The organism is Candidatus Dedyshia acidiphila (genome assembly GCF_051025295.1).
GTDB lineage: Bacteria > Acidobacteriota > Terriglobia > Terriglobales > Acidobacteriaceae > KBS-83.
On the sequence record NZ_JBMGJV010000024.1, the window covers coordinates 1 to 56625 of the forward strand.

A 56625-nucleotide genomic window follows, 5' to 3' on the forward strand; every position below is an offset into this window, starting at 1 on the left:
AAAAAAGCCGACCCATGGACCCAGCCAGAGCAAGACCTGGGGATTTCGGACCGTGGCGTAGACCGGCACCAGGACAGCCGCGATGAGCAGGTAGCCGATATAGGCGCTCTTGCGGCTGAAGCGGTCGGCCACGTAGCCAAAGCTGATGTAACCGAAGAAGTTGCCAACCTGCATCACCATCGTCCAGGTGGAGGTGGCAAGCACGCTGAGCCCTCGGCCACCCTGGGCCACCGGCATGGAGAGAAAGCGCGGCACCCAGGTGAACAGCCCCCACCAGGCGAAGAGCGTGGCCGCGTTCATCGCGGAACAGATCAGCAGGCTGCGGCCCATCTCCCCACGAAAGAGTGTGCGGAGCGGAATGCGCTCAGCCGTGCTGGCCTGCGCGCGCTGCCACTCCTCGGGCTCGGGCAGCCGGCGTCGCAACCAAAATGTGATCAGCGCCGGTGCGACGCCAACGAAGAAGACTGCACGCCAGCCGAAGTGCGGAAGCACCAGCGCGACCACTAGCGCCGCGAGCGCGTAGCCGATCGCCCAGCAACTCTGCACCAGGGCAAGCGCCTTCGCGCGATGGTGGTCGGGCCAGCTCTCCGCGACTAAAGCGGCGCCGGCGCCCCACTCACCGCCCATACCCAGCCCGACCAGGATGCGGCACAGCATGAGCACGATAGCGGTCTGCGCAAAGCCGCAGAGCGCGGTTGCAACCGAGTAGAGCAGCATGCTCCACGTGAGCGCGCGCACACGGCCTGCGCGGTCGGCCCACCAGCCAAAAATGCTGCCGCCGAGCGCCGCTGCAAGCAGAGTCACGGACACCATGGCGCCGCTCAGCCCGGCGGAGAGATGCAGCTCTCGTTGGACCTGTCCCAGCACCAGGGCGTAGAGCATCACGTCCATGCTGTCGAGCATCCAGCCGAGGCCGGCGGCGAAGAGCGCACGCCTCTGTTGCGGCGATCCCTCCATCAACCAGCCCACGCTCGCCCCGGCAATCCCGTCCACGCTCACTCCTGATGAACTAGAGTTTCAGCATACGGCTCTGCTCCAAAACTCCACTCAAGGTCTCCCGTTTGCGCATCGCCATCGATACAGGCGGCACCTTTACAGATTGCGTGTATCTCTCCGACGGTGAGCTACACGTTCTGAAGATATTTTCCACGCCGGACGATCCGTCACGAGCGGTGCTCGATGCGGTCGCCCGGTTGTCGAGCGCAACCGGAGCAATGAGTGTGGAGGTGCGACATGGCACTACGGTCGGCACGAATGCGATGCTCGAGCGTAAGGGTGCCCGGGTCGCGTTTGTGACCACCTCCGGCTTCGAGGACACGATCGCAATCGGCCGCCAGACGCGAGCTCATTTGTACGACTGGTTCGCACCCATCCCGGTGCCGCTGGTTCCGCGTGAGCTGCGCTTCGGCGTGCCGGAGCGAGTTGGGCCGACGGGCGAGATGCTGCGCGAGCCGACCGACCAAGAATTGACGAAACTGCGCGAGCAGGTGACGGCCAGTGGCGCCGAGGCGATTGCGATCTCGCTGCTCTTCTCGTTCGCCAACCCAGCGACCGAGCAGCGAGTCCGTGCAGCCCTGGAGTCGCTCCGTTTGCCGATTTCGGTGTCGCACCGCATCCTGCCGGAGTTTCGCGAGTATGAGCGCGGTGCAACGACTGTGGTGAATGCGTACCTCGCACCAAAGATGCAGAGCTACCTGCTGCGGCTTGGCGGTGAGCAGCCTGCCGCGTCTGCGCGCCAGGTCCGCGTCATGCAGTCGTCGGGCGGCATCGTGTCTGCGCGGCTTGCGGCACAGGAGCCGGTACGCACGGTGCTCTCCGGTCCTGCAGGAGGCGTGGTTGGCGCGTGGCGCATGGCCCAGCTTGCCGGATTTGACCGCATCCTCGGCTTCGATATGGGAGGCACATCCACGGATGTGTTCCTCGCCGATGCAGCCAGCGGAGGCCCGCAGCACACGCGCGAGTCGCTGGTGGCCGGCGTGCCGCTGAGCGTCCCGATGCTGGACATTCACACAGCCGGCGCAGGCGGGGGATCGCTGGCGCGCTTCGACCAGGGCGGCATGCTGCGGGTGGGTCCGGAGTCCGCCGGCGCCGCTCCGGGACCGATCTGCTTCGGGCGCGGCACACAAGCAACTGTCACAGATGCAAATCTGCTACTCGGGCGTCTTGATGCGGAGAGCTTTCTTGGCGGCAACGTCACACTCGATCGCGACCGCACGGCGGCAGTGCTTGAAGCCCAGCGCGGGCCGCTGCCTGATGCGGAGAGCTTTGCGGCCGGCATCCTGCGCGTGATCGAGACGGAGATGGAGCGCGCCATCCGGGTGATCTCGGTTGAACGCGGCCACGACCCGCGGCAGTTCACGCTCGTGGCCTTTGGCGGCGGTGGTCCGCTACACGCCTGTGCGCTGGCGCGCGCTCTGGGCATCGCGCGCGTATTGGTTCCGGCGCTGCCGGGCGCGTTGTCAGCTGTCGGCATCCTGCTCGCAGATGTCGTGCGTGACTTCTCGCGCACGGTGATGCTGCGCGCGGACGACTTCATCTCACTTGAGCCGGTGGTCAGCGTCGTGGCCAATGAACTGGAGCAGCAGGCGCGGGAGGAAGCAGTCTCCGAGGCGCTTGCTCCGGAGACGGATCTGCAGATAGAGCGGTCGCTCGATCTGCGATACCGCGGCCAGGGGTACGAACTGAACGTGCCGCTCCTCGATGGATTGGCAGAGAGCGCGGCGGAGTTTCATCGCCTGCACGAGCAGCGCTATGGCTTCAGCGACTACGCACGCCCCATCGAAATCGTGAACGCGCGACTGCGCATGCGCGGCGCGGGTGAGTCTTACCAACCGCAGCCGCGGCCGTTGTGCCCAGGCGATGGAAGCGCCGCGCCGGAGGGCGAGCGGCCGGTCTGGTTCGAGGGTGGCTGGCGCAGCACACATCTGTACCGCCGTGCGGCGCTGGCGCCGGGAGACCGGCTGCGCGGGCCCGCGATGGTGACCGAGTACACGTCGGCCACGCTGATCCCGCCCGGAGCCTCGGCCCAAATTGATGTGTACGGAAATATTGTTGTCACCGTTATGGATACTGAGAGGCAGGCATGAGTCAGCCGATTCTGGAAGTGGCCATCGATCCGGTCGACCTCGCCGTCTTCCGCAGTGCCGTGCATTCGATTGCGGAGGAGATGGGCGCCACTCTGCGCCGCACCTCTGTCTCGCCGAACATCAAGGAACGCCGTGATTATTCCTGCGCTGTCTTCGATCGGCATGCACAGGTGATTGCGATGGGCGATCACATGCCGGTGCATCTCGGCTCCATGCCCATGTCGGTTGAGGCCGCGATCCACGCGATTCACTTCGCACCCGGCGATCTCGCGATCCTCAACGATCCGTATGCCGGCGGCACCCACCTGCCCGATATCACGATGGTGCTGCCGGTGTTCGCCGCGAGCACTGATGAAACGCCATCCTTCTATATTGCGAACCGCGCACATCACGCGGATGTAGGCGGCACATTTCCGGGGTCGATGGGGCCCGGACGCGAGATCTACCAGGAAGGCGTGCGCATCCCGCCGCTGCGGCTGCTGCGCCGGGGTGAGAGGAATGAGGAGCTGCTCGCGCTGTTGCTGGCGAATGTGCGTACGCCAGCCGAGCGCCTCGGCGATCTCGAAGCGCAGATCGGAGCCTGCCGCGTGGGCGAGCAGCGCCTTCAGGAACTGCTTGCAAAGCATGGTCTGCAGCGGCTGGAGGGTCTGGGTGAAGCGCTGCTCGATTACTCGGAGCGGCTGGTTCGGGCCGAACTCCGCACGTTGCCACGCGGCCGGTTCGCTGCAGAAGATTTCCTCGACGACGACGGTGTGACCTCGGCTCCTGTCCGTGTCGCAGTGCAGCTTGATATCGATCCATCGGCGGGCAGTCTCGAAATCGACTTCGCGGGCTCAGCACCGCAGGTCGCAGGCAGTGTGAACGCGGTGCGTGCGATTACAGTTTCGGCATGCTTCTACGTCGTTCGTTGCCTGCTGCGGGAGAATGCGCCCGCAACGGCAGGCATTTTGCGCCCGCTACGCATCAAGGTGCCGGAGGGCAGCGTGCTCGATGCGCGCCTGCCGGCAGCGGTGGCCGGTGGCAATGTGGAGACATCGCAGCGAATTGTCGACGTGCTGATGCGGGCCCTGGCCCAGGCCGCTCCCGAGCGGGTTCCAGCAGCCAGCGCGGGCACTATGAGCAATCTTAGCGTCGGCGGTTACGATTCGCGGACCGGAACGCCCTTTACCTACTACGAGACTGCAGCCGGCGGAATGGGCGCGCGGCCTGGCATGGACGGCATCTCCGGTGTGCAGACGCACATGACGAATTCGCTCAACACGCCCGTGGAGGCGCTGGAGTACGCGTACCCATTTCGCGTGCGTCGTTATTCGTATCGCGACGCTTCGGGCGGCACCGGGACATTCCGCGGCGGCGATGGACTCGTGCGCGAGCTCGAATTTCTCACCGAGGCACAGGTCACGCTATTAGCGGATCGCCGCGTCTTCCGGCCCTGGGGACTGGCCGGCGGTGCAGAAGGTTTGCCTGGAAGCGCCGTCCTTCTGCTCCCGGATGAAGCACAAACTGAGGTATCGTTGCGCGGCAAGTGCAGCCAGCAGGTTGCAGCAGGAACAGTGCTGCGCCTTGAGACGCCGGGCGGCGGGGGCTCGGGACATAGCTAGGGCGATCGCCAGGAGTTAACGAAATTAGGCAACCCGCGTCCGCTGTTCGCAAGACTTGTAAACCCGCCGTGCACAACACTGGTCGGTGCGCACCTGCATCTCACTGGGGGTGACAAGGCCATGTTTTCTCATGATCGACCGAGAGTTTCCGGCCAGCATCTCCACGCGAAAGCTGGTCGTCGAGACCGCCAAGTACAACGTGCTGACGGCCTACTCGCCCGACGAGGCGATTGACACCCTGCGCCGCTTCCCGGCGGTAGACGGGGTCGTAATGGATGCAGACACAGAAGACCTTCCCTGCGACCAAGTCATAGCCCAGTTGCGAGCAGTGCGGCCTGACGTCGTGATCGTGACCGTCGCGCCCGGCGGCAACGAACCCTGCCGCGAGCAGAGCGAACATGTGGACAGCCACAATCCGCAGGGGCTGGTCGAGGTGCTGGCCCGGCTCTGCCCGGCGGAAGCATCGGAGCAGCGTCGCCATGACGCGCGCCTGCTGCGCATGCCGACGCCTAAGCTTCCGCTGGAGGAGTAGGCGATCAGCGCATGCTGAGCGAATGTGTGTGCAGGTAGAGAAGAACCAGGCACATCAGCAGGATCACTCCGAGCAGGCCAGCCGCCACGAACACCCCCACTTTGCGCGGAGACTTCTCCGCACCGAGAGCCTGACCGGCCTCCTGCTTCGTCTTTCCGTAATGATCCTGTTCCAGTGCCATTGGGCCTCCACGAATGTCTTCTGCAAGTAGGAGGGGAGCCGGCGGTCAGTCGTTGTCTTTCTCCGTGGCTTACTTGCTACGCGGCACACATGGAGAGAGCACGTGGATCAGACATTCAGGCCCGAGCGACGCACCCATTGCCCGTTCTGCTTCTCGAGATACACCCACTGGCTGTTCGCGCACAGGTTGGCGCAGAAGCTGCCCATGTAGACCAGCGCTGCTGTCTGCGCGGTGTTGAAGTAGACCTCACTGAAAAACGTGATCCCTGCATAGCCAGCCCACTTGTCATGAAGCTGCGAGCCTGGGTCCGCCCCGGCCAGCACCTGCCGCAGTTCGTTCTCATCGGCCTTGTTGACCAGCTGGTAGTCGCGATCGATCTGCAGCTTGCGCGTCAACTGGACGCGGTCCAGACGCCGCGCGCGGAAATCGGCAACAGCCTCGTGGAAGGCTCGCTCGTTGCCGGGCGGTGGGCTCAACTCGGAGTCGGGCGCGATCCGCGGGTTCATGTCGTTCAGGTTCACGGTTGTACCCGCAATCGCGAGATGTTGCACCTGAGCAGTGGGCATGCTGTCGAAGGGCGGCCCGGGCAGCAGCATGGAGTAGATCGCGTAGGTCTTGTTCGAGCGTTCCACGTCCGCGGCATGCGCTTTCGCTGCAGCCGACGGCTGCGCGTCCGGTGCTTGGGCAAGAGCACCAGCGCAATACGCGAACGCAAGGCCCGCCAGCAGTGCAACGGTGAGCATGCCCACGGACTTGGTTCTTGCAGGGAAGGCTCGCGGAGTGGTGCTGGGTGAATCCCTCATGTGGCCTCGCTGTGGTGCCGCTGATGGCGTGATCGATGCTCTGCCGGGTCCATGCTCACCAACACAGACGCGCATAGCAGCCCGCCCGTTGCCGATTCGCACCGAATTAAGGCTACGCCGTTGCGCTCGGTCCAACCCTGGATGGATGCGGTAACGCCGGGGCATCGCGTATTCTCGGACGCAAGGATTTGAGACACGTCGTGCCAATCTGCCCTTTGCCTCGCCCCTTCTCCCTCTTACCGCAATCGTTCGCTGGCCGGCTGCCGGCGCTTTTGCTCGGCGTGTTCACCGCACTAACCCTCGTGGCCCAGGCGCCCCCGCCCAATGGGCAGCAGGGTGCCGGAAATGGCGGCGTCAACACCGGCGGCACCTTCGCCCCCGTGCTCGACGCGCAGAAGCGTCCGATCACGGCGGGCGGCTTTGTCGATAGCGGCCAGCCCATCTTCAGCGATATCACCGCGAAATCCGGCCTGGCGACGTGGTCGCACAGAGACGGCACACCGGAGAAGCAGTACATCCTCGAAACGCCGGGCTCCGGTGTCGGCCTGGTCGACTACGACAACGACGGCTGGCTCGATATCTATCTTGTGAACGCCTCGACTTACGAGTCGCTCGCGGGCAAAGGGCCTGCGCCAAAGGCAGCGCTGTTTCACAACAACCACGACGGCACCTTCACCGATGTGACCGCGAAGGCCGGCGTGGCCAACGAACGCTGGGGCTTCGGGGTCGCCATCGCCGACTACGACAATGATGGCTGGCCGGATATCTACGTTGCGAACTTCGGAGGCAATCGGCTTTTTCACAACAACCACGACGGCACCTTCACCGATATGGCGGAGAAGGCCGGTGTCACGGTGGGTGGCTGGAGCACCGGGCCGACCTGGGGAGACTACGACGGCGACGGCCGGGTCGACCTGTTCGTGCCGGGTTACGTGAAGTTCGAGAAGAATCAGCCGCCCACGCCGGGCTCGGCCACGACGCTGGCGCGGAGCTTCTGCCAGTTCCGCGGTGCTCCCGTCATGTGTGGTCCGCGTGGATTGGACGGCGAGCGCGATCACCTCTTCCACAATAACGGGGATGGCACATTCACAGACGTGAGTGAGAAGGCCGGTGTCGCCGACAAGGCGGGCTATTACGGGCTTTCCAGTGTGTTCGTCGACCTGAACAATGACGGCAAGCTCGACCTGGTGGTGGCGGACGACTCGACGCCGAACTATGTCTACATCAACAAGGGCAATGGCACCTTCGAAGACGCGAGCTACGCCTCGGGGTATGCGCTGAACGAGAACGGGCGCGAGACGGCATCGATGGGTATCGCGCTCGGCGACTACCAGAACAACGGCCGCATCGACCTGTTCAATACCACGTTCTCTGACGACTACGACGTGCTTTATCGTAACGATGGCGATGCCAATTTCACGGACGTCAGCTATGAAGCCGGAGTGGCGGAGATTACCGTCCCGTTTCTTGGCTGGGGCGATGCCTTTATCGATTACGACAACGACGGCTGGAAGGACCTGTTCATCGCGAACGGCCACGTCTATCCTTCCGTCGATAAGAACCAGTGGGGCACGACCTTCGCAGAGCGCGCGCTGCTGTTTCGCAACCTGCAGGGAAAGCGGTTTGAACTCCAGCCTGCTGTAGCGGGCACCGGGCTTGCGGTGGTGAAGCCCGGGCGCGGAGCGGCCTTTGGCGATCTGTTCAATGACGGCAAGATGGACGTCGTGATCAACAACATGGACACCACGCCCACGCTGCTGCGCAACGTCAGTGCAGATCACCATCATTGGGTGGAGCTAAACCTGGTGGGCACGGGTACGACCACGCCGCGCGATGCAACGGGCGCTACGGTCTTCGTCACGGTGGGTGGCGTGCGGCAGCGCGGCGATGTGGTGCGGGGTGGCAGCTACGCCTCCTCCAGCGATCCGCGTATCCACTTCGGGCTGGGAGATGCGACACGCGTGCAGGAGGTAGAGGTCCACTGGCCCGGTGGCGCTCTCGAAAATGTGACGTTGCCCGGCGTGGATGCTATCTACACCATCACTCAGGGCAAAGGCGTGACTGCTCACACTGCCGGTGGCAAGACGAAGTAGCTTCAGCTCGCTCCGGGCGAAAGCGGCGCACTGACCTCCGCCGTGTGGTGCTGCAGATTGCGCTGGTGGACGTGCACGACGCTTGCGAAAAGGGCCGCAAACACTGTCAGAAACAAGAGAGCGAACAGGAGAATGTGGCCGCGGGAGAGATCACGCATAAGTGCCGGCCATGCTCGCTCGCGTGCAGCATCGTCGTCAAGTGCCGGAAGGGAGCGCTGCGTTCACTTCCGTGGCGTGGCGGTGGACTCACGGACGATCAGCTCCGGCCGGATGCGATATTCGAGCGCTGGCACCGGTCCCTGGGCCCCTCGTCCGGCACGATAGAGCGCCTGGAAGGCCCGATCGGCAATCACGGCACGGGCTAATCGCACTGTTGTCAGGGGTGGATGCAGGAATTCGCTGAGCTCGATGTCATCGAAGCCCACCACGGAGACATCGTCTGGCACACGCAGCTGCCGGCTGTGCAGCGCGCCGATCGCGCCGATCGCGGTCAGATCGTTCGAAGCGAGCACGGCGGTTGGCAGCTGGTTCGTGCCTTCACACCGGACCAGGATGCGTTCCATGGCGGCGCGCCCCCCGTCGATCCGGTGATTGCCTTCCTCGATCAGCGAACTGTGCGGCGAGATTCCTTTGCGCTGGAGGGAGGCGAGCAGCGCCTCCCGACGGGTGCGTGCCGAGGCCAGGTCCAGGGGGCCGCTGATGAACGCGATCTGCCGGTGCCCCAGGCCGAAGAGGTGCTCAACACCATCGTCGACTCCCGCTGTGTAGTCAATCAGGATGTTGCTGATGCCGGTGGCGGGGTCGCCGGTATCGAGGAAGACCATCGGGATCTGCCGGCTGTGTAGACGCTCGATCAGGTGGGCGCCCATCTCGGAGGTCATCACCGCCACCCCGTCCACCTTGCGCTCCAGCATGCGTTGAACGCAGACCTCGGTGCGCTCCGGGCTATAGCCGGTATTCGCCACGATGACCTCGTAGCCATTGCGCACAGCCTGATCCTCGAAGCACTTCACCAGCTCAGGGAAGAACGGGTTCGTAATGTCCGAGATGATGAGGCCGTAGATGCGGCTGCGCCCGGAGCCCAGGGCGCGGGCGTTGGTATTGGGATAGTAGTTCAGCGCCTCGATGGCGCGACGAACGCGTTCCGCGGTCTTGGGTGCGACCTTGCTGGACCCATTGATGGTGCGCGAAACGGTGGCAGTCGAAACGCGCGCGCGGTCGGCAACCGCCTGTATGTTCATCTGCCCCCGGGGCCGAAACCGCGCGACGTGCGCCTTCCGGCGAACCTTGCTGCCTCAGAGCATATCCTGAGAAGAACCAACGTGGAGACAGGCGTTTTTCTTCCGATTGGAGCCGGTCCTTGTAATCGGTTACAATCCTCCCCGTTTCCGGAAACTCACATCGGAACGTCGTATCCGCTATGACTGCCGCCGTGCGCAACGCCTTTCCGCATCGCCGCTACAATCCTCTCCGCGGGGACTGGGTGCTGGTTTCGCCCCATCGCACACAGCGTCCGTGGCAGGGCGAGACCGGCAGCGCCACGAGTGCACCCCCGGTGCATTACGACCCGGCCTGCTACCTGTGTCCGGGAAACGAGCGCGCTGGCGGTCATCGTAATCCGCCGTACGCCTCTGTTTTCGCGTTCGACAACGATTACGCCGCACTGCTTCCGGATTCGCCCGCGCCGCCGGATACCGGTTCGCCGTTGCTGCGCGCCGAACAGGAGCAGGGCCTGTGCCGTGTCCTGTGCTTCCATCCGGACCACTCGCTCACCCTGGCGCGCATGACGGTGCCAGAGATCGTGCCCGTGGTGGAAGCGTGGACGGAGCAGTACCGGGAGCTCTCCTCCTTGCCGTTCGTGCAGCATGTGCAGATCTTCGAGAACCGTGGCGCCATGATGGGCGCCAGCAACCCGCATCCGCACTGTCAGATCTGGGCGACGAGCCATGTGCCGGACGAGCCTGCCCGGGAACGAGTGCAACTGGAACGCTGGCACGCCGAACACGGCACCGGCCTGCTCACAGGGACGGTCGCGCTTGAGACGGAGCGAAATGAGCGTCTTGTCTGCCAGAACGACAGCTTTCTGGTCATCGTGCCCTACTGGGCGGTGTGGCCCTTTGAAACCCTTGTGATTGCGCGGGAGCCCCTGCACTCACTTCTTGATTTCAACGAACAGCAGCGGCGTGACCTGGCCGCTATCCTGAGCGAGCTCACCATCCGCTACGACAATCTGTTTCAGACCAGCTTCCCTTACACGATGGGCCTCCACCAGGGTGCCGGACCAGAGCAGCATTTCCATGCGCACTTCTATCCGCCTCTGCTGCGCTCCGCTACGGTGAAGAAGTTCATGGTGGGCTTCGAGATGCTTGGCATGCCGCAGCGCGACATCCTGCCGGAGGATGCGGCGGCACGCCTGCGCGAGGTGCCGGCCACCCACTACCTCGGGGTGCGCTGATGGCTACTGTGCGAACTGCAAGCCCATCCGCACCTGTGGTGAGCACGACAGAGGAGCGCGTGCTCGAGAACGACCACCTGCGCGCGGTGATCCAGCCGTCGCGTGGCGGCAAGTTGATCTCGTTGCTCAGCAAACGCACGGGTATCGAGTGGTTGCTCCCCCCGCTGCGGTCCTACGCCGACGCGCAATCGAACGGCGGTTTTGAGCAGTGGGATGGTGGCGGCTTCGACGAGTGCCTGCCCACCGTTTCAGCAACACAGAACGCCCCCGATCACGGCGAACTGTGGCGCCAGAGCTGGCACGAGCACCCGGAGGTGACGCGCGGCGTCTTGCTGAGTGCCAGGGCCGACGGAGGAGCACTTCTGCTGGAGCGCATGGCGTCGCTTGAGGGAACCAACCTGCTGCTGGAGTATCGGCTGACGAACAAGAGCAGCCGTCCACAGCCGGCGCTCTACTGTGCGCATCCGCTGCTACGGGTCGAGCTCGGCGATCGAATGGTTCTGCCGGCAGAGGTTACAAGCGTGCGGGTGGAGAGCTCTGCGGGTGATCGTCTTGGACGGAGTGGCGAGGACATTGCGTGGCCAAGGCCTCGGTCCTCAGCAAGTGAGGACGTCAGTGTCGTCGGACCGCCCGACGGTATGCAGGCCGATAAGCTGTTCGCCGGCCCGCTGACGGAAGGGCGTTGCACGCTGCTCCGGCCGTCTGCCGGGGAGGGGCTGGAGCTGACCTTTCCTGTGCAGGTGCTGCCGTGGGTGGGCCTGTGGATCTGTCGCGATGCATGGCCCGCGGACGCGCCACGGCGGCAGTACACGGTCGCCTTTGAGCCATCGAGCGCTCCGCATGACAGCCTCGATGCGGCCGTCGCCGACGGCACTGCCTGGCAGCTTGCGCCCGGTGAGCAGCGCACCTGGACTCTGCGATTCCGTGTCGTTGCGTCTGGGTCCACGGCAGGCGCATCGGAGAAGCAATGATCTCGCTTGAGCCTCTGTTGCGGCAGCATGCCGCCCGCTTCGCGCCCGCCACACGCGTCTTTCAGGCGCCGGGCCGCGTGAACCTCATCGGCGAGCACACGGACTACACCGGCGGCCTGGTGATGCCGGCGGCCATCGACTTCAACACCGTTGCGGCGGTCAGCCCTTCGGGCAGCAGCAAGAGCGCGCTCTACTCGGTAAACTTCACGCGCGTCTTCGAGTTCGACGCGACCGCCCAGCCGGGTAGTGCGCGCCATGACTGGACCGACTACCCCGTTGGCGTGCTTTGGAGCTTGCGCGAGCGGGGCATTGTGCCGCCGCAATTCAACATGACGCTCGACGGCGATGTGCCCCTGGGCGCCGGACTGAGTTCGTCGGCTTCGATCGAGGTTGCTGTCGCGTTTGCTGCACTGGCCCTGGCCAGCCGCACGCTGCCGTTAACAGACATCGCACTGGCCTGCAAACGTGCAGAGAACGGTTACGTTGGCGCCCAGAGCGGCATCATGGACCAATACATCGCCTGCTGTGGGGTGAAGGATCACGCGCTGCGCATCGACACTCGGGACCTCAGTTCGCACGCCGTACCGCTGCCGGCCGATGTTCGGCTGGTCATTTGCAACTCGATGGTGAAGCATTCCCATGCAGGCGGCGCATACAACCAGCGCCGTGCCGAGGTAGATGAGGGCACGCACGCCCTGCGGGCGTTCGATCCGGCGCACCGCGGTGACACGTGGGAACTGCGCGACGCCACAGTCGCGGATCTCGAAGCAGCCCGATCGCGCATGTCGCCCAACGCCTTCCTGCGTTGCCGCCACATCATCACGGAGAATGAACGCGTCGAAGAGGCCTCCACGGCTCTCGAAGCGGGCAACCTGGCGCGCATGGGCAAGCTGATGGGGGAAGCCCACGCCAGCTACCGTGACGACTTCGCCGCAAGTTGCCCTGAGGTGGACCTGCTTGTGGAGTTGGCCAACCAGCAGCCGGGCCTAATCGGGGCACGCCTGACCGGCGGTGGATTCGGTGGCTGCACGGTCAATCTCGTCGAGGCGGAGCACGCTGGGCAGTTCCGCGAGCGTATTCACGATGCGTATCTCGACCGTTCCGGCATCGACGCGGACATCTACCTCTGCCAGGCCGCTGCTGGTGCATCCGAGTTGCCGCTGCCCGCGTGATTGCACCGGGCTCTCTGGTGTAGCGTCAGGAGCATGCGGAGTTTCAGCCGGCGTCCAGCGTGGCATGCACTCCTGATCGCGTGCGCGTTGCTGTACGTTCCGGGAGCCCGCGATGCGCTCTCTGCAACGAGGCCGGCGCCCGCGGTTATCGAGACGCCCAACCCCGACAACACACCGGAGCAACGAGCACGGCCGTATGTGGTGCTGGTCTCGATCGACGGCTTCCGCTATGACTACACGCGACTGTATGGCGCAACGCATCTCGACGAGATGGCGAAGCGCGGCGCATCTGCGCCGGATGGCATGTTGCCAGCCTATCCTTCCGTAACCTTTCCGAATCACTACACCATCGTGACCGGCCTTTATCCTGAGCACCACGGCATCGTGGCGATGGACTTCTACGATCCGGTCCGGCATCAGCGCTATGCCTATAACGATCCTGCAACGGTCACCGATGGCACCTGGTATCGCGGCACGCCGCTGTGGTCGCTGGCAGAGCAGCAGGGCATGCGGTCTGCCTGCTTCTTCTGGCCCGGTTCGGAGGCAGAGATTGCCGGCAAGCGGCCCAGCTACTACCTGCACTACGAGGACGCAGTGCCGGATGAGCAGCGTGTTGATCAGGTGGTCGCGTGGCTTAGCCTGCCAGAGGCGAAGCGGCCGCACTTCGTTACGCTGTATTTCGGTCAGGTGGATCACGCCGGCCACCGCTACGGCCCTGATGCGCCGGAGACACGCGCCGCTGTCCGTCACTTGGACACTGTGATTGGCGTGCTCCAGGATCGGCTTACTCACCTGCACCTGCCCATCGATCTGATCGTCGTCTCCGATCACGGTATGGCCGCAGAGCAGGGAAGCTGGATTGATCTTGATCAATACGCAGACTTCTCTGGCGTCGAGAGCGCAGGCACGCTGCTGTATCCCGCGACCGAAGCCCAGGCAGCCGAGATCTATCGCAAACTGCGCATCGTCAGTGACAAATTCAAAGTCTACCGTCGTAACCGGATGCCTGCTGACTTGCACTATGCAGGCGATGCTCGCATTGGCGATCCGGTCGTCGTGGCCACCGGATCGTATGCGCTGCGCGTGCATGCGCCAGCCGATGCGGCGCACGATCGCCCTCCTAACCATGGGGTGCACGGCGATGATCCTCGCTTGGTACCGCAGATGCTCGCGATCTTCTACGCAGAAGGTCCTGACATTCGCCCCGGTGTGCGACTGAAGCCGTTCGAGAACGTGAATCTGTATCCGTGGATTGCCGAGATCCTCGGGCTGACGGCGTCCGCATCGGATGGCTCTGCAGCCGTCCTCGAGCCAGCGCTGGTGCACCCGAGTCCGTAGATTCCTGAGCAGCGCCCCCTCTCGACGGTGGTCCGTGAGCCGCTATGATGATCACGAAACGCCATGACTTACCTCTTGGGGATCGACGCTGGCGGCACCAGCACCCGTGCGGCTCTCGCCGACGAGACGCGCATTCTTGGGCGCGCCCGTTCCGGCAGTATCAAACTGATGCGCGTCACCGCGGCCGAGGCCGAAGCCAACCTGCGCTCGCTGCTGGATGAGCTCATGCGCACCAGCGGCATCCCGATCACTGAAGTGGCCTCCACCTGCGTCGGCATCGCGGGTAGCACGGTATCAACTGTGGCCGGCTGGGTGTGGCAGACACTAGGCCCGCTCTTGCGCGGCGATCTGGTGGTCTGTGGCGATGTCGACATCGCGCTCGACGCAGCATTCCCGGGACAGGCGGGCGTGCTGGTGATCGCGGGCACGGGTTCGAACACTCTGGGTCGCACCACGAGCGGCGAACTGGTGAGTGTGGGGGGGTGGGGTCCGCTGCTTGCCGACGATGGCTCGGGCTATTGGATTGGGCAGCGCGCGTTGCGGGCGGCGCTGCGCGAACACGATGAGCACGGAGCGAGCAAGCTGCTGACCGCCCTCGCGGCCGCTTGGCGCGCGGATACGCTGGAGCAACTCGTGGAGATTGCGCACACAACCCCGCCTCCCGATTTCGCAGGATTGACCGAGATCATCGCGCAGGTGGCGAACCAGGGCGAGGCGCTGGCTCAAGCCGTGTTGCGCGCAGCCGGACGCGCCCTTGGGGAAGACGCCTCGCTCGCGCTGCGGAAGCTGATCACGCTTGAGCCGCGCGTGCCGAGGCGCGTCGCATTCATCGGCAGTGTACTCGCGAACATTCCGATGGTCCGCGAGGCGTGGCTGGCTGAGATTGAGCGGGAGCACCCCGGCACAGTGGTGCTGCCGGAGCCTGTCGATGCCGTGCAGGGTGCGCTCTGGCGCGCTCGCCAGAACCTGCAGGAAGCGCCGTGAGCCCGCGCACCAAAGCAAGCGGCGGGGCATCTGCTTCGCCTGCAATGCCACGCATCGGTGTCCACCTGTCCACGGCAGGCGGCGTGTTCCGAGCGGCAGAGCGAGCGCGCGACGCCGGTGCCGACACATTCCAGATCTTCTCGTCGAGCCCGCGCATGTGGCGCCCGGGCACGCTCTCGCGCGAGCACTGCGACCAGATGCGCGAGTTGCGCGAGCGCTTCGGCATCGCGCCCCTGGTGATCCATGCCAGCTACCTGATCAACGTGGCCGCGCAGTCGGATGAGATCTGGGAGAAGAGCATCACCGGGCTGCATGGGGAGATTGAGCGGGCGTTGGCGCTGGGGGCGGAGTATCTGGTGCTGCACCCGGGGTCATGGCGCGGGCTGACGCGCGAGCAGGGCCTCGTACGCGCGGCGGAGGCGATTGCGCGGGCGTTCGAGGCGCGCAGTCCGGACGGGCTCGCGGCGCAGCAGTGCAACTTCCGCCTGTTGGTGGAGAACACGGCGGGGGCGGAGTATTCGCTTGGCTCCGGGTTTGCGCAGGTGGGCGAGCTGGTGGCGCGGCTGCGGGCAGTGGCACCGGTTGGTGCGTGTCTCGACACGTGCCATTGCCACGTGGCCGGTTACGACCTGCTGACGCCTGAGGGCTACGAGGAGACGGTCGAGGGGATCGCGGAGACGATCGGGCTCGACACGGTGCGGGTGTGGCACATGAACGATGCCAAGGCGCCGCGTGGGTCGCGACTGGACCGGCATCAGCACATCGGCCAGGGCACCATGGGCGCGGCGCCGTTTCGGCGGCTCCTGCAGGATCCACGGTTCGCGCACTGCGCGTTCATCGCGGAGACGCCGGTGGACGACGATGGCGACGAGGCGCGCAATGTCGCGATGCTGCGGTCGTTAGCCGTTCGCACGGCGCGGCGTAAGACTTCATCGTCTGTCGCGACATCCTAGCCAGGCATGAGAGGTTCCATCGTTCGGCGGTCGCACCATTGGATCGTCAATCGCGGGTGGCGGGGCTTTCTGGCGGAGTTGTGGCGGCGGGTGCGCATCCGGCTGTCGCGGCAGAGGCGGGTGGGGGATGCAAAGCCGCCGGTGCGGGGGCGGCACCCGTTCGATGAGCAGTACGGCGTTGAGACGGGCGGCCTGATCTTCGCGGAGAAGCTGCGGGCGGATCGGCGCAAGGCGTACTGGGCAACGGCGTACTACGGCATCTCGCCGGCGGTGCTGTGGGCTGCACTTGAGCGGCTGGCGCTCGACTGGCAGCGGTACACGTTTGTGGACATCGGGTGCGGCAAGGGGCGCGCTTTGTTGGCGGCGACGCGGTTTCCCTTTCGTGGGGCGGTGGGGGTGGAGCTCTCGCCGGAGCTGGCGGAGGTGGCGCGGGAGAACGTCGCGCGCTTCGAGGCACCGTGGCGTCAGCCGATGCCGATCGAGGTGATCGCCGGGGATGCGACCGAGACGTCGCTGCCGGAGGGGCCGCTCGTGCTGTCGCTCTATCACCCGTTCGCTGCGCCGGTGATGCGGCGGTTCCTAGCCCAGCTTGAGCGGAAGCGTGCGCGGGACGGTGACGAGATGTGGATCCTCTACACCAACCCGGAGCTCGATCCGATGCTCAGTGGGGTGCCGTGGCTCGAGCGGCAGTGGGACGCCTGCCTTCCGCTGCCGATCGAGGAGCAGGAGGCGAACCACTTCGGCGTGGAGTGGGAGCGGGTCGTCGCGTATCGTACGCGTTCGTGATCGAGGAGTGCGACCGAGGGTGGGGACCCCTCCCCCCTCCTGGTGCCCGGCTTCCGCTCGGAAGTGACGGCAGGGCAGCGGGTTAGCCCGCGCGAGGCGGCTAAGTGTGGTGTTCCATTGGGCTTACAGGTAAACACTTCCTGCGACTGGAGTTAGCGGCTGGACGTAAGGTTGAAGTGCGGCGCTGGCCTGTGGCCAGCGCTCTTCCTGCTCGCTTCTGGCTGGATGAGGGCCTATTTCCAGACTAGCAAATTGTCACAGTAGGTCTGCCACGGTATGGGTTACGAAGGTGGAACGCCCGACGACCATGTTCGACCTTGCGGGCGCCCGGCGCACGTGTTACCTTATGGGTAATTCTAACGGGCGCCGTTCTTTTACCTGAGAGGTTTGATTATGGAGATAGAGGTAGGCGACAAAAAACTTCGCCGAGCCCTCGCGGACGGCGCCGATGCGAAAAGGCTGTACGGCGCGGACATGGCAAAAAAGCTACAGCTTCGCGTAAGCGCACTGAAAGCGGCGATTAGCTTAGCGGACTTTTGGCCTCCTAAATCGGGACCGGAGCGCTGTCATGAACTCATTGGAAGCGAGAGGGGAATATTCACCGTGGATCTCGTCCAGCCCTACCGTCTTCTGTTTAGGCCCGCAGACGACACAACTGTAAGTGACCGGTCAAATGAACAAGAGCGTTGGAAGAGAATCAAAGCCATACTTCTTATAGCAATCGAGGACACTCATGAGTAGCGCAGCCCGGGACATTGTAGAGCTAAGCGCTGTGCCGCATCCTGGCGAGAACGTTTTGGAATATCTGGCATTTTTCGGATGGTCTCAAAGCGATCTAGCAAGGCGCAGCGGACTCACACCGAAGACGATCAGTGGTATTTGCAATGGGAAGAATCCGATCACGCCCCAAACTGCACTTGCATTCGAGCGAGTGCTTCAAAGGCCCGCACATTTTTGGCTCGCACTGCAAAGGCAGTACGATGAAGCCGAAGCTCGGCGGAAAGAGAATGTTAGAGAAGCAGGGTGGAATGACTGGCATAAAGCATTCCCCGTGGCTGAAATGAAAAAGCTCCAGTTTTCTCTTCCGCCCGGAGCATCGGAGACTGAATCTCTTCTCAAGTTTTTTGGGGTGTCCTCGCCTCAAAGTTGGACCTCGGTCTGGAAAGCCTCTGCGGTAGCCTATCGACAGACTAGATCGATTGCCCTCAGGGAGGGAGCTATCGCAGCATGGGTAAGAGAGACTGAGATTGAGGCTCGGCAGTTCGATCTGTCTCCATTCGACGATAAGAAGCTTGCAGCATTGATTCCTAGCATTAGGAGTTTAAGCCGAATCCGGATAGATAAGGCTATTGACTCTATACAAACAATCTGCGCCTCAGCGGGAGTAGCAGTAGTCATAGTGCCTGCGCTAAAAAACACTGGAATCAGTGGTTGCGCAAGGTGGACATCAGAAAACAAGGCACTCATTGGCTTGACTCTTCGTTATAAAACAGACGACCAGTTCTGGTTCACACTATTCCACGAGCTAGGTCACGTGCTCTTGCATAGGCATCAACGCTTTGTACTGGATAACGTCGCGGAAGACCTAGAGGACGACATCGTCGATCCCGAAATGCAAAAGGTGGAAGATGAAGCCAATAGGTTTTCGGCAGATCAGTTGATCCCCCCTGCATCGCTGGGAACTTTCACTCGAAAAGGCGACTTCTCCAGTAAAGCTATACATGACTTTTCTGAAGCACAGGGCGTAGGGCCTGGCATAGTAGTCGGTCGACTTCAGCATGACGGTTTCCTTAAGGCCCATGAAGGTAATACCCTTAAGCAAAAACTGGATTGGCAGTTCAAGGAGTAACCATCAATGATAGGCAAAATCTTTATAACAAGCTCAGGTTATGACCCGGAACTGGGTAAGCAGGTCGCCGATCCCTTTTTGGGCCCTAAGCCCTCGTTGGGAGCGTGTCGTCCAGACTTGCGACGCCAGCTAAATAGTAGAGATCACCTTTTTGTGGTTTCTGGAAAGGTCCCCGGCGCCAACCAGTTCATCATGTGTGGCTTCGAGGTCGAGAGCAAAATTAGCGCGCAAGAGGCTTACGAACTGTTCCCGGAGCAGCGTCTAATGCAGCACGACGACGGTCATGTAACCGGCAACATAATCGTGGATGGGAAGGGTCAACATCACGCCCTTGATACTCACTCTACTTTCGAGAGCCGTGTTGACAATTACATCGTGGGCACCAACCCACTCATACTCGCGAGCGCTGGGGAGATAGCCCGGGGTCGGCTTGAAACCATCGAAGTACTCCGCGACGTCCTGGGCAAGCGTGGTAGAACGCCGTTCGAAGTTGTAGGGCGGTTCGGCTCCACGTTGAACGAGGAGCAGATAGCCGAACTCAGAAAGTGGATTGCGTCAGTGAAGGGACTTGGTGATAGACGAGTTTCGTAGTGCAGGCTGGAGATATCTATATGTTGGGGACTAATTGGCCAACAAGGCCGTGTGAAATCGTACCGGTGGGCAAACGCCGGGACGGGCGGATACGTTTCTGGTGCCTGTCTCACAAGGCGAACGCTACAGCGAAGTATGGGGTCGCGGATCAGTCATGCGCCGCTGCATCACTACAACCTGTTTCTGAAGCGGAAATACTCTGGTTGGACATCGATAAGTATCCAGGTGGGGTCGCGCTTTGGGGCGCCGCGAATCCGATCTATGACACGACCGCCGTGCCCATGGAAAGAGGTATTCACGTCCATACCCGTGAAAAAGCAAATGGGGAGAAGGGGATCGACCAAACGTTTCGCGCGGTGACACTAGTCGGAAGTGGAATGGGTGGAGACGGTTTCACGGTGTCGGAGTCAGAGGCCATTTACTATATGGTCGCTTCGGTGTTCGGCTTTGAACCGAGTCTCGTCACATGCGGGTACTGCGGGCGCCCTCATCTTGATAGGGACTTCTTCTCTGTTCATCCGCATAGGCGTCATCTATGCGTCTGGTGCGGGCGATATTTCCTAAATGCACATGCGGGGATCGGAAACCCAATCGCGGGAGTTCGTGCCGCTTGCAAAGTGCAAACAAGTTCACCGCGACCCGCCGGGCGAACCTTACAGCTAAGTCAATCTGATTTCCCGGGCGGGATTCAGATTTGGGGTTCAAATCCGGCATTTGTTTGGACGGCGGAGACGTTTGAAGAAGAGGGAGTCCACGTACATGCCTTTGCCGATGGCACTCGGCCCCTCATCGACGAGACATTTTCCGAGGTGATAATCGACGGGGAGGTGCTGGAGCCCATTGCAGTTCGAATTCTGATGGCACAAATGTCCTTGCCTTCGCTTGTCGGGCGTGTTGTCCCGCTTAGGTGTAAGACGTGCGGCCCAGTGAGACTTCACCTGGGGAGTGAGGCGTTCAACCCGACGGCTTTGCATACGTGTGACTCATGTGGGCGAGCGATCGCCAGCCCGAATCGCAGACGCAAAGTGGTGTCAAATCCGCTTTTGAGCACGCTGGAAGGCCTAAGTAGGACTGCGGTACGTAGACCGCAGGCCTATAGTGCGCATTGGACGTTAGAAACCTTATAGTCTTGTCCCACTCACTCCCACTCAATCGTGCCCGGCGGTTTGCTGGTGATGTCGTAGACGACGCGGTTGATGCCGCGGATTTCGTTGACGATGCGGCTGGAGATGCGTTTGAGCAGGTCGTAGGGGAGGGGCACCCAGTCGGCGGTCATGCCGTCCTCTGAGTGCACGGCGCGGATGGCGCAGGTGTACGCGTAGGTGCGCTGGTCGCCCATGACGCCGACGCTCTTGACTGGTAACAGTACGGCGAACGATTGCCAGATCTCGCGGTAGAGGCCGGCGGCCTTGATCTCGGTGACGACGATGTCGTCAGCCTCCTGGAGCAGGGCGACGCGTTCGGCGGTGACTTCGCCGAGGATGCGGACGGCGAGTCCGGGGCCGGGGAAGGGCTGTCGCTCGAGGATCTCTTCGGGCATTTTGAGGTCGCGGCCGATGCGGCGGACCTCGTCCTTGAACAGGTCGCGGAGTGGTTCGATAAGGGCGAGCTTCATCGTCTCCGGCAGGCCGCCGACGTTGTGGTGGCTCTTGATGGTCTGCGACGGCCCCTTTACAGATGAGCTCTCGATGACATCGGGGTAGAGCGTGCCCTGGACGAGGTAGTCGACGCCGCCGGTGGTCTGGGTGATGCGGTGGGCCTCGTCGTCAAAGACGGCGATGAACTCGGCGCCGATGGCCTTGCGCTTGGTCTCGGGGTCGGTGACGCCTTCGAGTTTGGCGAGGAAGCGGGTGGAGGCGTCGACGGCGACGAGGTTGAGGCCGAGCTTGTCGCGCATGGTGGCCTGGACCTTGAAGAACTCGTTGCGGCGAAGGACGCCGTTGTTGACGAAGACGCAGGTGAGCTGGTCGCCGATGGCGCGGTGGACGAGCACGGCGGCGACGGAGGAGTCGACGCCACCGGAGAGGGCGCAGATGGCGTGGCGGTCGCCGACCTTCTGCTTGATGGCGGCGATGGTGGCCTCGATGAAGTGGGCGGGTGTCCAGTCGGCGCGGGCGTTGCAGATGCGGAAGAGGAAGTTGCGGAGGAGCGCGGTGCCCTGGCGGGTGTGGTGGACCTCGGGGTGGAACTGGACGGCCCAGATCCGGCGCTCGGGGTTGGCGATGCCGGCGACGGCGTTGGCGGTCTTGGCGGTGAGGTGGAAGCCGGGGGGGGAGCTCGAGGGCTTCGTCGCCGTGGGACATCCAGACGGTCAGGTCGGCGGGGAGCTCGTGGAAGAGCGGGTTTTCGTCGTCGATCAGGGAGACTTCGGCGTGGCCGTACTCGCGCTTGTCGGCGGAGCGGACCTTGCCGCCGAGGTGGTGCGTGATGAACTGCAGGCCATAGCAGATGCCGAGCACGGGCAGGCCGAGCGCGAGGATGGCGGGGTCGGCGGGTGGCGCATCGCTGTCATAGACCGAGCAGGGGCCGCCGGAGAGCACGATGCCGAGGGGGCGGTGGGCGCGGATCTCCTCGAGCGAGGCGGTGCAGGGCAGCACGACGGAGAAGACGTTCTGCTCGCGGATGCGGCGGGCGATGAGTTGTGTGTACTGGGAGCCAAAATCCAGGATGACGATCGACTGGGTGTCCACGAGACATTGTAAAGGGGTCAGGGGTCAGGGGGCGGGGAACGTCGCCATGCGCAGATGTTTGTGAACGCCGCTCACGAAGCTTTGGTGGGGGCTGCCGGCATGCGGTCGCGCCTGCGCTGGCTAGCGCCTCCGAAATTCGAAGAAGGAGGCGAGGCGGGCGATCTGGAAGAAGTCAGATGCGGCGAGGTAGAGGACGCCGACGAAGGCGTACCAGGCGTCGAGGGAGTTGCCGGTCATGACCGTTTCAAAGGGCAGCGGGATGGCGGAGAAGACCATCGCGAGCACGATGAGCGCGAGCTTGACGATGCCGAGGACGAGGTTGATCTCGACGAGCTGCATGGTGAGGCGGCGGCCCTGGCGGAGGGTGGCGGCGAGCGCGGCGGGAGCGCTGCGGTGCTCGGCGGCGACGAGGATGGTGGCGAAGGAGAGAATCCAGCTCAAGAGCGCCCAGACGACGAAGCTGGCGAGCGAGAGGCAGATGAGCCAGGCAGCGAAGCCGACGACGTTCTGCTCAGCGCCGGGGGAGAGGTTTGTGAGGGTGCCGCGGGCGGCCCAGCGGACGAGGGCGAACCAGAGGGTCCAACTGGCGGCGAGGGACAGGATGCGGAGGAGCTGGAGCAGGAACAGGGGAGCAATCCGTACTCGTGGCTGCGACGTGATGAGCCGGAGGACCGGGGCTCGTCCGAGGGCCGAGGCTGCTGCCCAACCGATCGCGAGCAGCGGCGCGACCCACAGCGCGAGCCGCAGAGCGGTGGGCGCAGCGCTCTGCCAGGCATCCTGCAGCGCGACGAGGGCTGCTCCCGCGTGGGCGAGGGACAAGCCGCTGAGATCGAGGTGTTGCTGCTCGAGGCGGGCTTCGATCCGGAGTCCGCACCAGCCGAGCAGGAGCAGGGCGGGGATGCCGAAGAGCCAGCGCCAGGCGAGCTCGCGCGCGAGCAGGCCGGGGCGCCGCCAGAGCTCTGCCTGGATAGAGACGAGGGACTGCGTGCTGCGCACGCCCAGCGGGGAGGCTGGCGCATCGACATTGCCTGAGATCGCGGGCGGAGGCGCAGCGGATCGGTGGATCATCCGCCTTCAGTGTACCGACGCCCTCTCGGGTGATCAGAGAGCAGCGGTTCAGTGGCCGAGTACGGCGCTGAGCGTGGCGTCGAGGTGGCTGATGTCGAGCGGCAGGTGGTCTGGCAGGCCGACGGAGACGATAGTGCGGTGTCCGCCGGAGAGGTCCACGAGGACCAGGGTGGGCCAGATGGAGATCTGAAACTGATTATCGAGCAGGTCCGCGTCGTACCGCGCCTGCGGCCAGACGAGCTGCTGCTGTTCGACCGCGGCCTTCGGAGCGCCGGGTGATCTGTCACCGTCGATGCCGAGAATCTCGAGACCATGCGGGTGATACGCCGTGTAGCTCTCTTTGAGCTTTGGCAGTTCTGCCATACAGGGGGCGCACCAGGTCGCCCAGAAGTCGAGCAGGAGATAGCGGCCCTTCAACTCCGAGAGGTGGTGACGAGTTCCACTGAAATCTTCATAGGAGAAGTCGGGAAGCTGCGCGCCGATGGCGAGGGGGATGCGATGGTCCTCCGCGGCAGAGACGGCGGCGAGCGCGAAGGTGTGTGCCTTCACGTCGATCGAGGACACTTCCAGGCGACGCGTGCCGATGGTGAAGACTGGTGGCGCACCGTCCGCATGCAGATATTCACCACTGCCGGGCATGAGGTCGAATGTGCCGTCTCCGTTGATGTCGACCCATTGAACGCCTTCGTGCGACGAGATGCTCTGGCTCTCCGCGTTGTACTGAAACCGCATCGAGACTGTGCGGCCGGGCAGCGTGGCGCGACCCTGAACAAAGAGCAACGCCGTGTAGCCAACGGCGAGCTGGTCAGGCCGCGCGGGACCGCGGATGCCGTCGCGCATGAGCCCGACCTGCATAGGGGCTGTGGAGAAGAGCGCGCCGGGCAGATCGACGCGGGTGGTGACACTGCTCTTCAGGCGCGGGTCGCCCCCGGTGTCTGCGCGGAAGGTGACCCGTTCGTTCGGCTCGAAGCGGCCATCCCGGTTGCGATCGAGATACAGCACGTCCGTGGCATCGGCGTGTCGCACGATGACCGCCTTGTAGCGCAGCCTTCCACCCCTGGGGAAGGCGAGCTCACCGGCAAAGATCTTGTCCGACGGCACGGCCTCGATGCGAAGCTTCTGCGCGTCTCGGAAAGAGAGCGGGTCCAGGATCGTCGGCACGAAGGACCGAGGATCGACGTGAAGGCCGGGATCGAGGCGACCGCGAAATGCGGGCTGCGCATAGAGATACAGCGCTGGCAGAAAGCTGCAGACCAGCAGCATCATCATGGGTCGTGATGCGAAGGCTCGAGGCATGCGCACCTCTCTGCAGCGGATTGTAGCGGAGGCCAGTGCAGACTGGCCTGAGCGGCATGGTTCGCAGTGAGCGCCAGCCGATTGACGACTTATCAGTTATTGCCTATAACGGCGCGCATTGATGAAGACACTGCGGAGTTCACTCTGGATGAGAGCGGGCGTCGTTCTCTTTGCGACTGCATCGATTGCAGCGGGTGTGCTGGATGCGATCTGGCGCGAGCTGGAGCCGGCGCATCAGCCGCTGCAGGCGTGGAGCGAGCATATTCCGGGGATGTTGGTCATCGCCGGAGTGGTTGCGGCTTGTTTGATCGGGGGAGGAGCGGCCATGCTGGCCGATCGCGGCGCGCGAGCGGGTGCGGCGGTGCTGGCGATCCTCTACGGCATCTTCGCCTTCTTTCCTGTGCCGCGCCTCTACACGGCGCCGCATTATCTTGGCCACAGCCCGGCGGTCTACGCGGGCGTGCTGGTGAGCGTGTGCCAGCCAATCCTCCTGTGTGTCGCGGCGGTGGTGGTGTGGAGGCTGCGATCGCGCGCCGGCGCACTCGTAGCGAGGGAGGGGGTGCTGGCGCGCATCCTCTTCGGAGCGTGCTCGATCGTGTTCGGGCTGGGGCATCTGAACGGGGTGCAGGCGGTGACGCCGATGATCCCGCACTGGATGCCGGGCCCGGCGAGCTTCTGGGTGGTCCTGACCGGTGTGGCATTTGTGCTCGCCGGGGTTGCGATTGCTTTTGATGTGCTGGCGGCGTTGGCGGCGCAACTGCTCGGATGGATGCTGCTGATGTTCAGCGTGCTGGTGCTGACGCCGGGAGTCGTGTCAGCGCCGCATGCACATGTGGCCTGGGGCGGCGACGCTTACAATCTGACGGCCGTGGGCGCCTGCTGGATCATCGCGGGCTGGCTGGCCGGGCCAGCCGCACGAGAGGCGCGTAAGCTTTAGGCCATATCAAGTAACTCTTTGGAGAGCGCATGATGCAAGCAAGGGCAGTGTTCGCCGCTGCTGTGATGATGTTTTTCTGCGTAGCAGGCGTGCAGGGCCAGACGGAGCCCGGGAAGGACATAGCAGCAAACCGCGAGGTGGTGCGGCGTGCGTTTCAGGCATTCGAGGCCGGAGACGTCAACACGATCAATGCGATCTTCGCAAGCGACGGACCGATGCATGGTCGCCGCGAGACCTTGCAGGGTGGGCCGTTTTCGATGCTGAAGGACGCGTGTGGCATGTGCGCGGCGCTCAGTGGGAGAACCATACGGATCGAAGAGATGATCGCTGAAGGAGACAGGGTGGCGGTCCGGTCGCGGTGGAGCGGGCTTTACACGGGGACGATCCACGGCGTGCCGGTGAAGGAGCAGAAAGTAACCGTGGTTTACACGAACTTCTATCGATTGAGCGGCGGAAGGATCGTCGAGAACTGGTATCTGGCGGACAACATGACGCTCGCCGAGCAGCTCGGGTTTTCGATGACAGCGGGAGCGAACGCGAGCCGGTGACTGCGAGACTGTGCGCTCGCAGTCACTCCAGAGGAGCAGGTCTTACCGGACGACGAAGTTGACGAGCTTGCCGGGAACGACGACGACCTTGACGATCGTCTTGCCTGCGAGCGCGGCCTGTACTTTTTCATCGGTGCGCGCGGCTTCTTCGAGGGCTTCGCGAGTCGCGTCCGCGGCGACGCGGACGACGTTGCGCAGCTTGCCGTTGACCTGCACCGGCACCTCGATCTCGTTCTCCTGCGCGAGCGCGTCGTCGTACTTCGGCCAGGGCTGGCGCAGGATAGCGTCCGTGTGGCCGAGCTGCTCCCAGAGTTCCGCGGAGAGATGCGGGGCGAAGGGCGAGAGCATGAGGACCAGCGCGTCGAGCGTGGAGGCCAGCACGGGTGCGGGGATCGTGCCTTCCGTGATCGCGAGTTCGGCGCTGGTCAGTTCGTTGACCAGCTCCATGATGGCGGCGATCGATGTGTTGAAGTGCCACCGGCCGCCGAAGTCCTGCGTGATCTTGCGAATGGTGCGGTGCAGTTTGCGGACGACTGGGTGACTCGCGCCTGCGTCGGGTGCGGCTCCGGTTGCGTTCTTCGCGGCTGCTGCGTGGCGCATGACAAAGCGATAGACGCGCGAGAGGAAGCGGCTGATGCCGGCGACGCCGTCCTCCTGCCAGTCGAGGTCGCGGTCTGGCGGCGCCGCGAAGAGCGCGTACATGCGTGCCGCATCGGCGCCGTAGCGCCCGATCATCTCGTCGGGCGAGACGACGTTGCCCTTCGACTTCGACATCTTCGCGCCGTTCTTGATGACCATGCCCTGGGTGAAGAGGCGTGCGGCCGGCTCGGCGTTCTTGATCAGGCCGAGGTCGCGCATCACCTTGGTCCAGAAGCGCGAGTAGATCAGGTGCAGGATGGCGTGCTCGACGCCGCCGATGTACTGGTCGATGGGGAACCAATACGATACCGCATCGGTGTCGAATGGAGCGGTCGCGTCCTTCGCGCTGGTGTAGCGGTAGAAGTACCAGGACGAGTCGACGAAGGTGTCCATGGTGTCGGTTTCGCGACGCGCGGGGCCGCCGCACCTGGGGCAGGTCGTGTTGACGAAGTCCGGCAGCTTGCCGAGTGGCGAGCCGCCTTCCTGGGTGATGTCGACATTCTCGGGCAGGAGGACGGGCAGCTGATCGTCGGGTACGGGAACGATGCCGTCCTTCGCGCAGTAGAGCATCGGGATGGGCGTGCCCCAGTAGCGCTGGCGGCTGACGCCCCAGTCCTTCAGCCGATACGTCACTGTCGCTTCGCCGAAGCCTTTTTGGGCGGCGAGGGCGATCATCTGCTGCTGCGCTTGCACGCACGTCTTGCCGTTCCACTCGCCAGAGTTGATGAGCACGCCGTCCTCGGTGGTCAGCGGCAAGGCTGCGGCGGTTTCGCCCGGAATTTCGATGACCTGGCGGATAGGCAGACCGTACTTGGTGGCGAACTCGTAGTCGCGCTCATCGTGGGCGGGCACGGACATGATGGCGCCGGTGCCATACTCGGCGAGCACGTAGTTGGCGGCCAACACGGGGATACGCTCGTTGGTAAATGGGTTGACGGCAAATGCACCTGTATCAACGCCATGCTTTTCGATTTCGGCATTGTCGCCCGCCTCGCGGGCCTTGGCCTGCTCCTCGGTGAAGGCGGCGACCTGTGTGGCGAGCGCGCTGTTCGTCGCAGCCAGGTGCTTGATCAGTGGGTGCTCGGGTGCGAGCTGCAGGCTGGTCGCGCCGAAGATGGTATCGATGCGCGTGGTGAAGACGCGCACTGGCTCGTTGTGGCCTTCGATTGCGAACCCGACAGTTGCGCCTTCGCTGCGTCCGATCCAGTTGCGCTGCATGGTGCGGACGCGCTCCGGCCAGCCCTCGAGCGTGTCGAGGCCGGCGAGCAGTTCGTCTGCGTACGCGGTTGTGCGCAGGAACCATTGCTCCAATTGGCGCTGCTCGACAAGTGTGTCCTCGTGCCGCCAGCAGTGGCCGTCGATGACCTGTTCATTGGCGAGCACGGTGCGGCACTCCGGGCACCAGTTGACCTTGCTGTTGCGGCGATAGGCGAGGCCGCGTTCGTACATGCGCAGGAAGAACCACTGGTTCCAGCGGTAATAGTCGGGCAGGCAGGTGGTGACCTCGGCCGCCCAGTCATAGGAGAGGCCGAGCCGGTTCATCTGCGTCTTCATGGCCGCGATGTTGCGCAGGGTCCAGTCGCGCGGCGGGGTGTTGTTCTTGAGTGCGGCGTTCTCAGCCGGCAACCCGAAAGCGTCCCAGCCCATGGGGTGCAGCACGTTGTAGCCCTGCATCCACATGTAGCGAGCGAGTGCATCGCCGATGGCGTAGTTGCGCACGTGGCCCATGTGCAACTGCCCGGAAGGGTAGGGCAGCATCTCGAGCACGTAATACTTGGGGCGACGGCTGGTGGCGGGCTCGGCGGCGTAGAGGCCGGGCTGCTCGGCCCAGCGGGCCTGCCACCGGGTCTCGATATCTGCGGGGTTGTAGCGCAGCTCGGCTGCGGAAGACGGGGTGGCGGAGGGCGTCGTCGAAGCGGCGTCTGGAGTCGAAGGCTGAGACATGGACACCTTGATTGTATCGTCCACGCCACAGTGTTCCGGGGTGCGGAGGGCAGCCGCGGCGGTCGAGCAGGAACCGCGAGGGACACCCGAGTGACTCAAGGGTGTTATTCCCAATCGGGAGTGGGGACCGGCATTCTTGGGCTCGCTGTGCCTGACAGAGGCACCCGGAGCAGGGAATCAATGATGGTGTATCGGGTTGAGTTGGAACGAGTGGACAAGGGCTATGAAGCGCGGGTCCCGGAGATTCACGGGTTTTTGTGCGAGGGACTGACCGAAGGCGAGACGCTGGGCCATGTGCGCCGCAAGCTCGATGACCACCGCGCCATCTCCGGCCTGATGCCAGATCCCAAGACGATGAAGATCGAGGTCTTCCGGACTTAGCTAGCGCGTGCCGCCGGGAACCGCGAAGTCCACGCCAGCGGCGCGATTGCGCGCGATGGTGGCGTTCAGGTCGAGCGCGGACAGCGGGATCTGCTGCTGGCGCCCACCTTCCGCGACGAAGATGGATGAGGCAGTCACGGCATAGCTGTGAATCTTCATCGGCTTGCGACCGTCGTTGAAGATCAGCGTGATCTCGGGGTGATCGAGGCCATCCGTGACGGGACCCGGGTTGACCGGCTGAGACGCGACAGGTTGCTGTCCGCTGTACGGCGCACGGGCGAGTGGCCGCGCATTTGGATCGTCGCCGAACTCCTGCGCGGGCCCATAGGCCTGTCTTCCGGAGGCCGGGCCAGCCTGATTTGCGGCGCCCTGACCATCCGGCCCCTGGTCCGACTCTTCATCCGTCGCCAGTGCGAGCGGGTCAATGTAGTAGCCAGGGTAGTAGCCCCCGCCATAGCCGTACGCGCCACCATGACTCCGCTGCACGGGATTGCCCTGCACTGGATTGGGCTGGACGGGGTTGTAGCCCGGAGTCTCCCACTGTGGAGTGTTGGTGCGCGGCATCTCCCACGTCGGTCGAGGAGCGGCGCTGTTGCTGTCGTAGCCGGAATTGGCACGGATGCCACTGTGTGTATGCACGCCTGCCGGTCCGCCCGATACGTGATGACTGTTCTGTACCGGCCCGCCTGGGCCGGTATGTCCGCTCTGTAATGGACTGCTCGGGCCGGCATGACTGATAGGCGCTGTCGCTGGAGGGGCGGTCGGCCGTGTGGCGATTCCCCGGGGAGCGGTGGCCTGGGCACCCGAAGCGTGTCCGGTGACCTGAGCAGGGGCAGCACTGCCGCACATGCAGAGGCTGAGTGCGCTCCAACCCAGCAATCTCCCAGCTTTTGCGTGCTCGCGCGAACGGATGTGCTGCATGGGGCCTCCTTCCGACCGCTTCAGGCCTCACTACTATAGACGCGGCGCTCGCCCCGGGGATGCGCGCCGCCACTGCTAGACTTGCGGCGGGTAACCAGCGTGGCGACGAGCACGGGAACGGCAAACGTCATCGGAGCAGGACCGAATGGGCTGGCTGCGGCCATTACGCTTGCGCAGGCCGGGCTGAAGGTGACGGTGTACGAGGCGGAGAGCGTGCCCGGCGGTGGCGCCCGCACCATGGAACTGACGGCGCCCGGCTTCCGAAACGACTTCGGCTCTGCAGTGCACCCGATGGGTGTCGGCTCGCCGTTCTTCCGCAGCCTGCCACTGGGCGAGTACGGGCTGACGTGGATCTACCCGCCTGCAGAGTGCGCCCATCCCCTGGAGGATGGCTCGGCTGTGCTGCAGGTACGTGACCTCGAGGAGCAATGCCGCCGGCTGGGCGTGGATGGCGCGGCATGGCGGCGCATCTTTGGCCCAATCTCGCGCCACTGGTGGGAGGCTGTGGAGGATGCGTTGCAGCCGATGTCGCCGTGGCCGAAGCATCCGCTGCTGCTGGCGCAGATTGGCGCGTGGGGCGCGTGGCCGGCATCGCTGCTGGCCGATTGGCTGTTCGATGATCCCCGCACACGCGCTCTGTTTGCCGGGCTGGCTGCGCACTCGTTCTTGCCGCTGAACCGGCCGTTCAGTGCAGCGTTCGCGCTGCTGCTGGGCGCTGCGGGGCACGCCGTGGGCTGGCCGATCCCGCAGGGCGGTTCGCAGGCGATCACGGATGCGATGATCCGCTACCTGACGACGCTGGGCGGTGAGGTGCGGACCTCTTCGCCGGTCGAGACGCTGGATGATCTTGAGCCTGCAACGGTGACGTGTTGCGATGTGAGCCCGCAGCAGTTGGTGAACATGGCGGGCGACCGGCTGCACTCGGTCGATCGGCAGCGCTTTCTCAGCTTCCGGCGGGGTCCGGGAATTTTCAAGGTGGACTACGCGCTGCGGGAGCCGATTCCGTGGCGGGCGAAGGACTGCGCACTGTCGGCAACAGTGCACATCGGCGGTACGTTTGAGGAGATCGCTGCCTCAGAGCACGCGATGTCTGCGGGGCGCACGGCGGAGCGGCCGTTTGTGCTGCTCACGCAACCGTCGCTGTTCGACAGCACGCGAGCACCCGCGGGCCAGCACACGGCGTGGGCCTACTGCCATGTGCCGAACGGGTGCCGCGAGGACATGCTGCCCCGCATCGAGGCGCAGATCGAAAGGTTCGCGCCGGGCTTCAGCGATTGCGTCCTCGCGCGCGGCATCTTCTACCCGGCGGATCTCCACGCGATGGATCGTAACCTGGCCGGTGGCGATATCGCCGGGGGCGCGGCGGACGGCACGCAGTTCCTGCTGCGGCCCGGGTGGCGCTTCTATGCCACGGGCGACCCGACGCTGTATCTGTGCTCTGCGTCGACACCGCCGGGTGGCGGCGTGCATGGCATGTGCGGCTATAACGCGGCGCGTATGGCGTTGCGCCGGCTGGGATTCAAGCAGCAGAGCGCCTGAGTCGCGCGGCATTCCTCATCGACGACGCGGCTGGGCGAGCACCAGTCCGCGCGGCGTGGGCAAGAGCACGACCGAGAGCAGGCCGCGCCGCTCCAGGCTGAGCGCAGCTTCGCGCACAATCTTCAGGTGCGAGCTGGCATCGTGCATCAGGACCAGGCCGTGCGGGTTCATCTGCGGCAGATAACGCTCGACCTCCTGCTCGCGGATCGGCATGTCGGAGTCGGAGAACAGCAGGTCGATGGGGCCGGGAACCTGCATCTCGAGCGAGGATTCGTTGCGCAGCTCGATGCGATGGCGGAGCGGCGAGGACGCCAGCTTCTCCTCCGCCTTCGCGAAGACCACGGGATCGTACTCGCAGCTGATGATGCGGCCGAAGCCGTTGCGTTCCAGCCCCTCCGCGATCCAGAGCGTGCTCACGCCAAGGAAGGAGCCGGTCTCGACAACGAGCTCCGGCTTGAGCGTGGTGACGAGGGTGCGCAGGAACTCGAGCACCTCGTACTCCGCGGTCATGGAGTCGTACATGCTCCAGCGCTCCGGGTGCGGGCACTCGGGCGTGGCGCGGTGGTATTCGGGCAGCAGGGCGCCGGCTGCGCGCTCGGCCTGCTGCATGATCTTGTGTTCCTGCTTGAGTCGGGGCCGTCGGCGGAAGAGAGACACCACGCGATTATAGAAAGAGGCCGGATCCGAGCCCCGGGGAGGGGCCCGGCCTGGTGGCGGCGCTAGTGCTCGAGCGGCTGCTCTGCCATGAACTGCTTGAACTCCATGGTGGTGCGCAGGAGTGCGAAGTCCTGCTCGCCCTGGAGCTTGCGGCGGTCATGGAAGCCTTCGTCGAAGGCCCGGCGCAGATAGAGCAGGGCCTGGCGGGAGTTGCCGGCGCGGGCAAATGTGCGGGCGAGGTAGTAGTTCTGCGCGATGCGCTCCTCGCGCGTGCTGCCCTCGTCGATGGTCGCGGTGCTGTTGTGCTCGAAGGTCTTCGGGTCGAGCGCGAAGGCACGGCCGTAGGCCTTCTCGGCATCCTTGTATTTTTGGGCGGCAAAGAGCGTGGTGCCGAGGTTGCAGTAGATCGCGGCCGAGCTGGGCGCATATTTCAGGGCGCGCTTGTAGTACTTCACGGCGTCGCCGTACATCCGCTTGCCATGCATCACGGCACCGATGTTGTTCAGCGCGTCCGTATTGTGCGGATCCAGGTGAAGGGCCTGCTGATAGGCCTTGATCGCTTCGTCCATCGCGAACAGGTGATGGTAGGCGACGCCGATCTTCACCCAGTTCTGGGCGGAGAGCAGTCGTGCGTGTCTATATGCTTCGAGCGCCGCGACATACTGGCGGCGCGCCATGTAGAGGTCGCCCTGCTCCTCGGGCGAGAGCTGGTACATCAGCGGCCCGGCAGAGGACGAGAGCTGCCCCGCGGAGGCGGAGATGTGGGTGGGATCCGTTTGCTGGGCGGAAGCAATGGGCGCAAAGAGCAGCAGCGCCAGGCACGCGGTGAGAGTGGCCGGAACCGACGTCATGGTCGCCTCCTCGTCCCGTGCAGTCGCACGAGACAATGCAGCATACGCCGCTCGGAAGTGCGTTGTCAGAAGAATTCCTGGCCTGTCACTCGGCGGGCAATAACGCTACGGAAACGTAAGATGCTGGCCGAATGCGAGCGGGGAGAGATACGCGCAGCCTACCCGAGGGTAAGTCCCAGCACGGGAAATCCGGAGCGCCTGCTGACGGGCCGTGCCGCACCGCTCGTTGACAACATGAAGTACTCCTCCTCACTGCCAATCTGCTCCGAGTATCACGAGCACATCCCGCAGACCTCCTATGTGTAGCCGCGGGACATTGCCTGCGCCCACCACTCGCTGGACAGACCCGGTACCGGCCCTATGCGCGCCTGTGCCGGCCCGGTAGGTGCATTGCGGCGCGGGCCAAACCAGGACATTCACCGGAGATGGAGACATTGCCATGACGCAGGAAGCAGGATTCGGCAAGAGAGCAGATCGGCGCACCTTTCTAAAGGGTGCGGGGATGACGAGCATCGGGTTGGCGGGAGCGGCTGTTCTTGGCGGCAAGCTGGTGCAGGCCGGCGACCCGGGGCAGGCGGTGCAGGCCGCCTCGTACAGCGATACGGACATCCTTAACTTCGCACTCAACCTTGAATATCTCGAAGCCGAGTTCTACGCGGTGTCGACCTATGGAGCGACGCTCGAGCAGTTAGGGATCCTCACCTCGGCCGATGTGAGTGGGCCGACCAAGGGTGGTCACCGCGTGCCCAACTTCTCTAACTCCCCGTTCGCATACCTGGCGACCAGCGTGCGTATCGACGAGTTCAATCACGTGAAGCTGCTGCGCTCTGCGCTCGGCTCGCGCGCGGCGAAGAAGCCGGCGATCAACCTGGACGCGAAGGGCTACGGCTTTGCGAACATCGGTGAATGGCTGAAGCTCGCGTCGCAGCTCGAGGACACCGGGCTGAGTGCATACCTTGGCGCGGCTCCGCTGATCCAGGACAACACGATCCTGGCGACGGCTGCCTCCATCGCCGGCACCGAGGGTCAGCACGAGGGCGCGCTGCGCACAGGCTGCGTGATGAGCGGCATCACGGTGCCGCCGCTCGACGCGCTCGACCATCCGCCCACGCCACAGCTTGCCTTCAACGTGAACCCGGCAAACGGACTGACACCAGCGCGGACGGCTGCGCAGGTGCTCAACATCGTCTACGCGGGCGGGCGCTGCGCCGGCGGCTTCTTCCCCGACGGGCTGAGCGGTACGATTGTGTGCCAGTCGTAGTTACGGAATAAATGAAAGCAGAACGAGCGTCGCGTGAGCGGCGCTCGTTGTGTTTACGGCGAACGTCTCGGCCCATGTTCGCATCGTTCGTGGCTGAGAGTGCGCCGAAGCCACAAGCGCTGATATCGACATGTGTCGCTCACCGCCCCTGATTGCCAGCAAAGATAGCTGTTTTTTCGTTTGACTGTATCGCAGCGGCGGGACCATACTCCGAGGCGGTTTGGAGAGCTTTGCGCTCCCGCTCACCTCGCGCACGCGGCCTTTCTGTGGTGCCCCGCCACTCCATCTCTCGCCTCCGCGAACCAACGTTGCAGATCCCGCACGGTTGCGGCCTCAGGGCTCCTTGATGCTGTTGTGACTACGTGCGCTCCGTCCGTCACCACGGGTGGTGGAGAGATCGCCTCATTCCGGAGGAGGTACCACGATGAAGAGATTCCGTCTGACTTACGCCATGCTGGCGGTGCTCACGGTGGGGCTGCTGAGTAGCCCGCAAATGCTCCAGGCGCAGGAGAACTGGAAGGCTGTTGTCGGCGCGCAGAACGCTGACATGGGACACCAGGCGCTCGCGTTTCTGCCGAACGAACTCTGGATCCACGCGGGCGACACGATCACGTGGACGGCCGAGGCGGACGATATCCACACCGTCACGTTTCTGAAGGCGGGGCAGGTGGTGCCGCCGTTTACGGTGGGCTGCCCCGGCTACTCACCGAGCGGCGTGTCGTTCGATGGCTCGCACTGTGTCAGCACACCGCCACTCGCTCGCGGGCAGACCTTTGCGGTGCTGTTTCCTGCGGCTGGCAACTACAAGGTCGAGTGCCTGGTGCATACCTTCATGACTGGCACAATCCATGTGCTCGCGACGTCCTTGCCGCTGCCGCACAATCAGGACTACTACAACGATCAGGCAGCGGCACAGAAGAAGCTGCTCTATGGCGAGGCTGATCGCAAGATGACGAAGATGCAGGACGACGAGGCGGTGCGCGTGTACTCGCACCACCACGACGTGGCGGCGGGTATCGGGGAAGCAGTTGCCACGGCAGGCGGAACGCAGGTCGAGTCGCTGGTGCGGTTCGTGAACGGCACGATCAAAATCCACGAGGGCGACACGGTGGAGTGGAGCAATCTGGATCCGCAGGAGCCGCACACGATCACGTTCGGAAAAGAGCCGGCGAATCCGTTTCCGCCGTCACCGAATGTGACGCTGGATGCGGATGGTGTGCGTCATGCCTCGGTCGGTTCGACCGCGACGGATGTGCACTCTGGGTTCATCGAGGCGACTGCCCAGGACCAGACGGGCCGGCCGCTGACTCCGCTCGATAACACGCGGTTCCGGATTACGTTCACGGAAGAAGGGACTTATCCGTATCGCTGCGTGCTGCATGACAACCTGGGGATGGTGGGCTCGATCATTGTGCTTCCGTAAGGAGCCTGTGAATGCGAACGAGCGCCGCGTGAGCGGCGCTCGTTGTGTTTTGGGATGGCTGTTGTGTGGGACCCCTCCCCCCCTAGTGCCGGTGGCTGGTGGGGAAGTGCTCTGCAATGTGCAGCTTCGGCCGCGCTGGTCGCTAAGTGTGGCGTTCTGCTCGGGTTACGGCTAAAGATCTCTGCCCATTCGACTTAGCGGCTGTCCTGAAGTTCGGGGGATACGCGTTGGTGTTGTCTACGCGGAAGAACAGCCTAATTCCATAGTAGCGAATTGGGTGGGGTGTGTCGGCCAGGGTTCTGCAGGTTTGTGCGCGAGTTGTGCTGGATTGGGAATCTCGGCAGCTCGTTGAGCACTCAATTCGATGTAAATTGAATGCATGATCCGGCTGAAGGAAGACATCCGCTCGTTGAGTGAGTTCAAGCGCGACACAACGGCTGCGCTTGCGCATCTGCGGAAGAGCCATCGTCCGATGGTGCTGACGGTGAATGGTCGTGCGGAGATGGTGGTGCTGGATGCGGAGAGCTACCAGCGGACGCTCGATGCGCTGGAGCGGGCCGAGGCGAATGAGGGTATCCGGCGCGGGCTGGAGGACATGGCGCACGGGCGAACGGTGCCTGCTCGCGAGGTGATCGCGAGGCTCAGGAGAAAACGTGCCCTGCCTTCGGGGGGCGAAACTCTTTCTGAGTTGCTCTAGGGTGGATGAACAAGCATCACCCTCGGTGACCTAAGTCATGGCCGATAAAGCCATTCGCGTGTAGATTTGACTGCAGCGAGCGGGAAAATGATCACACGGATTCCATATTCGGTTGTTCGCCCAGGAGTGGATCGACGGGACCTTCCCGTCTACTCGCCAGCCGAAGCGTCCTTCTATTTGGACATTCCGAGGGCGACGGTTAACAGTTGGATTTTTGGGAGATTCGGGGGGGCCTCCAAAAAATGGTACCCGCCCATTGTTAAACTTCCCGAAAACTCGCAAGACCTCATCTCCTTCAACAATCTGGCGGAACTTCATATCTTGGCAGTTACTACAAGAGTCCACAAATTGAAATTGGGAGCGGTTAGGTCGGCTGTAGATCATGTACGGCAAACTTCCCCTTCAGATCACCCTCTTCTCTCAAAGGCTTTTTATACAAATGGTCGCGACCTGTTCCTAAAGACACTCGAAGAAACGATCAATGTTTCCATGGGCGGACAGCTAGCACTGAAGCCAATTCTTGATTCGTATTTAGAAAGGATCGAGAGGGATGAGAAGTTTGCGCCAACAAAGATCTATCCTGTGACGCGCGGACAAAGTGGTGCAAAGGTAGTTGCAATCATTCCGAGTGTATCCTCCGGGCGTCCGGTCATTGATGGTTACGGAATCCCTGTTTCATCGATTTGGAATCGCTTCTGCGGCGGCGACTCGCCTGCTTTCTTGGCAAATGATTACGACGTTCCGCTGGAAAAAATAGAAGGGGCCTTGGCATACGTTGAGCAGTTTTCCGCAGCAGCCTAATGGCAGCCCAACATTCTTCTTGGACAGGACTCACCAAGGTAAGCAAATGGTCGAGTTTCTCAAGGCGTTGGGAATGTCTGTTGAAATTCACCGTGATCACTTCCCCCAAAGTGAGGATGACCACGTCTGGATACCTGTCTGTGCGCAGAACGGGTGGGCAATTATCAGCGGCGATAAGGGAATCGAAAAAGCTGCGCTTAATGCTCAAGCTGTGATCGAGTCAAATGCTAAAGTTTTCCTTCTGACCGACGGAAATATGAAGGGGATTGAATGGGCGGCCGCCATCATTTCTGGCCGTCATCGCATGCGAAAGATCATCGATGATAACGACGCTCCCTTCTATGTAAGCGTAGGGAAGACTCATGACAATCACGTGGGTCGTTTGCGGTTTGTCGGCTCCGGAAAGCCGAAGGAACGCATCTCTGAGCCGGAAACTCCAAAGACCACCAAGACACGAGAGAGGAATCACCCGGCAGCTGATGAGACTGATCCTAAACTGAACTTTGATTGACCAACCGCGGGTCCTGCTGATACGCAGCGCAAAGAGAAAGAGCGCCGCTGACGCGGCGCTCCTTTTGTGTAACTGCCCCCACGTGCGTTTGCCTGGACGGCTAGTCCTAGCGGGTGACCAGGACGGCTTCGGGAGCGGTGGCGTTCTGGTCGACTTTGTCGTGCCAACTGTGGGCCTTCTCGAGCGCCTTGTTGACGTTCTCGATGTTTTCGACGCCCTGGGTGTTGAGCCACTGTTCGAAGGCTTTGGCACCCTGGGTGGCGTAGACCTTGATGCCGTCCTTCCAGGTGGCGCGGCCGCAGAGGACGCCGTTGAAGGTGGTGCCGGATTCGGCGGCCAACTCGAGCGTCTCGATGAACACGGCGTTCGACACACCAGCCGAGAGATAGATGAACGGCTTGTGCGTGGCCGAGGCGGCGTCGCGGAAGTGCTGCAGGGCCTCTGCGCGCGTGTAGGCCTGCTCACCCTTGAATGCCTTGGTGCCGGCGACGAACTCCATCTGGACGGGGACTTCGACCTTGAGCACGTCGACGCCGTACTTCTCCTTGCCGAACTCGGCCATGGAGCCGGAGACGATGGAGGGCTTGGCCTTGGCGTAGGCGACGGACTTCTCGTCACCGCCGGTGTGGTCATAGCCGACGAACTCGAGGAAGTAGGGGATGTCGTGCGCGCGGCACTCATCACCGATGCGCTCGATGAAGGCGTGCTTGCGGTCGTTGATGTCCGACGTCTCCATCGGCGTGTAGTAGAGCAGGACCTTGATGCAGTCGGCGCCTGCTTCCTTGAGGCGGCGGACGGACCAGTGGTCGAGCAGGTCGGGCAGGCGGCCGGGGGTGGCGGCGTCGTAGCCGGTCTTCTCATAGGCGAGCAGCAGGCCGGCGTCGTTGCGGTGCCTGGAGGCGGGCAGGCCGAACTCGGGGTCGAGCAGGATGGCGGTGGAGTGGCGGGTGAGCACCGAGGTGACGAGGGTCTTGAACTCCTCAAGCGCGTCGGGGGGCACGGTGCCGGTGCCGGCTTCCTTGGCGAGCGATTTCTGCAGGGAACCGCGCTGGTCCATGGCGGCGGCGGCGATCACGCCGCGCTCGTTGGAAACCGCCTTGAGACCGGCCAGTTTGCCGGGTGTGAGCTTGATCATGGTGCGTCTCCTGAAGACAGGGTGGAGTGGATGATGAGGTGGGTGATCCTGTCGCGTTCAGCCGCACCCATTCTACCGCCCGACCTGGCGTGAGGAGGGTGCGTGTCACAGCTTCACCACGCGACTGTCACGTGGGAGCAATGTTGGCGGCATAGATATGGGAACGTTCTTTATTTCAGCGCATCACTTTCGCGCATCGAGGTTTTGCCCCCATGGCGACAGATCGCCGCACTTTTCTTCAGCTACTGACAGCCGGCGCCGCCGGTGCTGCTTTTCCGTCGAGCATTGCCCGGGCGCTGGCCATTCCGGCCAACAACCGCACGGGGACGATCGCGGATGTCGAGCACGTGGTCTTCATGATGCAGGAGAACCGCTCGTTCGATCACTACTTCGGCACATTGCGCGGCGTGCGTGGCTTTGGCGATCCGCGGGCGGTGACGCTGCCGTCGGGGCAGCCCGTGTGGCAGCAGCCGGACGGAGCGGGGTCGGTGTTGCCGTTCCATCCGCAGGCTCCCGACCTGGGGCTGCAGTTCCTGGAAGACCTGGCGCACGACTGGACCAGCACGCATACGGCGGTGAACGAAGGCCGCAACGATCAGTGGGTGCCGAGCAAGGGTCCGGTGACGATGGCCCACCTGACGCGCAGCGATATTCCGTATCACTTCGCGCTGGCCGATGCGTTCACGGTATGCGATGCGTACCACTGCTCGCTGCTGGGACCGACCGACCCGAACCGCTACCACATGTGGACGGGCTGGGTGGGCAATGACGGCCAGGGCGGCGGCCCGGTGGTCGATAACGCGGAGGCGGGCTATGACTGGTCGACCTATCCGGAGCGGCTGCAGGCGGCGGGCGTGAGCTGGAAGGTGTACCAGGACGTGGGCGCTGGGCTCGATGCAGCGCACTACTGGGGCTGGGGCGAGGACGCGTACATCGGCAACTATGGCGATAACTCGCTCTTGTACTTCCACCAGTACCAGAACGCGCCCGACGGATCGCCGCTGGCGGAGAAGGCGCGCACGGGCACGGATATCAAGGCGGGTGGCACGCTGTTCGATATCGTTGCCGCGGATGTGAAGGCGAACCGGCTGCCGCAGGTGTCATGGATTGTCGCGCCCGAGGCCTACACGGAGCATCCGAACTGGCCGGCGAATTACGGTGCCTGGTATGTGTCGCAAGTGCTGGATGCGCTGACGGCGAATCCCGAGGTGTGGAGCAAGACGGCGTTCTTCCTGATGTACGACGAGAACGACGGCTTCTTCGATCACGTGGTGCCGGCGCTGCCGCCGATGACGCCGGCGCAGGGGCTGTCGACGGTGCCGACGACCAACGAGATTTATCCGGGGAGCGCGGACTATCCCGCCGGCCCGTATGGGTTGGGGGTGCGGGTGCCGATGGTGGTGATCTCGCCGTGGAGCAAGGGCGGCTGGGTGAACTCGCAGGTGTTCGACCACACCTCGCTGATCCGCTTCCTGGAGGCGCGGTTCGGGATCACGGAGCCGAACATCACACCCTGGCGGCGGGCGGTCACGGGCGACCTGACGTCGGCATTCGACTTCCGCACGCCCAACGCGAGCGTGACGCCGCTGCCGAGCACGGCCGCGTATCTGCCACCGGACCAGACACGGCATCCGGATTACAAGCCGGCGCCACCGGCGGAGCAGTCGATGCCAGAGCAGGAGAAGGGGACCCGGCCGGCACGCGCGGTGCCCTATGAACTGCACGCCTCGGCTGAGGTATCGGCCGGCGCGGTGACGCTGACCTTCCGCAACAGCGGCGCGTCGACCGCGGTGTTCCAGGTGCGGTCGAGCCATGTGGCCGACGTGCCGCGCAGCTACACGGTGAGTCCGCATCACGAGCTGAGCGATACATGGCTGGTGGGCGCGGCTGGGCTGAGCGGGTATGGCCTCTCCGTGTACGGACCGAACGGCTTCTTCCGCTCGTTCGCGGGAAGCCTTGCGGAGCCGGCTGGAGCGCAGGTGGAGGTGGTGAGCCGCTATCACCGTGGGGACGCGGGCGTGACACTCGAGCTGCGCAATACGGGGCATGCGGCGTCCGAGGTGACGATCCGCGATGCGTATCGCCGCGAAACGGAGACACTGCACCTCCGGCGCGACCAGACGGTGGTTCGTCGCTTCGATGTCGACGGAAGCCACGGCTGGTATGACCTGCTGGTCGAAGTGGAGGCCGATGCCAAGTACCGGCGGCAGCTGGCCGGTCACGTGGAGACGGGTCGGGATAGTGTGACCGATCCGGCGATCGCGGCAAGCTAGGCGCAGCGGAGACGCAGACAGCGACCGGTCGAGGACGGGCGCGCCCTGCCAGGGAAACCTGATGGGGCAGCCCGGACTCGGCCGGTCGTTTTATCTGTGTCCGTGCGGCTTAGCGGAAGTTGACCTGTTGGAAGCCGAAGGAGCGGAGCAGCGTGGTGAGGGTGGTGCGCGCATTGGCGGAGGCGGTATTGAGGATATTGCTGTCGAGGGCGGACTGGCGCAGCTCGGCCTCGGCCTTTTCACGGACCTCGGATTCGAGGTTGGGGTCGGCGGGCACCAGCAGGCCGGTGGTGCGGGAGACGACGCGGGTGTGTGCGCTGTCGAGCGAGACGGAGAGCAACTCGGCCGGGGGCAGGGTGACGGTGATGGAGCGGCCCTCGATGTCGACGTCCGAGGCGTTGAGGCGGCTGAGATCGAGGCCGGCGACGGCCTGGCCGTGCACGACGAGCAGCAGCTTGTCGCCGCTGAGAATGTCAGGGAGGAAGTCGCTTGAGCGGTCGCCCTCGACGATCTTGTCCATGGTGTAGACGACCGACTCAAGGCGCGACAGGTGCTGGATGCTGGCGATGACGGTGGGCTGCGAGACATTGATGATGTCGCGCCGGCCGAGGAAGGCCTCGGTGAGCTGCGTGCGCATGGCGCCGCCGACATGGTGGAGCAGGGTGGGCAGCAACAGCAAAGCGAGCAGCAGGCCCGCGACAATGCCCAGCAGGACGGCAGGCAGAACACCGCGAGAGGTAGCGCGAGATGTGGGCTCGGTGATGACTGTCATAGGCGTGGGCGCACGGCCTTGGCTCCGGGTGTCGAGCGTCGCATCGGGTTGCAGCCCTGGTTTGAGACGGCCGCGGGTTCGGATGCGAGCTGCAGAGCAGGCCGGGTCAGGAGGCGCACTCCAGTGGCATAGATGCGAATTCTGGCCGGGGTGAACCCCAGGGGGATTTGGACGCCTGAGGTTCGCAGCAGGAGCGCGCGATGGTCTGTTACTCGACGAGGGTGGCCAGGGTGTCGGGCTGGGGTTGCGCGTCCGTCGTTGTTTGCTGGCGGTTCTTGTAGCTGGCCGCGACGAAGGAGCGGAAGAGCGGATGCGGCTCGAGCGGCTTGGACTTGAACTCGGGGTGGAACTGGCAGCCGAGGAAGAAGGGGTGGCTGGGCAGCTCGACGATCTCGACGTAGGTGGAGTCGGGCGTGGTGCCGGTGATGCGGAGGCCAGCACCGGTGAGCAGCGGCTCGTACTCGCGGTTGAACTCGTAACGGTGGCGGTGGCGTTCTGAGATCTCGGTGCGGCCGTAGGCTTCGGCGGCCTTTGAGCCGGGCTCGAGCAGGCACGTCCACGCGCCGAGGCGCATGGTGCCGCCCATCTCTTCGACGCCGGTGAGCTCGCGGAGCTTGTAGATGACGCGGTGGGGGGTGGCGGGGTCGAACTCGCTCGAATTGGCGCCGTGCAGCTTGCAGACGTTGCGCGCGAACTCGATGGTGGCCGTCTGCATGCCGAGGCAGATGCCGAAGTAGGGCGTGCCGGACTCGCGCGCGTAACGGATGGCGTTGAGCATGCCTTCGATGCCGCGCTTGCCGAAGCCGCCGGGGACGAGGATGCCGTCGAAGTCCTTGAGCTGTGAGGCGTAGTCCTCGGTTTCGAGGCCTTCGGCTTCGAGCCAGCTCACCCGCAGCTTCAAGTTCTGCGCAAGCGCGCCGTGAACCAGCGCTTCCTTCACGGATTTGTAACTGTCTTCGTACTCGACGTACTTGCCGACTATGCCGATGTGGACTTCGTCCTTGGGGTGGTAGGCGTGGTCGACCACCTGCTGCCAGCGGGAGAGGTCGGCGGGGCGCGTCTCGAGGCGGAGGTACTTGAGGGCGAGCGCGTCGACGCCCTCGTGGGCGAAGTTGAGCGGAACCTCGTAGATGGATTCGACGTCGCGGGCGGCGATGACGGCCTGGTCTTCGAGATTGCAGAAGAGCGCGATCTTGCTCTTGATGTCGCGCGAGAGGGCGCGGTCGGACCGGCAGAGCAGGATGTCGGGCTGGATGCCGATCGAGAGCATCTCCTTCACGGAGTGCTGCGTGGGCTTGGTCTTCAGCTCCTGCGCGGCGGCGATCCAGGGCACGAGCGTGACGTGCACGAAGACGGTGTTGTCGCGGCCAAGCTCCTGGCGCATCTGGCGGATCGCTTCGAGGAAGGGCAGCGACTCGATGTCGCCGACAGTGCCGCCGATCTCGACGATGGCGACGTCGCAGTCCGCTGCGACCTTGCGCATGGCGTTCTTGATCTCGTTGGTGACGTGCGGGATGACCTGCACCGTCTTGCCGAGGTAGTCGCCGCGGCGCTCCTTGGTGATGATCTGCTCGTAGATGCGCCCGGTGGTGAGATTGTTATCGCGGCTGAGGCGCGCATGGGTGAAGCGCTCGTAGTGGCCGAGGTCGAGGTCGGTCTCGGCGCCGTCGTCGGTGACGAAGACCTCACCGTGCTGGAACGGCGACATGGTGCCCGGGTCGACGTTGAGGTACGGGTCAAACTTCATGAGGTTGACGCGGAGCCCGCGAGCCTCCAGCAGGCAGCCGATGGAGGCAGCGGCCAGGCCTTTGCCGAGACTGGACACAACACCGCCGGTCACAAAGATGTACTTTGCTGACACTGCATCACCTCTGAATTGTGGGGTTGGATGGCGTACCGGGTGGGCACGATCAAGTATCGCAGAGCGGGTGGGATGGGGGAAGCGGTTTCTGGTCTGCTGTGTTCCACGCTGTGGAACAACGGTACAGTTCGGCCGCGTCAGGTACGAGCAGACATCCGGCTCCGTCACACGTCTAGAGTGGCAGGCGCTCTTGGCGTCTAGATTGAAGAGATCGTGAGAGAGATGAGGATCGAGAGAGCTATCGGATGTCGATTGTTGCCGGGGTTGCTGGGCGCATTGCTGCTGGCGCTGCCGGGGACCGTCGCCCTGGCGCAGACGGCTGCGCCGAGGGATCCGGCGGTGATTGCGACGATTCACCGGCTGGTGCTGACGAATGGCGACTTCCAGAATGTGCGCCGGTATGTGCTGAAGGGCGACCGGGTGCGTTACATCTCGTCCGAGCGCGGAGGGGAGTGGGAGGAGCTGCCGGTGAGCCTGGTGGACTGGGCGGCGACGCTCAAGTACGCGCACCAGCACACGGTGGCGGGGGAGCAGGAGCAGGCTGCGTCCGAGGATGCAAAGGCGGTGGATGCGGAGGCCGCGGCGGAGAAGGCCGAGATGAATGGGCGCACGCCGGAGGTGGCGCCGCACCTGCACCTTCCGGATCGCGATGGCGTGTGGGTGCTGGATTACTTCGAGAACAAGCCGGAACTGGTCACTCTGGAACAAAACAGCGGCGATGTGAATCAGCGCACCGGGCACAACGTGATGCGTGCGGCGATCAATCCACTGGCCAGCAAAAAGCAGGAGGTGCGGCTGGATGGTGAGGGATCGAAGGTGCACCTGCACCAGAACCGGCCGACCTTCTACGTCAGCCTGACGACGGCGGATAACTCCGCCGGGCCGAATGCGATGAAGGTGGACACGGGCAATGCGAACGGGCCACAGGCGATGAGCTCACCGGAGAGCCAGTACGCGATCGTGACCATCCAGCCGCGGCGTGGCTACCGCGTGGTGACGAACGTGAACCTGAGCGCGCTGGGGCAGATGACGCAGACGCAGGATGTGGTGCCGACGACCGCGACCGTTCTGCCGGGTGGGCACTGGCTGAAGCTGGAACCGAAGCAGCCGCTGGCGATCGGTCAGTATGCGCTGATGGAGCGGCTGGACCCGAGGGAGATCAACCTGTCGGTGTGGGACTTCGCGATCGAGCCGCAGTCGGGCGACAACCTGAACACGATCCTGCCGCTGCGGCCCTGATCGGGCATCGCTCGCGTCAGGACGGAGACGGACGGGGCGAAGTGAACGGAACGAAAACGATCAGCCCTGTGCGGCGATGCCGTCGCGGGTCGAGTTTTTCACCAGGTACATGCGGCGATCCGCGGCCTCGAGCATGCGGGTCGCATCCTTCGCGTCGTCCGGGTAGTTCGCCAGGCCGAGGCTCGCGGTCAGGCGTAGTTGCGCCGCGCTGAGGAAGCGGCGGGAGCGAAGGGCGACTAGCAAGCGATTCGCGGCCTTGGTGCCGGAGTGCAGAGATGTCTGCGGCAGCACGACGACGAACTCGTCACCGCCGTAGCGGAAGCAGATGTCCACGTTCCGCATAGTGTTACGAATCAGGTCGGCGGCCTCGGCCAGCACGCGGCTGCCGATCTGGTGGCCGTGCGCGTCGTTGACCTGCTTGAAGTAGTCGAGGTCAAGAAAAATGAGCGAGAGCGGCGCGTCGAAGCGCTTGGCGCGTTCGATCTCGACGGGGAGCACGGCCTTGAGGTGCCGCGCGTTGTAGAGCCCGGTCACGTCGTCGGTGATGGTGAGTTCCTGGATGCGCTCGACGGCGCGCGCGTTCTCGATCGCGATCGCGGCGTAGTCGCAGAGGATGTAGAGGAAGGTGATGGCCTCGTCCGAGAGCGACTGCGGATTGAGGTGCGTGACCTGCAACACGCCGAGCGTGCGGTCGCGCGAGCGCAGCGGCAGGCAGATGGCGGAGTGCTCCTGGTCGCGCGCGGTCAGGGGGGCGGGTCCGCCGTCGTCGGCGACGATGAGCGGCTCACCATGGAGCGCGACCCAGCCGGAGATGCCGGCGCCGAGCGGGATGCGTATGCTGGCGAGCTCATCTGCAGAGATGCCGCGGGCAAGTGTGTAGGACAGCTCGCGCGTGCGCTCATCGACCATCAGGAGCGACCAGCTCTCCGGCTGGAAGTAGCGGTCCATCTGCTCGAGGATGCTGTGAAGCACGGTGGGGAGGTCGAGCGAGGAGGTGAGCGCTCGGGCGGCATCGTGGAAGATGCGCAGGTGCTCGTAGGCGACACTGCCCTGGATGGAATCGGCCATGGGGGTGGTCTGATTGTGCCATGAGCGCCCGTTCCGGTGCGCGAGAGCGTGATGAGGGCGGCTAAGGAGCCGGGCTGCGCACGGCCCAGGCGAGGCCGTCGGGTTCGGGACCGGCATCGATTTTGCCGACGACCGCCAGCGAATGGAGATCGATCACAGTGACGTAATTGTCCGGCGTGCAGGCCACGAACGCGCGCGCGCCACCGGGCTCGATAAGGATGCCGGCAGCGCCGTGCCCGATGGGGATCCGCTTGATCTCATGGCGCGAGGCGGCGTCGATGATGACGAGGTCCGGGCCGCCCAGGGTAGAGACGAGCACGAGCTTACCGTCGGGCGTGAACTTCAGCCGATTGGCGCTCGGCACGTTGCGCCGACGAAGGTCAACCCGTGCGGACCACGCAAGGGCCCGAGGTCGATCGAGGGCAGCGCGCGCTGGTGCACCAGATCGAGCACGGCGAGCGTGTTGTAGCTGCCGAAGCCGTAGTTCGAAGCGTAGGCCGTGGTGCCGTCTGTTGAGGCGATGACCTCGTGTGGATCATTGCCAACGGGCATCTTCGCGACGACCGCGAGGGTGGCTGGATTGACGATGCTGAGCGTGTGGTCCTGCTTCGAGAGGACGAGCAGGGAAGCGTTGGCACGGGCGGCCGTTTGGGCGTGCAGCACAGCGCTAAGGCAGGCTGTGGCGAACCCAAGTGCGGAGCGGACTGGGAGCTTCATGCGGGAGCGTGCCTCCGAGCGGAGCGTCAGGACGGAAGCATAGACGAGTTTGGGAGCGCCGGGTCTACTGCGCGAATCAGTGTTGCTTGTGGCCGGAGCCGGTAGGCGTTAGCCGCCGATGTGGACCATCGACCGGCTGGGCTTGAGGAAGCCGGGCTCGCCGATGTGGTGGCGGGCCTCCTTGCGGGAGATGATCTGCTCGATGGTGCGGGCCAGATCTTCGTCCGTGCCGCCGCGGTGGAGCACGCCGTAGAGATCGTGATCGGCCTGCGAGAAGAGGCAGGTGCGGATCTTGCCGTCAGACGTGAGGCGGACGCGGCTGCACGCGCCGCAGAAGGCGCGCGAGACAGGCGCGATGATGCCGACCTCGCCGATGCCGTCGTCGAAGGTGAAGCGCTGCGCTGTTTCGCCGGGCGTGGTGCCGGGCAAGGGCACCAGCGGACGCACGCTCGCGATGCGGGCGCGCAGCTCGTCGTAGCCGATGACCGTGTCGGGCGACCAGATGCGGTCCTCCTCAAGCGGCATGAATTCGATGAAGCGGAGGATGACGCCCTCGGCACGCGCGAAGTGAACGAAGGGCTCGATCTGCTCGTCGTTGAAGCCGCGCAGGAGCACGCAGTTCACCTTGACGGGACCGAGGCCGGCGCGCGCTGCGGCGCGAATGCCGGCGAGCACACGGTCGTAGCTGCCGGGGACGCGGGTGATGCGCGCGAAGACGTCGGGATCGACCGCGTCCATGGAGACGGTGACGCGGGTGAGGCCGGCATCGCGCAGTGCCTCGGCCTGGTCGGCGAGCAGGTGGCCGTTGGTGGTCACGGCGATGTCGAGCGCGCGGCCCTCGCCCGTGGCGAGCATGCTGCCGTCGGGTGAGAAGGTGGTGCGCAGCGCGGCGACGTCGCGGACGAGGCTCGTGAGGTTGCGGCGGAGCAGCGGCTCACCGCCAGTGAGCCGCACCTTCTCAATGCCGAGCGAGACGAAGACCCGAATGAGGCGGAGGTAGGCATCGAGCGGGAGCTCGCTGTACTGCGCGCCGTCCGTGCCGGTGCGGCAGTAGATACAGCGGTAGTTGCAGCGATCGGTGACGGAGACGCGCAGATCCGTGATGGCGCGGCCGTGCGAGTCGGTCAGACGCCGGCGGCCGGGCAGAAAGGCAGGCGCGGCGGTCGGGATGGACTGGGTAGACACTGATCTCGTTCGATGCGCGGGCCTAGGGAGGCTGCTCGGAACCTGGCCGGGCCGCACTCTCCATTGTATGCAAATGGCCGGCGGGTGGCCGGGTTGGCTAGAGAGTTGTGACGGTGGCGGGGGCGGGCCGGCACAGCCGGCGCAGCAACAGGGTGATGGCGACCACGCCGAGCGGCGGCAGCATGCACAGCAGCAGGCCATGCTGGTAGCTGCCGGTGAGGTCGCGCAGGCGGCCCATCACGAAGGGGCCGACAAAGGCGCCGGTCATGCCCAGGCTGTTGATGGTTGCGATGCCCGCGGCGGCGGCCCGGCCATGGAGGAAGAGCGGCGGAACGGTCCACAGCACCGCGAGCGAGGACGTGAAGGCGATGATGACCAGGTAGAAGGCCGGCACGCCGATCCACGGATTGCGGGTGAGTCCGCTGAGCAGAAACCCGAGCGCGATGATGAGGTAGGGAACGGCAATGTGGAAGAAGCGCTCGCCGGTGCGGTCGGAACTGCGGGAGACCAGGATCATGCCACCGGCACCGATCAGGTTGGCGCCGGAGATGAGGAAGCCGACGCCGGTCGGCGCGAGATGCGTGAGCTCATGCAGGATCGCCGGGGCAGAGAGGTTGAAGCTGTACAGGCCGACCATGCTGCAGAAGTACAGGGTGGCCATCAGCCAGAAGCGCGGCTCGCGCACGAGGGTGTGCCAGGAGTCGTCGTGCGTGGCGACGAGGGCGACCTGCTCCTGCTGCACGCGCGTAAGCAGCCATTCCCGCTCCGGCGGCGTGAGCCACTTCGCATCGGCGGGACCGTCGGGCAGGCGCAGCAGAAAGACGAGACCCATGACAACAGCGGGCAGGCCCTCGACCAGGAAGAGCCATTGCCAGCCGGCGAGCCCGAGGCGTCCCTGTAGATGCAGCAGTGCGCCGGCAACTGCGCCCATGAGGACACTGCTGAGCGGGAGCGCGACATAGAAGCGACTGATGGAGCGGGCGCGCTGCGCGGCTGGAAACCACTGCGTGAGGTAGAAGATAAGCCCCGGGAAGAAGCCGGCCTCGGCCACGCCGAGCACGAAGCGCATGGCATAGAACTGGACCGGGGTGCGGACCAGCAGCATGGCCATGGCCAGCACACCCCACGTGAACAGGATGCGGGAGAGCCAGCGGCGCGCGCCGAAGCGGACCAGCAGCAGGTTCGAAGGCAGTTCGAAGATGGCGTAACCAACGAAGAACAGCCCTGCCCCAAAGCCATAGATGGAAGCGCTGAAGTGCAGGTCCTGATTCATTTGCAACGCGGCGTAGCTGACGTTGGCGCGATCCATGTAGGCGACGCCATAGGCCAGCGCGAGCAGCGGCAGCAGGTGCAGGCTGGCTTTGCGGATGGCGCGCTGGCCGAGCGCGGTGTCATCCTCATGACCAGCCACTGCAGAGACGAGCGTCGGATCGAGAGCGGACATGGATGGCTCGCTTCCGGAGGAGATGGCAGAGCCATCCTAGCCTGTCGTGCCGCCGCGAGGTTCCTGTCCTGACGGAACAAAGGTGGGTCGCGAGCCGAACCTGTCGCACCACCTGGAAGAGAGAGGTTTGCGATGAAACCTGCCGCATGGCTGCTGCTCCCCGGAACGTTGTTCGTGTGCGGGCTGTGGGGTACGGCCTCGATACCTCGAGTGCGCGCCGATGAGCAGATCGCACCCATCAACTACGACAAGGATGGACGGGCCGTACTTCCGCCCGACTACCGTGAGTGGGTGTTTCTCAGCTCCGGCATCGACATGGCGTACGGGCCGAAGGCGTCGATGAACATGGGTCACTCGATGTTCGACAACGTATTCGTCAATCCGGAGGCATACCGCAGCTTCCTCGCAACCGGGCACTGGCCTGCGCAGACGGCCTTCGTTCTCGAGATCCGCAAGGGAGAGACGAACGCATCGATCAACCACGGTGGTCAGTCGCAGGGCGCAGAGGTCCTGGGGACGGAGCTGCATGTACGCGATATGAAGCGCTTTCCGGTGGGCGACGGCTGGAGGTTCTACGACGTGGGCGATGACGGCAAAGGCCGGCTGCTGCCGACGTCGGCGACCTGCTACTCCTGCCACCAGCAGCACGGCGCGGTCGACACGAGCTTTGTGCAGTTCTACCCGACGTTGCTGACGGTAGCGAAGGCCAAAGGCACGCTCAGCGCGTCTTACCTGCACGACCTTGCCACGGCGGGGCGCGGGAAGTGAGTCGCTCGCCTGGCGTCAGTCTTCAGCGGGTCTCAAGCCCAACCACGGAGAACAGATCAAACGGATTTTGGTGCAGCGGCACGAAGGCTTCGGCGCGCGTGTAGCCGCTCTCGAGGCCGCGGAATTTTGCTACGGCGTCCTGCAGAGGGTAGTAGTGATCGGGCGACTGGCTGGCGTGCGCGTAGCAGGCGGCGCGCTTCTGCGCTTCTGTCGCATCGATGCTTACGTATCGAGTGGGTGAAAACTGCTGGGTGTCTTCGCCGTCCGAGACCTCGTAGTAGTAGAGCGCGAAGGTGCGACCGGACTGCTGCCATGCGTCGTACGTGAGATTCGCAATGGCGCGGTGATCGCGGTGATTATCGATTGGCCAGTGGGTGAAGACGGCATCGGGCTTCTCTGTCGCGAGCAGCTTCTGGAAAGCGTTGTAGTGCGCCTCGTCGACGATGGCGTGGCCGTTGATCTGGCCGGCGTAGGCGGGGTGAGCCTTAAGGATGCTGCAGGCCTTCGCAGCTTCAGCGATGCGCACGGGGGACGGCGTGGGCGGCCACGCTCCGTCATTTAGATAGAAGAGCACGACCTCATGACCGAGTGCGGTGAGCCGCGCGATGGTGCCGCCGCAGCCGTACTCGGGATCGCCAGGGTGGCCGCCGGTGACGACAATCTTGCGAGGGCGCGCGGGGTTGCGCGCATTGTCGAGCGCGGGTGCGGCGGCCTGCGGAAATACGTGAGGCGCAAGAACGCTGGCAGTGAGCAGCGCAGGCGCGTGTCTTGTGGCCGCGAGCAGCACCTCGCGCCGGTTCACACTGAGCTCCGTCGAGCGACATGACTCGGGCAGGGGTGGATGCGGTGGTCACGCATGATCTGCGAGTGTGCCTGCGCAATGCGATTCTCGCAATCCAAGGCGGGGCCTGGTGCATCTCGTAAGCTAGAGATATGGCCAAGAAGATCGAGATGGAGGAGCGAGCGGCGGCGCGACGGCACAGCGCGACACGCTTCGACGTGCTGGTGATCGGCGCAGGGCCGACCGGGCTGGCGTGCGCCATCGAGACGCAGAAGCGCGGCATGCGCTCGGTGCTGGTGGACAAGGGCTGCCTGTGCAACTCGATCTTTCACTACCCGGCGAACATGACGTTCTTCACCACGCCGGAGCTGCTTGAGATCGGCGATATTCCGTTCTCCAGCCCCAATCAGAAGCCGACGCGCGACGAGGCGCTCGAGTACTACCGCAAGGTCACGGACCACTACCAGCTCGACGTGCGGCAGTATGAGCGAGTGCTGCGGGTGGACGGAGCGGACGGTGCGTTCGAGGTGCGGGTGGCGGATCGCTTTGGCCGCGAGCAGACATACATCACGCGCAAGATTGTGGTGGCGACCGGCTACTACGACCTGCCGAACTATCTCGACATCCCGGGCGAGACGCTGCCCAAGGTGCGGCACTACTACGACGATCCGCACCCGTTTTACGACATGGATGTGGTGGTGATCGGGGGCAAGAATTCGGCGGCCATTGCGGCGCTCGACCTGTGGCGGCACGGAGCGCGCGTGACGCTGGTGCACCGCGGGCCGAAGATGCACCACCATGTGAAGTACTGGATTCTGCCGGACATCGAGAACCGCATCAAGGCAGGCGAGGTGGAGGCGTACTTCAACAGCGATGTTGCGGCGATTCACGAAGACACGGTCGAGGTGCGGACGCCGGATGGTCCGCGTGTGCTGCGCAATGACTTCGTCTTCGCGTTGACCGGGTATCGCCCGGACTTCGCGTTTCTGGAGTCGCTGGGCATTGCAATCGACGGGAAGGATCGTTGCCCGGCGTGCGATCCGGCGAGCCTGGAGAGCAATGTGCCGGGGATTTACCTGGCCGGCGTGATTGTCGCCGGGTCCCGCACGAATGAGATCTTCATCGAGAACGGGCGCTTTCACGGGCGGCAAATCGCCACGGATATCGCGGCCAGGCAGGACGTTGCAGTGGTGGAGCCGTCGCTGCGTTAGGCAAACGTTAGGCGAAAGTTCCGCTTCCGCTGGGGCCACGGGGCAGAGTAGGCTCTTGCTAAGGCCAAGTCACCTTGAGGATTTCATCGAGCGTGCGACCATTCGCGCTCTGATCCGTCTCAAACAGGGGGAAGTGACGGCCCCGCTGCCAGCAAAGGACTGAACGGAATGCCCTGGTACCGGTACCGCACGATACGCAGTCGACTGACGATCGGCTTTGTCGTGCTGGAGCTGCTGTTCACATTCTGCTTTGCTGCCCTCATCCTGCGAACTGAGCTGGGCGAGATTCATACACGCGCGAACCGCCGGCTGGATCAGCAGGTCTCGCTGCTCTCGGCGATCGCCACCGACGCCATCGCTGACAATCAGCCGCACCAACTGCAAGCATTGATGGAGGCGATGAGCCGGAGCACGGCAGTGTCGTTTCTGCGCTTCACAGACCCGGCAGGACGATCGCTGGTCGAGCCGAGCGAGTCGGTTCGTGCGACGCAGCTCAACCCGATCGAGCAGGAGATGCTGAACCGCGCGCCGCTGCGTGCGCAGGTCTTTCGCAATGTCGGGGGCGATCGTGAGGCCATCGGACCGGTGCGCAATGGCAGCACACTGCTTGGTTATGCGTGGGTGGCGGAGAACCGGCACCCGGAGCAGCAGGAGATTCGCGACCTGCTGCGAGTCGCGATCCTGGCTGCGCTGCTGGGGGCGGTCGGATGCCTGTTCGTGTCAGCGTGGCTGGCGCGATCAATCACGCGGCCGCTGCACCTGGTGATGGATGCGACGCGCCGGCTGATCCGCGATCCGGAGACCAAGCAGGGCTTTCCGCTCGAGGTGTCCGAGACGAACGAGGCGGGCGAACTGGCAGAGGCGTTCAACCTGCTGGTGCTTTCGATGGAGGAGCAGCGCAGCGGACTGAATGACACGCTGGCACTGCTCGACTCGATGCTGGCGCACGCGCCGATCGGGTTTGCATTTCTGGACCGGCAGCGGCGGTTCATCCGGGTGAACCAATTCCTTTCGTCCGGGCTGGGTGTGCCGTTGACGCGCTTTCTGGGCAGCATGCCGGATGACCTCTTCGATCCTCCCGAAGCCGAGCGCCTGCACGGTCAGCTGGCCCGCGTCTTCGATGGCGCCTATGCGGAGCCGCTGGAGCTACAAGTGGAGGACGGCGACGGCAAGCCGCGCAGCTGGGTCGTGAGCATGTACCCGGTGAAGAGTGGACAGCAGGAGATCCGCTGGGCGGGCGCGGTGCTGATCGACACGACGGAGCGCCGCCGCTCCGAGGATGCGCTGCGCCGCACGGAGAAGCTGGCCGCGGCCGGGCAGCTCGCTGCGTCCATCGCGCACGAGATCAACAACCCGCTTGAGGCAGTGACGAACCTGCTGTTCCTGCTGAAGGCACAGCCGGACCTGAACGAAGATGCAGAGCGGTTCACGGACATGGCACAGCACGAGCTGGCGCGTGTGTCAGAAATCACGCAGCAGACACTGCGATTTTATCGGCCGTCCACCCTGCCGGCGCAGGCGAATCTGGGCGAACTGCTCGATTCGATCCTGACGCTGCACAGCGGCCGTGTTCACACGCTGCGCGTGACGGTGGAGCGGCGCTACGGCAAGAACATCGAGATCCACTGCCTGGCCGGGGCCCTGCGCCAGGTGTTCGCAAACCTGGTGACGAATGCGCTGGACGCGCTGGGCAGCAGCGGCGGACGGCTGCTGGTGCGAGCGCGGCGCTCGCACGCGTGGCAGGACGGCCGCTCCGGTGTGCGCGTGGTTGTCGCGGATACCGGGTGCGGCATGCCGGAAGCGGTGCAGCGCCGGATCTTCGAGCCGTTCTTCACGACCAAGATGGCGACCGGCACGGGGCTGGGCCTCTGGGTCACGCAGGACATCATGAACAAGCACCATGGCCTCATCCGGGCGCGCAGCCGCTCAGCGACTCCTGTGGTCGATGGCGTGGGGACCGCGCGGACCGGCACAGTGTTCATGCTGTTCTTCCCCGACGATGGCGTCGAGCCTGTTGCGGCACATGAGACGGCAAAGCCAGTCGAGGCCGCAGCCGTCTCCTGACGCCGGGCTGAACGAACAACGAAATCTTCTAGTGAGAGATTGCCGCGGGCAGTGGCTGCGCCGCGGCGTGCGCGTTGACGCGGATGGGGCTGAGCACGCGATAGCGCACACGCACACCGCCGATGGTGGCGGGCGCAGAGCGCGGCCTGCGCGTGCGATCGACGAAGACCATGAGGGCGGCCTCCTGCGGATGGTCGAGGCTCTGCGACACGCCGATGCCGAAGTAGGCGGGATCGCTGAGCACCTCGGCGGTGTGCTGCTGCGCGACGGCGCGGGCCGCGTCGAGCACTGTAGCCGAGAGGTGAATGCCGGTGGTGGCGGTCGCGTTTGCAGCCACGGTGTTGCTGGCGAGATCGTGCGCGGTGGTCGCGATCACCCGGGTCGGGAGTCCACCGAGGGTCTGCGGAACTGTGACGTCGTTGGCGTGGTCGCGATCGACATAGACGAGCACTGCAGGCTGTCCGGGCTGATCAAGGCTGACGCCTGCCGCGAGACCGAGGATGCCCTTGCCTGGATCAACGAGCCGGGCGGATTCGCGGGCGACGACGGCCTGCGCGGCACCGAGTGCGATCTCTGCGACGGCGCTGCTGCTGCGGGCCGTGTTGCTGTCGAAGTCGAGGCAGGTGACGGGATGTGGCGCGCCACCGACGACGGAGAAGCTGGTGCCAGCCGGCGCACTGCTGTACTGCGCAAGCTCCGTGAGCACATCCCCGATGGGGTTCGCGAAGCTCTCGCCGGGTGAGGTGCTGGTGCCGCTCGAGGCTGCGTAGAACAGCCCGACGGGCTGCGCGTTTGACGTATCGACGACGAGCGCTCCGGAGTCGCCGGAATCGGAGAACGAGTTGCCGGGAATGCCGATCTGGTTGATGAAGGTCTTCGCTGTGTAGAACTGCGTCTCTGCGGCGTCCTTGTAATAGGACACCTTGACGGCGGCGTTGATCACGTCGACGGTCGAGCAGGTCAGCCCGGTGGTGCGGCCGCTCTTCGCCACGCGCAGGTTGTTGAGATTGGCCGCGGTGAGCGCCTCTCCGGTGCCGCCGGCGGGCGCGGCGGCGCCGATCGCATTCGTACCGCTCCCGGGTGCGCCGAGCGAGAGGATCGCGCCTGTGCTGTCAACGGAGGCCGCGCTGGTGTTCGCGAGTGCGGCGTCGATGTTGACAGAGTTGTTGAGCAGCGGCGCCCAGTACTGGAGCGTGCCGATGCTGCGCATGCCGGTGCTGCCGGTGGTGAGCTGGGTGCAACCGGTATCGACGAGGCCGGGTTGGATGATGCTGTTGCCGGCGCCGGCCTGGTCAGACTCCGCGAGCACGTGATTGTTGCTGAGGATGTAGAGATTGCTGGCCTGGTCCGCGACGAGCGCGCCAAGTGTGCCGCTGGCGCAGTCGAGGATGTTGCCCGAGGCATCGACGTCCACATCGTTATTGTTGCCGCCGGAGGAGCCCATCTGGACGGCCGAGGTCTGCGCTGCCTGGTTCGAGAGTGGGGAGCTGTTGAGGCCGGCACTGTTCAGCAGTAGCCTGCTGCTGGTGACGGTGCCGGGGTTTGACTGCACGGTGCCCAGGATGTAGACGGGCTGTGCCGGCACAGCGGATGGAGCCGTGTAGGTAACCGTGCAGCTCGTGTAACTGGGGTTTGCGGAGCGGGGGCTGCTGCGCTGGCAGTGCGTGCTGCTGAGCGTGCCGGCGGTGGAGCCCGGGCTGGCCGCGCTGGTCGGCGATGTAGAGAGGCTCCACTGGACGGTGCCGCCGCCGACTTCGCTGATCGACGCGGTCAGGGGCAGCGTCGCTCCGGGCGAGAGCGCGGCGTTCTCAGGCGTGACCGGCTGGATGAAGCTGGGGGTGACGGTGATGACGGCGCTGGCGCTCTGGAAGGTGTTGCTGGTGAGGTTGGCCTGCACCTTCACCTGCACGGAGTCCTGCGATAACGCGCTGGGCGGCAGGTAGAGACCGCTGCTGTCGATGGAGCCTTCGCCGAAGTTGGTGTCGTTCTGGCCGGCCACGATCACCCAGTGGACGTTGGTTGCGGGCGTTCCGTCAGGCAGTGTGGCGCTGAACTGAAGCTGGCCGCTGGTGCTGATGCTGCTCGTGCCGGGTGTGATCGAGAAGGTGCCGGCCGAGGGGTTTGCGCTGTATCCAGATCCGCCGCAGCCCGCAATCGCGAGCGCCAGTGGAAGCAGCGTTGCGAGCAGACGCGTGCGGCCATGGGCGGGCTGCGCCGGCGCAGCGGGCATGGGGGGTACCGTGATGGAGTCTGAGCGGAGCATCGGCAACCGTGACTGCGTCTCCTGCTGATTGTACGTTTCGACGATGGACGGCCGCTGCGCACGAAGGTTGCAGTGGGCGGCGTTCGCAAACGCACGGCTGCTGCCAGCCTTAGTGACGCAGACGGGGCAGGGAAGTTGTGCGGCGGAGTGTGAAGATTCGTCGGGAGTGTCAGGACAGGATGCGGCGCAGGAAGCTGCGCATGCCGATCCAGCCCAGGATGCCAAAGGAGACGAGCAGGGCAAAGACGATGGCGAGCGGGTGCATGTGCGGCACGCCTGGGGTGA

The 56625-nt window shown here is 64.3% G+C and carries 50 protein-coding genes and 1 pseudogene (1 of these 51 only partly in view); 29 read left to right on the forward strand and 22 right to left on the reverse strand.

Going from position 1 to position 56625, the window contains the following annotated elements; translation table 11 throughout:
- On the reverse strand, positions 1-993 hold a 993-nt coding region (locus AC5IJH_RS11115; protein WP_491902886.1), incomplete at its 3' end, for an MFS transporter.
- Positions 994-1061: 68 nt separating this feature from the next.
- Here AC5IJH_RS11115 and AC5IJH_RS11120 point away from each other — a divergent pair.
- From AC5IJH_RS11120 to AC5IJH_RS11130, 3 genes are all read left to right on the forward strand, one after another.
- Positions 1062-3086, forward strand: a complete 2025-nt coding sequence (locus AC5IJH_RS11120; protein WP_491902887.1) for a hydantoinase/oxoprolinase family protein — start codon at positions 1062-1064, stop codon at positions 3084-3086.
- Complete coding sequence (locus tag AC5IJH_RS11125) at positions 3083-4687, forward strand: hydantoinase B/oxoprolinase family protein (RefSeq protein ID WP_491902888.1); 1605 nt, start codon at positions 3083-3085, stop codon at positions 4685-4687. The genes AC5IJH_RS11120 and AC5IJH_RS11125 overlap by 4 nt, the downstream gene beginning before the upstream one ends.
- Before the next feature lie 130 nt (positions 4688-4817).
- Positions 4818-5219, forward strand: a complete 402-nt coding sequence (locus AC5IJH_RS11130) for a response regulator (RefSeq protein ID WP_491902889.1) — start codon at positions 4818-4820, stop codon at positions 5217-5219.
- Between the two features lie 4 nt (positions 5220-5223).
- Here the strand turns inward: AC5IJH_RS11130 and AC5IJH_RS11135 are convergent, their stop codons facing one another.
- On the reverse strand, positions 5224-5400 hold the full coding sequence (locus tag AC5IJH_RS11135; protein ID WP_491902890.1) for a hypothetical protein: 177 nt from the start codon (positions 5398-5400) through the stop codon (positions 5224-5226).
- Between the two features lie 107 nt (positions 5401-5507).
- On the reverse strand, positions 5508-6143 hold the full coding sequence (locus AC5IJH_RS11140) for a hypothetical protein (protein WP_491902891.1): 636 nt from the start codon (positions 6141-6143) through the stop codon (positions 5508-5510).
- Between the two features lie 362 nt (positions 6144-6505).
- Here AC5IJH_RS11140 and AC5IJH_RS11145 point away from each other — a divergent pair, with 362 nt between their 5' ends.
- The gene (locus tag AC5IJH_RS11145) at positions 6506-8296 is read left to right on the forward strand and encodes a CRTAC1 family protein (RefSeq protein WP_491902892.1); all 1791 of its coding nucleotides are present in this window, start codon (positions 6506-6508) and stop codon (positions 8294-8296) included.
- A gap of 221 nt (positions 8297-8517) precedes the next feature.
- Here the strand turns inward: AC5IJH_RS11145 and AC5IJH_RS11150 are convergent, their stop codons facing one another.
- Positions 8518-9537, reverse strand: a complete 1020-nt coding sequence (locus tag AC5IJH_RS11150; RefSeq protein ID WP_491902893.1) for a LacI family DNA-binding transcriptional regulator — start codon at positions 9535-9537, stop codon at positions 8518-8520.
- A 179-nt stretch (positions 9538-9716) separates the two neighbouring features.
- Here AC5IJH_RS11150 and AC5IJH_RS11155 point away from each other — a divergent pair, with 179 nt between their 5' ends.
- From AC5IJH_RS11155 to AC5IJH_RS11200, 10 genes are all read left to right on the forward strand, one after another.
- Positions 9717-10751 carry a UDP-glucose--hexose-1-phosphate uridylyltransferase gene (locus AC5IJH_RS11155; protein WP_491902894.1) on the forward strand — a complete coding sequence of 345 codons (1035 nt, stop codon included), beginning with the start codon at positions 9717-9719 and terminating at the stop codon, positions 10749-10751.
- A 38-nt stretch (positions 10752-10789) separates the two neighbouring features.
- Positions 10790-11722 (forward strand): DUF4432 family protein, encoded by a 933-nt coding sequence (locus AC5IJH_RS11160; RefSeq protein WP_491902895.1) that lies wholly within the window; start codon positions 10790-10792, stop codon positions 11720-11722.
- A complete protein-coding gene (gene galK, locus AC5IJH_RS11165; RefSeq protein WP_491902896.1) occupies positions 11719-12894 on the forward strand; it encodes a galactokinase in 1176 nt (391 codons plus the stop codon). Before AC5IJH_RS11160 ends, galK begins: the two co-directional genes overlap by 4 nt.
- 33 nt (positions 12895-12927) lie before the next feature.
- Positions 12928-14232, forward strand: a complete 1305-nt coding sequence (locus AC5IJH_RS11170) for an alkaline phosphatase family protein (protein ID WP_491902897.1) — start codon at positions 12928-12930, stop codon at positions 14230-14232.
- A gap of 63 nt (positions 14233-14295) precedes the next feature.
- On the forward strand, positions 14296-15216 hold the full coding sequence (locus AC5IJH_RS11175; RefSeq protein ID WP_491902898.1) for an N-acetylglucosamine kinase: 921 nt from the start codon (positions 14296-14298) through the stop codon (positions 15214-15216).
- A 44-nt stretch (positions 15217-15260) separates the two neighbouring features.
- Entirely contained in the window at positions 15261-16169 is a 909-nt protein-coding gene (locus AC5IJH_RS11180; RefSeq protein ID WP_491902899.1) for a deoxyribonuclease IV, read from the forward strand.
- 6 nt (positions 16170-16175) lie between these two features.
- Positions 16176-16955: a class I SAM-dependent methyltransferase gene (locus AC5IJH_RS11185; RefSeq protein WP_491902900.1), complete on the forward strand. Its 780-nt coding sequence runs from the start codon at positions 16176-16178 to the stop codon at positions 16953-16955.
- Between the two features lie 393 nt (positions 16956-17348).
- A complete protein-coding gene (locus AC5IJH_RS11190) occupies positions 17349-17696 on the forward strand; it encodes a killer suppression protein (RefSeq protein WP_491902901.1) in 348 nt (115 codons plus the stop codon).
- Positions 17689-18804 carry a HigA family addiction module antitoxin gene (locus AC5IJH_RS11195; protein WP_491902902.1) on the forward strand — a complete coding sequence of 372 codons (1116 nt, stop codon included), beginning with the start codon at positions 17689-17691 and terminating at the stop codon, positions 18802-18804. Before AC5IJH_RS11190 ends, AC5IJH_RS11195 begins: the two co-directional genes overlap by 8 nt.
- Before the next feature lie 6 nt (positions 18805-18810).
- Positions 18811-19395 carry a hypothetical protein gene (locus tag AC5IJH_RS11200; RefSeq protein WP_491902903.1) on the forward strand — a complete coding sequence of 195 codons (585 nt, stop codon included), beginning with the start codon at positions 18811-18813 and terminating at the stop codon, positions 19393-19395.
- A gap of 1138 nt (positions 19396-20533) precedes the next feature.
- Here AC5IJH_RS11200 and guaA read toward each other — a convergent pair.
- The 3 genes and pseudogenes from guaA to AC5IJH_RS11215 form a co-directional block, all read right to left on the reverse strand.
- Positions 20534-22085, reverse strand: a pseudogene (gene guaA, locus AC5IJH_RS11205) (glutamine-hydrolyzing GMP synthase).
- A gap of 120 nt (positions 22086-22205) precedes the next feature.
- On the reverse strand, positions 22206-23153 hold the full coding sequence (locus AC5IJH_RS11210; RefSeq protein ID WP_491902904.1) for a hypothetical protein: 948 nt from the start codon (positions 23151-23153) through the stop codon (positions 22206-22208).
- Positions 23154-23201: 48 nt separating this feature from the next.
- Positions 23202-24449 carry a TlpA family protein disulfide reductase gene (locus AC5IJH_RS11215; RefSeq protein ID WP_491902905.1) on the reverse strand — a complete coding sequence of 416 codons (1248 nt, stop codon included), beginning with the start codon at positions 24447-24449 and terminating at the stop codon, positions 23202-23204.
- Between the two features lie 148 nt (positions 24450-24597).
- Here AC5IJH_RS11215 and AC5IJH_RS11220 point away from each other — a divergent pair, with 148 nt between their 5' ends.
- Both AC5IJH_RS11220 and AC5IJH_RS11225 read left to right on the forward strand, forming a co-directional pair.
- Complete coding sequence (locus AC5IJH_RS11220) at positions 24598-25386, forward strand: hypothetical protein (RefSeq protein WP_491902906.1); 789 nt, start codon at positions 24598-24600, stop codon at positions 25384-25386.
- Positions 25387-25415: 29 nt separating this feature from the next.
- Positions 25416-25934 (forward strand): ester cyclase, encoded by a 519-nt coding sequence (locus tag AC5IJH_RS11225; protein ID WP_491902907.1) that lies wholly within the window; start codon positions 25416-25418, stop codon positions 25932-25934.
- A 42-nt stretch (positions 25935-25976) separates the two neighbouring features.
- Here AC5IJH_RS11225 and leuS read toward each other — a convergent pair whose 3' ends face one another.
- Positions 25977-28517 (reverse strand): leucine--tRNA ligase, encoded by a 2541-nt coding sequence (gene leuS / locus AC5IJH_RS11230; protein WP_491902908.1) that lies wholly within the window; start codon positions 28515-28517, stop codon positions 25977-25979.
- Positions 28518-28697: 180 nt separating this feature from the next.
- Here leuS and AC5IJH_RS11235 point away from each other — a divergent pair, with 180 nt between their 5' ends.
- Positions 28698-28898 (forward strand): hypothetical protein, encoded by a 201-nt coding sequence (locus AC5IJH_RS11235; RefSeq protein WP_491902909.1) that lies wholly within the window; start codon positions 28698-28700, stop codon positions 28896-28898.
- Here AC5IJH_RS11235 and AC5IJH_RS11240 read toward each other — a convergent pair whose 3' ends face one another.
- A complete protein-coding gene (locus AC5IJH_RS11240) occupies positions 28899-29537 on the reverse strand; it encodes a hypothetical protein (protein ID WP_491902910.1) in 639 nt (212 codons plus the stop codon).
- Positions 29538-29918: 381 nt separating this feature from the next.
- Here AC5IJH_RS11240 and AC5IJH_RS11245 point away from each other — a divergent pair, with 381 nt between their 5' ends.
- The gene (locus tag AC5IJH_RS11245; RefSeq protein WP_491902911.1) at positions 29919-31358 is read left to right on the forward strand and encodes a phytoene desaturase family protein; all 1440 of its coding nucleotides are present in this window, start codon (positions 29919-29921) and stop codon (positions 31356-31358) included.
- A 15-nt stretch (positions 31359-31373) separates the two neighbouring features.
- On the opposite strand, the gene AC5IJH_RS11250 is transcribed toward AC5IJH_RS11245, so the two are convergent.
- Positions 31374-32015, reverse strand: a complete 642-nt coding sequence (locus AC5IJH_RS11250) for an O-methyltransferase (RefSeq protein ID WP_491902912.1) — start codon at positions 32013-32015, stop codon at positions 31374-31376.
- A gap of 62 nt (positions 32016-32077) precedes the next feature.
- Entirely contained in the window at positions 32078-32866 is a 789-nt protein-coding gene (locus AC5IJH_RS11255; protein WP_491902913.1) for a tetratricopeptide repeat protein, read from the reverse strand.
- 120 nt (positions 32867-32986) lie between these two features.
- On the opposite strand from AC5IJH_RS11255, the gene AC5IJH_RS11260 reads away from it, so the two are divergent.
- The 6 genes from AC5IJH_RS11260 (at position 32987) to AC5IJH_RS11285 (ending at position 37559) form a co-directional block, all read left to right on the forward strand.
- A complete protein-coding gene (locus AC5IJH_RS11260; protein ID WP_491902914.1) occupies positions 32987-33172 on the forward strand; it encodes a hypothetical protein in 186 nt (61 codons plus the stop codon).
- A gap of 133 nt (positions 33173-33305) precedes the next feature.
- Positions 33306-34127 (forward strand): ferritin-like domain-containing protein, encoded by an 822-nt coding sequence (locus AC5IJH_RS11265; RefSeq protein ID WP_491902915.1) that lies wholly within the window; start codon positions 33306-33308, stop codon positions 34125-34127.
- 424 nt (positions 34128-34551) lie between these two features.
- Complete coding sequence (locus AC5IJH_RS11270) at positions 34552-35550, forward strand: cupredoxin domain-containing protein (protein ID WP_491902916.1); 999 nt, start codon at positions 34552-34554, stop codon at positions 35548-35550.
- A gap of 379 nt (positions 35551-35929) precedes the next feature.
- The gene (locus AC5IJH_RS11275) at positions 35930-36247 is read left to right on the forward strand and encodes a type II toxin-antitoxin system Phd/YefM family antitoxin (RefSeq protein WP_491902917.1); all 318 of its coding nucleotides are present in this window, start codon (positions 35930-35932) and stop codon (positions 36245-36247) included.
- Positions 36248-36334: 87 nt separating this feature from the next.
- Positions 36335-37048 carry a DUF433 domain-containing protein gene (locus tag AC5IJH_RS11280; RefSeq protein WP_491902918.1) on the forward strand — a complete coding sequence of 238 codons (714 nt, stop codon included), beginning with the start codon at positions 36335-36337 and terminating at the stop codon, positions 37046-37048.
- Between the two features lie 19 nt (positions 37049-37067).
- Positions 37068-37559 carry a PIN-like domain-containing protein gene (locus AC5IJH_RS11285; RefSeq protein WP_491902945.1) on the forward strand — a complete coding sequence of 164 codons (492 nt, stop codon included), beginning with the start codon at positions 37068-37070 and terminating at the stop codon, positions 37557-37559.
- 106 nt (positions 37560-37665) lie between these two features.
- On the opposite strand, the gene AC5IJH_RS11290 is transcribed toward AC5IJH_RS11285, so the two are convergent.
- Positions 37666-38694: a tagatose 1,6-diphosphate aldolase gene (locus AC5IJH_RS11290; RefSeq protein WP_491902919.1), complete on the reverse strand. Its 1029-nt coding sequence runs from the start codon at positions 38692-38694 to the stop codon at positions 37666-37668.
- 212 nt (positions 38695-38906) lie between these two features.
- On the opposite strand from AC5IJH_RS11290, the gene AC5IJH_RS11295 reads away from it, so the two are divergent.
- Positions 38907-40967 carry a phosphocholine-specific phospholipase C gene (locus AC5IJH_RS11295; RefSeq protein WP_491902920.1) on the forward strand — a complete coding sequence of 687 codons (2061 nt, stop codon included), beginning with the start codon at positions 38907-38909 and terminating at the stop codon, positions 40965-40967.
- A gap of 109 nt (positions 40968-41076) precedes the next feature.
- Here the strand turns inward: AC5IJH_RS11295 and AC5IJH_RS11300 are convergent, their stop codons facing one another.
- Both AC5IJH_RS11300 and pyrG read right to left on the reverse strand, forming a co-directional pair.
- Positions 41077-41739, reverse strand: coding sequence for a DUF4230 domain-containing protein (locus AC5IJH_RS11300; RefSeq protein WP_491902921.1), 663 nt, complete (start codon positions 41737-41739; stop codon positions 41077-41079).
- 208 nt (positions 41740-41947) lie between these two features.
- Positions 41948-43600 carry a CTP synthase gene (gene pyrG, locus AC5IJH_RS11305; RefSeq protein WP_491902922.1) on the reverse strand — a complete coding sequence of 551 codons (1653 nt, stop codon included), beginning with the start codon at positions 43598-43600 and terminating at the stop codon, positions 41948-41950.
- 222 nt (positions 43601-43822) lie between these two features.
- Here pyrG and AC5IJH_RS11310 point away from each other — a divergent pair, with 222 nt between their 5' ends.
- A complete protein-coding gene (locus AC5IJH_RS11310) occupies positions 43823-44839 on the forward strand; it encodes a hypothetical protein (RefSeq protein ID WP_491902923.1) in 1017 nt (338 codons plus the stop codon).
- 60 nt (positions 44840-44899) lie between these two features.
- Here the strand turns inward: AC5IJH_RS11310 and AC5IJH_RS11315 are convergent, their stop codons facing one another.
- From AC5IJH_RS11315 to AC5IJH_RS11335, 5 genes are all read right to left on the reverse strand, one after another.
- Positions 44900-45907 carry a GGDEF domain-containing protein gene (locus AC5IJH_RS11315; RefSeq protein ID WP_491902924.1) on the reverse strand — a complete coding sequence of 336 codons (1008 nt, stop codon included), beginning with the start codon at positions 45905-45907 and terminating at the stop codon, positions 44900-44902.
- Positions 45908-45968: 61 nt separating this feature from the next.
- Entirely contained in the window at positions 45969-46271 is a 303-nt protein-coding gene (locus AC5IJH_RS11320) for a YncE family protein (RefSeq protein WP_491902925.1), read from the reverse strand.
- On the reverse strand, positions 46250-46624 hold the full coding sequence (locus tag AC5IJH_RS11325) for a YncE family protein (RefSeq protein WP_491902926.1): 375 nt from the start codon (positions 46622-46624) through the stop codon (positions 46250-46252). The genes AC5IJH_RS11320 and AC5IJH_RS11325 overlap by 22 nt, the downstream gene beginning before the upstream one ends.
- A gap of 108 nt (positions 46625-46732) precedes the next feature.
- Positions 46733-47809: a GTP 3',8-cyclase MoaA gene (moaA, locus tag AC5IJH_RS11330; protein ID WP_491902927.1), complete on the reverse strand. Its 1077-nt coding sequence runs from the start codon at positions 47807-47809 to the stop codon at positions 46733-46735.
- Positions 47810-47906: 97 nt separating this feature from the next.
- Positions 47907-49253, reverse strand: a complete 1347-nt coding sequence (locus AC5IJH_RS11335; protein WP_491902928.1) for an MFS transporter — start codon at positions 49251-49253, stop codon at positions 47907-47909.
- Positions 49254-49385: 132 nt separating this feature from the next.
- On the opposite strand from AC5IJH_RS11335, the gene AC5IJH_RS11340 reads away from it, so the two are divergent.
- Entirely contained in the window at positions 49386-50021 is a 636-nt protein-coding gene (locus AC5IJH_RS11340; RefSeq protein ID WP_491902929.1) for a cytochrome P460 family protein, read from the forward strand.
- A 22-nt stretch (positions 50022-50043) separates the two neighbouring features.
- On the opposite strand, the gene AC5IJH_RS11345 is transcribed toward AC5IJH_RS11340, so the two are convergent.
- Positions 50044-50823, reverse strand: a complete 780-nt coding sequence (locus tag AC5IJH_RS11345) for a PIG-L deacetylase family protein (protein ID WP_491902930.1) — start codon at positions 50821-50823, stop codon at positions 50044-50046.
- 131 nt (positions 50824-50954) lie between these two features.
- On the opposite strand from AC5IJH_RS11345, the gene AC5IJH_RS11350 reads away from it, so the two are divergent.
- Together AC5IJH_RS11350 and AC5IJH_RS11355 are read left to right on the forward strand one after the other, a co-directional pair.
- Complete coding sequence (locus AC5IJH_RS11350; protein ID WP_491902931.1) at positions 50955-52013, forward strand: YpdA family putative bacillithiol disulfide reductase; 1059 nt, start codon at positions 50955-50957, stop codon at positions 52011-52013.
- Positions 52014-52181: 168 nt separating this feature from the next.
- A complete protein-coding gene (locus AC5IJH_RS11355; RefSeq protein WP_491902932.1) occupies positions 52182-54077 on the forward strand; it encodes a sensor histidine kinase in 1896 nt (631 codons plus the stop codon).
- A 28-nt stretch (positions 54078-54105) separates the two neighbouring features.
- Here AC5IJH_RS11355 and AC5IJH_RS11360 read toward each other — a convergent pair whose 3' ends face one another.
- Both AC5IJH_RS11360 and AC5IJH_RS11365 read right to left on the reverse strand, forming a co-directional pair.
- Positions 54106-56307, reverse strand: a complete 2202-nt coding sequence (locus AC5IJH_RS11360) for a chymotrypsin family serine protease (protein WP_491902933.1) — start codon at positions 56305-56307, stop codon at positions 54106-54108.
- Between the two features lie 202 nt (positions 56308-56509).
- Positions 56510-56625, reverse strand: partial view of an ABC transporter permease gene (locus AC5IJH_RS11365; protein ID WP_491902934.1) — the 3' portion only. The gene runs 766 nt beyond the window's last position; 116 of the gene's 882 nt are visible here — the last part of the coding sequence; its start codon lies beyond the right edge, outside the window — the gene reads right to left on this strand; the stop codon is at positions 56510-56512.

What these genes read in the sequence shown, in the direction of transcription:
- AC5IJH_RS11260 (WP_491902914.1), top strand. Translation starts at nt 32,987, where the DNA reads ATGCTGGCCGAATGCGAGCGGGGAGAGATACGCGCAGCCTACCCGAGG.
- AC5IJH_RS11200 (WP_491902903.1), top strand. Translation starts at nt 18,811, where the DNA reads ATGATAGGCAAAATCTTTATAACAAGCTCAGGTTATGACCCGGAACTG.
- AC5IJH_RS11155 (WP_491902894.1), top strand. Translation starts at nt 9,717, where the DNA reads ATGACTGCCGCCGTGCGCAACGCCTTTCCGCATCGCCGCTACAATCCT.
- AC5IJH_RS11170 (WP_491902897.1), top strand. Translation starts at nt 12,928, where the DNA reads ATGCGGAGTTTCAGCCGGCGTCCAGCGTGGCATGCACTCCTGATCGCG.
- AC5IJH_RS11350 (WP_491902931.1), top strand. Translation starts at nt 50,955, where the DNA reads ATGGCCAAGAAGATCGAGATGGAGGAGCGAGCGGCGGCGCGACGGCAC.
- AC5IJH_RS11150 (WP_491902893.1), bottom strand. Translation starts at nt 9,537, where the DNA reads ATGAACATACAGGCGGTTGCCGACCGCGCGCGCGTTTCGACTGCCACC.
- AC5IJH_RS11270 (WP_491902916.1), top strand. Translation starts at nt 34,552, where the DNA reads ATGAAGAGATTCCGTCTGACTTACGCCATGCTGGCGGTGCTCACGGTG.
- AC5IJH_RS11180 (WP_491902899.1), top strand. Translation starts at nt 15,261, where the DNA reads ATGCCACGCATCGGTGTCCACCTGTCCACGGCAGGCGGCGTGTTCCGA.
- AC5IJH_RS11325 (WP_491902926.1), bottom strand. Translation starts at nt 46,624, where the DNA reads ATGAAGCTCCCAGTCCGCTCCGCACTTGGGTTCGCCACAGCCTGCCTT.
- AC5IJH_RS11290 (WP_491902919.1), bottom strand. Translation starts at nt 38,694, where the DNA reads ATGATCAAGCTCACACCCGGCAAACTGGCCGGTCTCAAGGCGGTTTCC.
- AC5IJH_RS11315 (WP_491902924.1), bottom strand. Translation starts at nt 45,907, where the DNA reads ATGGCCGATTCCATCCAGGGCAGTGTCGCCTACGAGCACCTGCGCATC.
- AC5IJH_RS11265 (WP_491902915.1), top strand. Translation starts at nt 33,306, where the DNA reads ATGACGCAGGAAGCAGGATTCGGCAAGAGAGCAGATCGGCGCACCTTT.
- AC5IJH_RS11130 (WP_491902889.1), top strand. Translation starts at nt 4,818, where the DNA reads ATGATCGACCGAGAGTTTCCGGCCAGCATCTCCACGCGAAAGCTGGTC.
- AC5IJH_RS11255 (WP_491902913.1), bottom strand. Translation starts at nt 32,866, where the DNA reads ATGACGTCGGTTCCGGCCACTCTCACCGCGTGCCTGGCGCTGCTGCTC.
- AC5IJH_RS11195 (WP_491902902.1), top strand. Translation starts at nt 17,689, where the DNA reads ATGAGTAGCGCAGCCCGGGACATTGTAGAGCTAAGCGCTGTGCCGCAT.
- AC5IJH_RS11300 (WP_491902921.1), bottom strand. Translation starts at nt 41,739, where the DNA reads ATGACAGTCATCACCGAGCCCACATCTCGCGCTACCTCTCGCGGTGTT.
- AC5IJH_RS11235 (WP_491902909.1), top strand. Translation starts at nt 28,698, where the DNA reads ATGATGGTGTATCGGGTTGAGTTGGAACGAGTGGACAAGGGCTATGAA.
- AC5IJH_RS11310 (WP_491902923.1), top strand. Translation starts at nt 43,823, where the DNA reads ATGAGGATCGAGAGAGCTATCGGATGTCGATTGTTGCCGGGGTTGCTG.
- AC5IJH_RS11225 (WP_491902907.1), top strand. Translation starts at nt 25,416, where the DNA reads ATGATGCAAGCAAGGGCAGTGTTCGCCGCTGCTGTGATGATGTTTTTC.
- AC5IJH_RS11360 (WP_491902933.1), bottom strand. Translation starts at nt 56,307, where the DNA reads ATGCCCGCTGCGCCGGCGCAGCCCGCCCATGGCCGCACGCGTCTGCTC.
- AC5IJH_RS11175 (WP_491902898.1), top strand. Translation starts at nt 14,296, where the DNA reads ATGACTTACCTCTTGGGGATCGACGCTGGCGGCACCAGCACCCGTGCG.
- AC5IJH_RS11355 (WP_491902932.1), top strand. Translation starts at nt 52,182, where the DNA reads ATGCCCTGGTACCGGTACCGCACGATACGCAGTCGACTGACGATCGGC.
- leuS (WP_491902908.1), bottom strand. Translation starts at nt 28,517, where the DNA reads ATGTCTCAGCCTTCGACTCCAGACGCCGCTTCGACGACGCCCTCCGCC.
- AC5IJH_RS11210 (WP_491902904.1), bottom strand. Translation starts at nt 23,153, where the DNA reads ATGATCCACCGATCCGCTGCGCCTCCGCCCGCGATCTCAGGCAATGTC.
- AC5IJH_RS11295 (WP_491902920.1), top strand. Translation starts at nt 38,907, where the DNA reads ATGGCGACAGATCGCCGCACTTTTCTTCAGCTACTGACAGCCGGCGCC.
- AC5IJH_RS11190 (WP_491902901.1), top strand. Translation starts at nt 17,349, where the DNA reads ATGGAGATAGAGGTAGGCGACAAAAAACTTCGCCGAGCCCTCGCGGAC.
- AC5IJH_RS11185 (WP_491902900.1), top strand. Translation starts at nt 16,176, where the DNA reads ATGAGAGGTTCCATCGTTCGGCGGTCGCACCATTGGATCGTCAATCGC.
- AC5IJH_RS11275 (WP_491902917.1), top strand. Translation starts at nt 35,930, where the DNA reads ATGATCCGGCTGAAGGAAGACATCCGCTCGTTGAGTGAGTTCAAGCGC.
- AC5IJH_RS11125 (WP_491902888.1), top strand. Translation starts at nt 3,083, where the DNA reads ATGAGTCAGCCGATTCTGGAAGTGGCCATCGATCCGGTCGACCTCGCC.
- AC5IJH_RS11335 (WP_491902928.1), bottom strand. Translation starts at nt 49,253, where the DNA reads ATGTCCGCTCTCGATCCGACGCTCGTCTCTGCAGTGGCTGGTCATGAG.
- galK (WP_491902896.1), top strand. Translation starts at nt 11,719, where the DNA reads ATGATCTCGCTTGAGCCTCTGTTGCGGCAGCATGCCGCCCGCTTCGCG.
- AC5IJH_RS11220 (WP_491902906.1), top strand. Translation starts at nt 24,598, where the DNA reads ATGAGAGCGGGCGTCGTTCTCTTTGCGACTGCATCGATTGCAGCGGGT.
- AC5IJH_RS11215 (WP_491902905.1), bottom strand. Translation starts at nt 24,449, where the DNA reads ATGCCTCGAGCCTTCGCATCACGACCCATGATGATGCTGCTGGTCTGC.
- AC5IJH_RS11140 (WP_491902891.1), bottom strand. Translation starts at nt 6,143, where the DNA reads ATGCTCACCGTTGCACTGCTGGCGGGCCTTGCGTTCGCGTATTGCGCT.
- AC5IJH_RS11340 (WP_491902929.1), top strand. Translation starts at nt 49,386, where the DNA reads ATGAAACCTGCCGCATGGCTGCTGCTCCCCGGAACGTTGTTCGTGTGC.
- AC5IJH_RS11135 (WP_491902890.1), bottom strand. Translation starts at nt 5,400, where the DNA reads ATGGCACTGGAACAGGATCATTACGGAAAGACGAAGCAGGAGGCCGGT.
- AC5IJH_RS11280 (WP_491902918.1), top strand. Translation starts at nt 36,335, where the DNA reads ATGATCACACGGATTCCATATTCGGTTGTTCGCCCAGGAGTGGATCGA.